Below are 55,729 nucleotides of genomic sequence, written 5' to 3'. Positions count from 1 at the left end.
TGCCTTGCGGCGCTGGAAGGTGAGTGTCAGGCCGAACAGGAAGCTGAAGGGATCATCCGAGGAAATGCTGTAATCAACGACTTTGATCTGCTTGGTCTTGAGGCGCCTCGGAATGCTTTCTTCGGCGTCCGATCCCTTCAGCACATAGACCGTTTCGGGCTTTGCCAGGAGGGGGTCGAGAGTGCGCTTGCGATAGTCGATACGATCCTCGATGAAGGGGCCGAGCACGTCGGAGCCGGCCGGACAGACGCTTAGACAATAGGCGGCCTTGTATCCGGGCTTGAAGGAAAGGCTCTGCCACATCGAGACGCTTTCGCCCGGCGTCACGCGCTTGTCGTAGTCGTCGGCGTCCTCGGCGTCGACGACCTGATGCACCCAGTCGACAAAGCCGCCCATGAATTCGCGGTAGTTGTGCGTGTAGCAGGCCGAGAAATTGAACGTGCCGTCCATCCCGATCGCCTCGACCGGGCAGGCAGCAACGCAGAGCTTGCAGTCGAGGCAGGGTGCATAGTCGAGCGGTTTGGACGGCATGTCGATCGCGCGGTCGATGACGATGGTGCCGAGCAGGACGAAGCTGCCGAAACGCGGATGGATCACGTTTCGGTGCAGGCCCATCTTGCCGAGGCCGGCGGCTTCGGCGATCGGCTTGTGCGAAATGACACGCATGCCGGCGGGATAAGCCTGCGCCTCCATCGGAAAGGCGGCGGCGGGATTGACGGCGCCGATACCCATTTCTTCGAGCCGGCGCACGGCCCGGCGTGCGACCTGGTTCACATCGTCATAGGTCTGATGAAATTCCTCGTTTGCGACCGAGCGGACGGATGTGCGCACCGTGTCGCGGTTCATGCGGCAGACAAACGCGACCAGCGATCTGGCGCCGGGCAACAATGCTTCGATCCATGCCGATTGCGGGCCGATCGACGGATCGTCCGCCGCCACGAAGCCGCAATCGTCGGCGCCGCATTCCATCATCAGATCGCGCAGGAAGTGCGCCGATAGCGTCTCGGACTCCGCTGCCGCGCTGGGGGCTGCACGATAACGTGCTACGTCGGGATGCTCGGCTTGGTCGGTCGTGAGATCATGTGCCATGGGGTTCGTCCATTTAGTGTAGATACATAGTGTAAATACACTAAAGAAATTGGTCAAGAAGGGAGAAGATCGCTGAAAAGACCGTTGCGGTGGCAGCCCTGCTCCGGCCATGCTGGCGGTCCCGGGGATGGGGCGAAGGGAGATCATTCACATGAGACATATGTCGGCTGCGCTGGCGTTGTCCTGCCTGCTTCTGGTCGCGGCTTGCGACCAGAAGGAAGAGGAAACGGCAGCGGGAGAGGACGCGACTGCGGGTATCGTGACTTCGGATGTGATCGATGACGGGAATCCGGCAGGCGACGAGATGCAGACCGAGTTCCAGAGGGCCGAGGCCGGTTGCCGCGCCGCAGCCGAGGCGCTTGCTATCTGGGTTGCGCGGCCCTGGGCCGATGCGAAGGAGACGGTGACCGGCGGCAATGTGGCGACGATCCGCATCATCCGTCCTGGCGACATGGTGACCAAGGACTACCGCACTGACCGTCTGAACGTCGAACTCGACGACAACGATGTCGTGACACGCGTCTATTGCGGCTGAGCGGTCACTTGACGGGGCGGATCGGGTCCGTCCCGTCCCAGTTCTCGGCGGCACGGCGAATATGAGCGAAGAACCTGCCCTTCGCCCCGCTGATATCCGACATCTCGATCACCGTGCCGGGATGCGTCTCGGTGTCGAAATAGACGAAACGCCCCTGCTCGCCGCCGATCTGTCCTTCGTGGCCGACCTTGTGGCCGGCGGCCAACGCCCGGTCGTAATCTGCCTGATAGTTGGTCGTCCAGTAGGACATGTGTTGCAGGCCTTCATGGCCCGCGTTCAGGAAATCGAGATACATCGACGGCGCGTCGTTGCGTTGCTGGATCAGCTCGATCTGCAGATCGCCTGTATTGGCCAGCGCAATGCTCATCTCGACCGGCGAAGGCTTGCCCCGATAGGTGAACCAGTCGCATTGGACACGGTCGATATAGAAAAACGGGCCGATGCCGAGAACTTCGGTCCAGTGTTTCAGCGCGGCCTCGATGTCGCGCACCACATAACCGTTCTGGCAGACTTTTCCGAAAAAGCGGCTCATTGAAAATCCTCTAGATGCCGGTTACGAGAAAATCGACCGCGGCGATGATCTCGTAGCGCTGTGCTTCCGCATTTTCGACGGGCGATCCTGCGAGCAAATGTTTCGGTAGCGCCGCCATTTGCTGGACGAGCAATACATGCGGCTCGCCGGCAATGTCGACGACCGGATTGAGGCGTGGCACGGCGCCCCGATAGTGCTGCGCAGGGACGAAGGGCGCGACCAGCCGGGTATTGAGGTCGCTCAGCAGATCGGTCTGCAACTCGATGACATAGGGCAGGACGCTGCGCGTTCGCGGCTCGGGATTGGCGTGAATGTCGAAAGCCGCCATCAGAAGGACCGGAAGTCTTCGCCGAAGATTCCGTTTTCCTCGGTGAAGCGGTTATAGGCTTCGATGGCGGACTTGTTTTCCTCCCGCCAGCGCCGCTCCTCTCTTTCCCGGACGCTTCGGGAAAGAGCTTCTTCGAGAACTGACGAGAGGTTGACCTTCGCAGCCTTCGCCTTGGCGAGGAGCTCCGCGTCGACCGAGAGATTGACCGCTTTCTTTGGCATGCGCATAGTCTATGCGCATAAGTAATGCGCATCAAGCCTGAGCATGATCGCGGAGGGCCGCATCCGCTTGACCTGCCGCCTTTTTCCCTTATAAATCCGCGCCTTCGGGGCGGTCCGGCCTGTAGGGCATGCCGTGGCCGTCCGAAATGCCATGACCCGAACCCGCCAAAATCCGGAATTCCTCAAAGAATTCAAGGTCTTCAAGGTGGGTTCCTTTGACGATACGGAGAGCGAAATGCCCAAATTGAAGACCAAGAGCGGGACCAAGAAGCGCTTCAAGCTCACCGCTTCAGGCAAGGTCAAGCGCGGTCAGACCGGCAAGCGTCACGGAATGATCAAGCGGACCAACAAGCAGATCCGGAACAAGCGCGGGACGACCATCATGGCGGATGCCGATGCCGCCCGCGTCATCAAGAGTTTCATGCCTTACGCGTGAACCCGGAATTGTCCCTGAAAAGGAGCTGAACACATGTCGCGCGTCAAACGGGGCGTTACCGCACACGCCCGCCACCGCAAGATCATCAAGAAGGCGAAGGGCTATTACGGCCGCCGCAAGAACACCTTCCGTACCGCCAACCAGGCGGTCGAGAAGGCCGGTCAATATGCCTATCGCGACCGCCGCACCAGGAAGCGCAACTTCCGCGCCCTCTGGATCCAGCGCATCAATGCTGGCGTTCGCGAGCACGGCCTGACCTATTCGCGATTTATCGACGGCCTCGCCAAGGCTGGCATCGAGGTGGACCGCAAGGTTCTCTCCGATCTCGCCATCCATGAGCCCGAGGCCTTCAAGGCTCTGGTCACGCAGGCTCAGGCCGCGCTCAACTGACGAGCGCGGGCTGACGCCGGAGACAGGAGCCGGTCACCCGTCCGGGGTATGCGTCTGGCGCATGCCGCTTTCCGGGGGGTGAGGCGGACCGCCGGTCGAACTTTCGCTCGCACGCCGTTTCCCTCATGTCGCCCGGAGCCGCCCGCAAAGTCAGCGCGGCGCCGGGACGATTGAGCGATATGATGTGAGCGGATGAAGCCATGACCGACAAAGCCGAACTCGAAAAGCTCGAAGCGGAATTCGCGACCGCCATCGCCGATGCGATGGATGCCGACACGCTCGACGCGGTGCGCGTCGCGGCGCTTGGCAAGAAGGGGCGGGTCTCGGAGTTGATGAAGGGCCTCGGCGCGATGTCGCCGGATGAGCGCAAGGAAATGGGGCCGGCCCTGAACGGTCTCAAGGACCGGCTGACCGAGGCGCTCGCTGTCCGCAAGCAGGCGCTGCACGAGGCGGGACTCGAAGCGCGGCTTGCCGGCGAACGCATCGACGTGACGCTGCCCGCCCGCGAAAGCCCGCTCGAGGCTGGCCGTATTCATCCCCTGAGCCAGGTCTGGGACGAAGTCATCGCGATCTTCGCCGATATGGGCTTTGCGGTCGAGCAGGGTCCCGATATCGAAACCGATCACTATAATTTCGGCGCACTGAACTTCCCCGACGGTCATCCGGCGCGCGAAATGCACGATACTTTCTATTTCGAGCCCAGGGCTGACGGCTCGCGCATGCTGCTGCGCACGCATACGAGTCCGGTTCAGGTGCGCACCATGGAAGCCGGCAAGCCGCCCTTCCGCTTCATCTGCCCCGGTCGCACCTATCGCTGCGACAGCGACCAGACGCACACGCCTCAATTCCACCAGATCGAAGGCCTCGTCGTCGACGAGGCGACGCATATGGGGCACCTCAAATGGACGCTCGAGGAATTCCTGCGCGCCTTCTTCGAAGTTGAAGGTGTGGAGTTGCGCATGCGTCCCTCCTTCTTCCCCTTCACCGAGCCGTCGATGGAAGTCGATGTGCGCTGCGCACGCCTCGGCAATGAAATCCGCATCGGCGAGGGCGACGACTGGCTCGAAATTCTCGGCTGCGGCATGGTGCATCCGAATGTGCTGCGCTCGTCCGGCATCGATCCGGAGAAATATCAGGGCTTCGCCTTCGGCATGGGGCTCGACCGGATCGCGATGCTGAAATACGGCATCCCGGATCTGCGCGCCTTTTTCGAAGCTGACCTGCGCTGGCTCCGGCATTATGGCTTTGCCGCGCTAGACGTGCCGACGCTGGCGGGAGGGCTCTCGTCGTGAAATTCACCCTCTCCTGGCTGAAACAGCCGCTCGAAACCGATGCAACGCTCGATGAGATCACCGAGCGCCTGACCATGCTCGGCCTTGAGGTCGAGGGTGTGGAAGACCCGGCGAAGAAACTCGCCGTGTTCTCGGTCGCGAAGGTGCTGGAGGCAAAACCGCATCCCGATGCCGACAAACTGCAGGTGCTGAAAGTCGAGGCGCTGGTCGAGGGCGAGGTGAAGCAGTTGCAGGTCGTCTGCGGCGCGCCGAATGCCCGTGCCGGCCTCACCGGCGTCTTCGCGCCGCCCGGTGCGACGATCCCGGCAAGCGGCATGGTGTTGAAGCCGACCAAAATCCGCGGCGTCGAATCGAACGGCATGATGTGTTCGGAGCGCGAGCTTGAACTTTCCGACGATCACGTTGGTATCATCGATCTCGAAGGCGACTGGAAGGTCGGCACGCCGGCGGCCGAAGTGCTCGGCCGCAGCGATCCGGTCATCGAAATCGCCATCACGCCGAACCGCCCCGACTGCCTCGGTGTCTATGGCATCGCGCGCGATCTCGCCGCCGCCGGTCTTGGTCGCTTGCGCGAAGGGTCGTTTCCGCCGGTCGAAGGAAAGTTCGAAAGCCCTGTCGGCATCAAACTCGAATTCCCCGCAGGCGCCGAAAACGCTTGTCCCGTCTTCGCCGGACGCCTGATCCGTGGTGTCAGGAACGGCCCGTCGCCCGACTGGCTGCAGAACTGGCTGAAGGCGGTGGGTCTGCGCCCCATCAACGCGCTGGTCGATATCACCAACTTCATTTCGCTCGATCGCGGCCGCCCGCTGCATGTCTATGACGCGGCGAAGCTGAAGGGCGATATCCGCGCCCGTCTCGGCCGGAATGGTGAGAAACTTCTGGCGCTGGACGGCAAGGAATACGATGTCGGACCGGATATGTGCGTCATCGCCGACGACGAGAGCGTGCTCGGTTTCGGCGGCGTGATGGGCGGCGAAACATCCGGCTCTACGACAGCGACGACGGATGTCTTCGTCGAAAGCGCCTACTTCGACCCTTACCGCACCGCGCGCACCGGCCGCGATACCGGCATCGTCTCGGATGCGCGCTACCGCTTCGAGCGCGGCGTCGATCCCGAATTCGTCCTGCCCGGTCTCGAACTCGCGACGAAGATGATCCTCGAAATCTGTGGCGGCGAACCGTCGAAGCTGGTGGTGGCAGGCAAGGTGCCGGACACGTCGAAGACCATCGCCTTCGATTCCGCGCGCATCGAAAAGCTGACCGGACTTTCGCTACCCGTCTCGGAAGTGACGCGCATCCTGACAGCGCTCGGCTTCGATGTGAAGGAAGAGGCGGGGAACCTGTCAGTCTCCGTGCCTTCGTGGCGTCCCGACATCGACGGGCAAGCAGATCTCGTCGAGGAGATCGTTCGCGTACATGGATTGAACAATGTGAAGTCGGTTGCGTTGCCGCGCCTTCATGCGGTCGCAAAGCCGGTGCTTTCGGTGCGGCAGAAACGTGAGGGTCTGGCGCGGCGCGCGCTGGCGGCACGCGGACTTGTCGAGGCCGTCACCTGGTCCTTCGTTCCCGAGGCGCATGCCGAACTTTTCGGCGGCGGCAATGCCGTGCCGGGCCTGAAGCTTGTCAATCCGATTTCGGCCGACATGAGCCATATGCGCCCGAGCCTGCTTGCCGGACTGATCGCGGCAGCGGGCCGCAACATGGCGCGTGGGCACGCGGACGTGGCGCTGTTCGAAGTCGGCCAGCAATTCGAGAGCGACGAGCCCTCCGGTCAGTTGCTGGCGGCAAGCGGTATCCGCCGCGGCACGGCGCGGCCACTCGGAAGCGGCCGCCACTGGCTGGGCAAGAGCGGTCCGGTCGAGGCGATGGACGCCAAGGCCGATGCGGCGGCATTGTTGTTGCTGCTCGGTGCGCCGCTCGCCAATCTGCAGGTCAGCGCCGACGCGCCATCCTGGTATCATCCCGGCCGCTCCGGCGTTTTCAGGCTCGGGCCGAAGAATGTACTGGGCTATTTTGGCGAACTGCATCCGCGCATTCTCGACGCGATGGATGTGGCGGGGCCGATGGTCGCCTTCGAGGTGTTCCCGCATGCGATACCCGACCCGAAGCGCAAACCGACGCGCGCCAGGCCACCGCTCGAACTTTCCGACCTGCAGCCGCTCCGCCGCGACTTCGCCTTTGTTGTCGATGACGGCGTCCCGGCCGAGCAGTTGATCCGCGCCGCGCGCGGTGTCGACAAGAAGCTGATCGTCGATGTCTCGCTGTTCGACGTCTTCGAGGGTGGCGCGCTCGGCGAGGGCAAAAAGTCGCTCGCAATCGAAGTGACGCTTCAGCCGGTCGAGAAGACGCTGACGGATGAGGAAATCGACGCGGTGTCGAAGCGCATCGTGACGGCGGTCGAAAAGGCGACGGGCGGCACGCTGCGAAGCTGATCCATCTGAGGAAACGGTTCGGGGAGGAGCGGGTGAAGTTCGAGCCATACGAAATCGGCAGACTCGACAAGGACGGCGCGAATATCCGCCTGTGCGGCCGCATCGGCGGTCCGGCATCGGGTCCGCACATCGTCATGCTCGCATCGCTCGGCCGCCCCGGTTCGGATTTTGACGAAATAGCACGCGCGCTGGCGGAGGCGGGCAGTTGCGTCACCCTGCCGGAGCCGCGCGGGATCGGCGGCAGCAGCGGACCGATGGACGGGCTGACGCTGCACGATCTCGCCGAGGATGTCGCCGCCGTCATCGAAACGCAGGCCCATGCGCCTGTCACGCTTGTCGGGCATGCGTTTGGTAATCGGTTGGCGCGAACGACGGCGGCGGATCACGCACCGCTCGTTTCCCGGCTTGTGCTGCTCGCCTGCGGCGGACTGATCGAAATTCCCGAAGCGGCGTTGAAGGCGCTTGTCGGCTGTTTCGATGAAGATCTGTCGCCGGAGGAGCATATCGAATGCGTGCGCTACGGCTTCTTCGCGAAGGGCAACGATCCGGAAGTCTGGCGCGACGGCTGGCATCGCGATGTGATGCTGATGCAATCCTCGGCTGTGCGCCGCACGCCGGTCGAGGACTGGTGGGAAGCCGGCGGCCAGCCGATGCTTGTCGTGCAGGCGCTCGAAGACGCGATTGCACTGCCCGCCAACGCGCATGATCTGAAGGCGCGGCTCGGCGCACGTGTGACGCTGGTCGAGCTGCCCGATGCCGGTCATGCGATGCTACCGGAACAACCGGAGAAAATCGTCTTGGCGGTCCGGATGTTTGTCGAGGGCGGGGAGCAGGACTGATGGAACTGAAGACGATCCGCTACGAAATCGCCGATGGCATCGCAACCGTCACACTGTCGCGCCCGAAACGCCGCAATGCCTGGACGGGCCGCATGCACACCGAATATCGCTGGGTGCTGGCCGAGGCCGACCGCGACCCGAAGGTGCGTGTGATCGTGGTCACCGGCGATCCCGAAGGAAAGGCCTTCTGCGCCGGCGCCGACATGGCCGCCCTCGAAGGTCATTCGGAAAAGGGCCGCTACGACAGCGGCACCACGGACGACATCGCAAGGCCGGGCTTCGGTGTCGCGCCGGAGTTTGACGCAACTTTCGCCTATCATTTCGGCCTGACGAAGCCGGTGATCGCCGCCATCAACGGTGCGGCGGCAGGCGTCGGCCTGGTGCTGGCGGCTTTCGCCGATCTGCGCTTCTGCGTGCCCGGCGCGAAATTCACGGCTGCCCATGGGCGGTTCAACTTCCCGGCGGAATTCGGCCTTTCATGGGTGCTGCCCCGGATCGTGGGGCTGACCCATGCCAACGACATTCTGCTGTCGAGCCGTGTCTTCACCGCGGAAGAGGCGATGGAAATGGGGTTCCTGAACAAGCTGCTGCCGCCCGCCGAGCTGATGCCGCAGGTGATGGCCTATGCCCGCGCCATGGCAGACGGCGTGTCGCCGGGCTCGTTGCGGGAGACCAAGCGCCAGATCTATATGGACCTCCACCGGGACGCGGCCGGCGCTGTCGTGGCCGCCGAGCGGCTGCTGGAAGAGATGATCCGGCACCCCGACTACAAGGAAGGGGTCAAGGCTTGGATGGAGAAGCGCCGGGCTGAGTGGCAGGGCTAATTGGCTTAATCGCTCGCCAATGCTATATGGCGGACGCCCAAGCGCGCCCCTAGCCCCTTTCAGGCCAAATGACCGACCTTTCCCATATCCGCAATTTCTCGATCATCGCCCATATCGACCACGGCAAATCGACCCTTGCCGACCGGTTGATCCAGCTCTGTGGCGGGCTGCAAGCGCGCGAAATGAAGGAGCAGGTGCTCGATTCGATGGATATCGAGCGCGAGCGCGGCATCACCATCAAGGCCCAGACGGTTCGCCTCGAATACAAGGCCGCCAATGGCGAAGTCTACGAGCTGAATCTGATCGACACGCCCGGCCATGTCGACTTTGCCTATGAGGTCAACCGCTCGCTGGCGGCCTGTGAAGGTTCGCTACTTGTGGTCGATGCGAGCCAGGGCGTCGAGGCGCAGACGCTGGCCAACGTCTATCACGCACTCGACGTCAATCACGAGATCGTGCCGGTGCTCAACAAGATCGACCTGCCGGCGGCGGAGCCTGCAAAGACGCGCCAGCAGATAGAGGACGTGATCGGCCTCGATGCATCGGAAGCGGTGGAGATTTCCGCAAAAAGCGGCATCGGCATCCCGGACGTGCTCGAAGCGATCGTCAACCGTTTGCCGCCCCCGAAGGGCGACCTTTCCGCGCCGTTGAAGGCGATGCTGGTCGACAGCTGGTATGATGCCTATCTCGGCGTCGTCGTGCTGGTGCGCATCATCGACGGTGAGATGAAGAAGGGGCAGCGCATCAAGATGATGGGCACGGGCGGGGCCTACACGATCGACAATGTTGGCATCTTCCGCCCGAAGAAGGAAGCCGTCGCGCGGCTGACACCCGGCGAGATCGGCTTTTTCACGGCCTCGATCAAGGAGGTGGCCGACACCCGCGTCGGTGACACGGTGACGGATGAAAAGCGCCCATGTGCCAAGGCGCTGGCCGGCTTCAAGCCGGCGCAGCCGGTCGTTTTCTGCGGTCTCTTTCCGGTCGATGCCGCCGAGTTCGAGGATCTGCGCGAGGCGATGGGCAAGCTCCGCCTCAACGATGCGAGCTTCGAGTTCGAGATGGAAACCTCAGCCGCGCTGGGTTTCGGCTTTCGCTGCGGCTTTCTGGGCCTTCTGCATCTCGAAATCATTCGCGAGCGTCTCGAACGCGAATTCAACATCGACCTCATCACCACCGCGCCGTCGGTCATCTATCAGCTTCATATGACCGATGGGTCGATTGCCGAGATGCACAACCCGGCCGACATGCCGGATGTGATGAAGATCGACCATATCGAGGAGCCCTGGATTCGCGCGACGATTCTGGTGCCCGACGAGTTCCTGGGCGCGGTGCTCAAGCTCTGCGAAGACAGGCGCGGACACCAGATCGATCTGACCTATGCCGGCTCGCGCGCCATGCTGGTCTACCGCCTGCCCCTGAACGAAGTCGTGCTCGATTTCTACGACCGGTTGAAATCGGTCAGCCGCGGCTATGCGAGTTTCGACTACCAGATCGAAGGCTACGAGCCCGGCGAACTGGTCAAGATGTCGATCCTGGTCAATGACGAGCCGGTCGACGCGCTGGCGACTATCGTGCACAGGAGCCGCGCCGAACAGCGCGGCCGCGTGATGTGCGAGAAGCTGAAGGAATTGATCCCGAAACACCTCTTCAAGATCCCGATCCAGGCGGCGATCGGCGGGCGCATCATCGCGCGCGAGACCATCGCAGCCATGCGCAAGGATGTGACCGCGAAATGTTATGGCGGCGACGTCAGCCGCAAGCGCAAGCTGCTCGACAAGCAGAAAGAGGGCAAGAAGAAGATGCGCCAGTTCGGCCGCGTCGAAATCCCTCAGGACGCCTTCATCTCGGCGCTGAAGATGGACGCCAACTGACCCGGCCTTTCAGCCCGGCGCCATGGCCGGGTCCTGGACAGCGAAAAGCCGTCCGGACGAGTGGGTCCGGACGGCTCTTTGTTTTGGACTGTATAGACGAAATCAGTCCGCGCGGCGCAGAAGTGCCAGAAGGCCGGCCAGCACAACGCCGATGACGCCAAGCACCGCCCAGGACGGGTAGCTCATGGCGGTCTTCAGCGGTTCGACAAGGCCCTCCGGCGCGCCGGAGTCGATCCATCCCGCAAACCAGTCATGGCTGCCCTGATTGATCAGGATCCACAGATCGCTGAAGGAACGCATCTTGACCGCGCCCTCTTCGAGCGACAGCAAGGCATCCGAACCCAGCGCCATCAAGGCAGCGATGATGAAAAGAAGTCCGATCAGACGAAACACAACCATGGCGCGAGCCCCCCAGCCCAATCTCGGCGGTTAAAAACAGCGTCGGGAACGGTAACCGGATCGAGTGTGCCAAACAAGCACAGTGATGAAAACTTCCATGGCATATCAAGGCCCTAATGGACGTATGCCAGTTGATTCAGGGCCCCCGTTGCGTATAGTGCCGGCCGCTGCCGCCGGATATTCAGGTGTTGCAGGAGGGGTGGCCGAGTGGCTGAAGGCGCACGCTTGGAAAGCGTGTATGCGGGAAACCGTATCGAGGGTTCGAATCCCTCTCCCTCCGCCAGCCGGATTATGACGTAAAATCAGATGTTTAGCGAGTTCGGACGTGGATCGCTGCCGGCTCGGCCGCACCGACGACGGGTGCTCCGATCTGGCCCGATCATCGGCGGCGTGCAAGCACCCGCAATACCGTCGGACACAGATGCGGCAGATTTGCTACAGCGCTTCGGGAAATATGGTTAACAAGCTGCCGCAGCGGCGAAATCAGTTCGTGCGACTGATCTGGGTCGCCCGGCGCGGCTTCATATAGGCAGTCTCGGTGAATTCGACGGTACCCGCGACCATCTCGCCGATTGGCGAGGCATAGCCATAGGCGGTTTCGACGAAGACCACGCTCGATCCAGGCGTCGTCAGCCCGGCCGGCAGCGTCACCGTCGAACCCACGGCACGCGGCGAAATCTGGAACCCGTCGCTCCAGGCGACCTGGGCGACATTCTGGGCATTGGCCACGACGCTGCTGATGCGCACGGTCAGGGGCGCCGTGCTGAAGGGCTGAAGGATGGTGGCGCTTGCGGCAAAGATATCGGCGATGTCGGAATCGTTGAGCGACGCCGCCTGAGCGGTCAGGTCGGCCGCCGTATAGGCGACGGCGGTCACCCGCCGGTTGGCGACAAGCATGTTTGTCATCTCGATGCCGCCGAAATAAAACGCGATCATCAGCGGCAGGATCAGCGCGAACTCGACGGCAGCGAGACCCTTGTAATCATGGATGAAGCGATGCAGCGGCGATATCGCGCCGCGCTTTTCCGCTTTTTCTCCGACTACGTTTGATCGCTCGTGCATGACGATCCCGTCTTCAACTGCCCGACGACAGCATGTCGCCGAACGGCTCGTTGCGAAACGCCACGCTGGCCGCAATCAGGCGTCCGCCGCCTTCAAGATTGGAAAGTCCGATGCTGCCCGGGCTCATCACGCCCCATGAATAATAGGCACGCACCACCACAATGTCGCCCGACCCACCTGGCTGAAACTGCGTGTCGCCGGACGGATTGCCGTCCTCGTCGATCAGGGGAAGGAAGCTGACGCCGCCGAAGGAACTGAAGTTCCGTACATCGATATAGAGGCCGCCCTCACAATCGCTGATCAGGGTCACCTGGTCGCAGATCATCGCCTTGAAATCGCCGGCGGAAAGGCCTGCCGCCTGAACTTGCCCTGTCCGCACCAGCCGGCCGGCATTGGCCACCACACTGTCAAGGTTCGACGTTGCAAAATAGACGATGCAGGTTTCGATCATCGCGAACAGAAGGGCAAAAAAGGGAATTGCAAGCAGGCTGAATTCGACGGCCACGCTACCGCTTTCGTCCCGGCGCCACCGGCACCGGTTACGGGCGTTTGGTTTGCTTGTCCGGTCCATCTGCGGTCCTCACATCGGCGAACCCCGCCGAGCCAACCCTCTTGATAGCTCTGCGCCGTTACCAAAGTGTAAGCGTTTGCGCATTAACCATGCCGCTTCATGTCTCCTTAACAACGCAGGCACTAGAAATGAGTAACGATCAGGCGCCCGGACAATGGTTCCGCTGCGTTTGACGGGTAATGCCGTTCAGGTGGTTCAGATGGACACAGCCGCACAACGCGACACTGCCGATCTGGGGGCATTCGGGCTTCTGCGCCGTTTCGTAGGTCGATGGGCGGCCGACCGCCGGGGAAATTTCGCAATGATCTTCGCGATTGCCCTGATCCCCATAGCCGCCGCGGCCGGCGCGGCCGTCGATATTTCGCGCGCCTACATCGTCGAGACGCGGCTTGCTTCGGCGCTGGACGCTGCCGCCCTCGCCGTCGGCACGGCCAGCGGTATGACGGCCGAGGAGGTTCAGGCGCTCGCGCAGGCCTATTTCGATGCCAACTACCCCGCCAGCAAGCTTGGCGTACCGGGTACCATCTCGGTCGCCGACAGCCAGACAACCGTCGACATTTCGGTATCGGCCGATCTGCCGACAACGATCATGGGTATTGTCGGCATCGACACGTTGAAGATCGGCGCCACTTCGCAAGTGATGCGACATGGCAAGAAGCTCGAGGTCGTCCTGGTACTCGACAACACCGGATCGATGAACTCCGGTGGCCGACTGACGGTTCTGAAGTCGGCGGCAAAGGATCTGATCACGACCGTTTCTGCGGCGGCCGTCAGTCCGGGTGATGTGCGGATCGGCATCGTTCCGTTCACGGTCGACGTCAATGTGGGTCCGAGTCAGGTAAATGAACCCTGGCTCAAATGGTCGTGGGATCTTCCGACCCAGTCTTGCGGATGGCAGGGAAAGGGAAAGAACAAGAACTGGGTATGCGAGCAGGATACGCGCAGCGTTTCAAAGAGCAGCTGGAAGGGCTGCGTGATCGACCGCGATCAGGACTATGACGTATCGATCGCCGCACCGGTTTCCGGAAGCGACGCGACGCTCTTTCCCGCCAATCAGAACGATCCCTACAATGGATACTGCGGTTTGCGTCCCATTGTACCGCTCTCGACCGACTGGAACATGCTCCGCAACGAGATCGATGCGATGGTCGCAGGCGGCGCGACGAACACGACGATTGGCTTCGTCTGGGGCTGGCAGATGCTGACGCATGGTGCGGTGCTGTCGAATGCCGCTGCCGCCGACCCGGATGAGCTCGACAAGGTCATGGTCTACATGACCGATGGCGTGAATACCTACTACCGGGAAGGAATTGGTTCGTGCAACGGGAGTTCGCATTGCTCGGGCGTCGATGTGCGGACGGAGATGGTTTGCGATGCGATCAAGCAAACCGGGATCACCGTCTATACGGTGCGCTTGATCAACGGCAACGCATCTCTGTTGCAGAACTGTGCGACCCATCCGAGTATGTATTACAATGTTAATACGGCCGATGAGTTGACCGATGTCTTCAAGTCGATCGCACAGGCATTGTCGAATCTGCGTCTGACCAAATAGGCGCTCGGCCCGACCAGTCGCCGGGGTAACGGCCAGGCAAGGAAAAAGCCGCTCTGAAGGAGCGGCTTTCTTTTTGACGTTGACCGACAGGCCCCTAGTACAGGGGCCCGCCGGCAGAAGGCGCACTGGCGCCGGGTGAACCGCTGGCGGCGGCCGCGTCGCTCCGCTGCTTCATGAGCACGTCGAAGGTTTCCGGATCGTCGCCAAGGTCCGGAACGCGCTCGCAACGGGGCGTGCAATTGTAGGAAACCTGGCCGGCCCCGCGCGTCAGCGTTACCGCAGACCTGTTCTGCGACACAACGCTGACATTGAGGTCAAGCATCGGCTTTCCATCGGCATCCATCGCGACGAGATTGGTGCGGCCATAGGCCTTGCCCATTACATAGACGAGGTTCGCACTTTCGATGGTGATATCGGCGACGGCCGGATTGCCAACCATCACCGTTGCAACCGGCCTGGGCAGGTGCAACGCCTTCGACTTGTTCATCTCGACGAGAAAGTCAGACGCGTGCGCGCCGCCAGCGGCCAGCGCCGCCAGTCCGATTCCGAGTGCCGCCGCGCGGGTGGCACGCTTGAGTCGATCTCTTGCAACCATGTTCCGGTCCATCTTCTCGAAGGTGAGGCAACCGTTACGGTCGTCCTTGCCAAAACACTACCGGCAAGGAATGAACGATCTGTTGACCGCAGAAATGCGGAGAGCCCTCTTTAACGGGCAATTAAAGAGGGCTCTCTAGGCTGTCGCCGATTGTGGAAGATCGAGCCAGAGGAGTGGTGCATGGCAGGTGCGGTGCGAAGCGGGCAGGACGCATCGGCAAGCGCGCCCCATTCCCTGTCGAGCATACGGATTTTCGCGGGCCTGGCACCGCGCGAACTGGCGCTTCTGGCCGCGGAATGTGACTGGCGAACTGTCGCAAAGGACGAGATCGTCGTGAACACGGCGCAGAGCGGCGAAGCCGGCGGTGTGATGTTCGTCGTCAGCGGTACTGTCCGCCTGGCACGCATTTCCGGCCTGGCCGGCCGTGTCGCCTACAAGGATGTGGGCGCCGGCGGCCAGTTCGGCGAAATGTCGGTGTTCGGCATCGCTGAATCCGACCTCACGGTCATCGCGCGAGAAGACGGACTTGTCGCAACGATGAAAGAAGATCGTTTCGCCGAATTGCTTTCCCGCGAAGAATCTGTTTCCCGTGCGCTGCTCTGTCAATATGCGCGACTGCTGCGCGGGCAGGAAGCGATGGGCCCGTCCTCGGTCTCGGCAGGCGACGGGGCAGTGGAGGGTACCGGCGCCCAGCGTCTCTATATCGAGCTTCTCGCATTGGCCGAGCCACATGTCGACAAGAACGGCAAGGATGCGCTGCTGATCGCCCGCCTGCCACGGCATCGCATCCTGGCGGACCGCATCTCGACGACGGAAGAGGCTGTTGCCCGCGCCATAGCGGAACTGGTACGCAGCGGTATCGCCGAGCGCGATTACCCCGGTCTCGTCATCAGGGATGAAGCCGCCCTTCGCGGCCTCGCCGGTGCCGACTAGTCGGATCCAGGCAATTCCGGTTGCACGACGGGCTGGCGCGGTTCCACCGGCCGGCGCCGTTCCCTGATGATCTCAAGGCTGCGAGAGCGGGCCGTTAACCGACGAGTAACGATACTCCAATTTGCCGCGACTGATCGGGCGGAGACGGAATAGCGGTCTCTACCGCCTGCTTTATTGTCCACCAAGTAAAATGGAAATCTATAGTTCATATAGTCCGATTTATTATACAACTTGTCTGAAATGGACTGTAATCATTAGCGTTTGGGTAAGATTGGCCCCCTAAGCTGCTCGTCAGTCCGAAAGGGCGCCCTGCCGCCGCTTGCCGGCGGACAAGGGTTGGTGCTGTCGACAGTCAATGGTGTAAGGAGGCTTATTCATGAGCCAGTTTCTGAAGTCGTTCGTCAAAGACGAGTCCGGTGCGACCGCGATCGAATATGGTCTGATCGCTGCCGGCATCTCCGTGGTCATCATCACGGCCGTGGGCCTGATCGGCGATGGCCTCACGGCCCGCTTCGACGAAATCGCGGCTGCGCTCGAGTAAGAGTGCAGTTCGGGAATGGGTTCCGGCAGTCTTGCCGGGGCCGTCTTCCAAGAGCGAGCCGCCAGACGCCTTGCCGGGTCTGGCGGCTTTCTTGTGCCTTCCATCGGCCCAACGCCGGGCCGGTATTTCTTTGGCAAATCATCGTTCTGCGGCCTGTCGCAGGCCGATCTTTACCTCAAATTTACGGTCCCCGATCACTATCCGAAGGTACAGACGGACGCCTTGTCCGTCGGCACCGGCTCCATGTGGAGCGCAAGGCAAACTCGGGGAAACGGGCAAATTCCGTGTTGAACATGTTTCCGCTCGCCGTCTTTTCCATCGCCATGATCTTTGGCGCATTGTGGGATTTGACGACGATGACCATACCGAACCGCCTGACGATTGCGCTTGTCGCAGCCTTCGTGCTGATGGCGCCGTTGGTCGGCCTGTCGCTTCAGCAGATAGGCCTGCACATGGCGGCCGGTGTGGCGATGCTTCTCGTCGGCATGGTTCTCTTTGGACTTGGCTGGATTGGCGGAGGCGACGCGAAGTTTGTTGCCGCGGTGGCACTCTGGATCGGCTGGCAGGATCTTCTGGCTTATCTCCTGATCGCGGCGCTTGCCGGCGGCGCCCTGACATTGGCGCTGCTCTTCCTGCGTCGCCTGCCATTGCCGGAACTGCTCTGGCGGCGAGCCTGGATCGCGCGTCTGCACGACCAGTCCGCCGGCGTTCCCTATGGCATTGCGCTCGCCACGGCTGGATTGATTGTTTTGCCGCGCACGATCTGGATCGAACTGGCGGCCTCGGCCGCATGAGAATGACGCAGACGCGCTTGTCTGCATGATGAAAGGAACGGGCAAGTGAACGCCGCACGCATTGGAGTTCTGGTTCTGGCGCTGGTCGCCGCGGGCCTCGCGGCGTTTCTGGCGCGTGGGCTTGTATCCTCGGGCAAGGACGCGCCGGTCGAAACGAAGGTCGTCGAAGAGCCGACGACCGAAGTTCTGGTGGCCGTTCAGAACATGGAAGTCGGACAGCGCATTCGAAAATCGGATCTGCGCTGGCAGCGCTGGCCCGAAACATCGCTCAACGGCGCCTATATCACACAATCGGCGAGGCCCATGGCGATGGACGACTATGACGGCGCCGTCGTGCGTTCATCCATTCTGGGGGGTGAACCTGTGACCGCCGACAAGCTCGTGTCCCTGACCGGAGCAGGTTTCATGTCGGCGCTGATCGCGCCGGGTATGCGGGCCACCGCCATCCGGATTACGCCGGAGACGAGCGCCGGTGGTTTCGTTCTTCCCAATGACCGGGTCGACATTGTCGACGTTCAGCGCGGCCAGACAATCCTGCGCAACGTGCGGGTGCTGGCGATCGATCAACGCTTCAATGAAAAGGCCGGCGAGCAGGTCGCAGTCGGCAAGACGGCGACGCTCGAGCTCACACCAGCTCAGGTCGAACTGGTGGCAGTTGCCGAAGCCGAGGGCCGTCTGGCTCTCTCGCTGCGCAGCATGGGCGACGAAGGCCGGGCCGACGAGGCGTTGCAGGCGGGCGAAGGTGGGTCGGTTGTCAAGGTTGTGCGTTACGGCACGGCGCAGACGGTCCGTGTGAGGTAGGACGATGATGTCAGGCATGAACACGTTCCTCGAATGGCGACATCTGAAGCGTCTGCTTTGGGCCTCGCTCTGTGCGCTGGTACTGGTCTCGGGACCGACCGAAAGTGCAACCGCCAACGACGCACGCCTGGTCAAGATAGACCAGGGCGGCATTGGCAAAGGCTCACGGAGTATCGTTCTCGGCCTGAACAAGGCGGCGATTGTCGAGTTGCCCGTGGCGGCACGCGATGTCCTGGTTTCCAATCCTGCCATTGTCGACGCGGTTGTGCGTACCAACAAACGCACTTATCTGATCGGCATGGCCGTTGGCCAGACAAATGCCTTCTTCTTCAATGAGGCTGGACAGCAGATCCTGAATCTCGAAATTCAGGTGGCGCGCGATCTGACAGGGTTGCGTGAAACCCTGCGTCAGTACTTTCCGAAATCACGCATCGACGTGCAGGCCGTGAACGACCATGTTGTTCTTTCCGGAATGGTCGCCAATGCGTCGGAAGCAAGCAAAGCGCACGATCTGGCCGCTCGCTATATCGGCAGCGAGATGGAGCAGGTGCTCAACATGCTGGGCATCGAGGGCAAGGAGCAGGTGATGCTCAAGGTGACGGTTGCCGAAATGCAGCGCACTGTCATCAAGCAGCTCGGCGTCGATCTGTCGACCGCAGCGAACTTCGGCGATTTCGCGCTGCGTCTTGCGACTTCCAATGCCTTCAGCCTTCAGGGGCAGTCACTGGGCGGGCTCTCGACCAATGGAACGCAACTTAGCGGCAGTGACGGCTCGATCGGCACGGCGATCCGCGCGCTTGAACGGACGGGCGTGCTGCGCACGCTGGCCGAACCCAATCTGACGGCGATTTCGGGCGAGTCGGCAAAGTTTTTGGCCGGCGGCGAATTCCCCGTTCCGACCTCCCGTGACCAGAATGGCAATATCCAGCTCGAGTTCAAGCCTTTCGGTGTCGGCCTCAGCTTCACGCCGGTCGTGCTGAGCGAAGGCCGCATCAGTCTCAGAATATCGACCGAGGTCAGCGAGCTGTCCGCGGAAGGTGCCTTCCTCCTCCAAGGCTCCAACAGCGACGGCGTTACGGTGCCGGCCTTGAAGGTGCGCCGCGCCGAAACGACCCTTGAACTGCCGAGCGGCGGGTCGATCGTGATGGCGGGTCTGCTCTCGGATTCGACGCGTCAGAACATAGATGGCGTGCCGGGTGCCATGGACGTACCGGTGCTGGGTCAGCTTTTCCGCAGCCGCGACTATCAGAAGAATGAGACTGAACTGGTGGTCATCGTGACGCCCTATCTCGTCGATCCGACGTCCCGCGACAAGCTGGCGCTGCCGACCGACGGCTTTGCACCGGCAAGCGATCTCGACACCATCCTGATGGGGCGTCTCAACGCGACCTACGGGGCGCGAGGCGCGGCGCCGTCGGACAAGGCGTTGCAGGGCCCGGTCGGATTCATCGTGGATTGATGGGTGGACCGAAGAGGAAAATGACAATGAACATCAGCAGGTCCTTTCAAAAAGCTCTTCTCGTGGCCTTCGCCTTGGGCCTTTCGGCCTGTGGCGGATTCAACGGCGCCGATCAGGCGCAATACGATGTCAGCCGCGTCCACCCGATCTCGGTGTTGTCGGATGTTGCGACGCTCAATATTGACATCCCGCCAGGCCAGCCTGGCCTGACAGCCGCGGATCGCGTCGCTGTTGCCGGTTTTGCTGGGGACTACCGCGCACGCGGTCATGGGCCGCTAACGATTTCCACGCCATCCGGCTCGCCGAATGCAGGATCGGCCACGGCTGTGCTCGCCGATGTACGCGACGCGTTGGCCGAGCGCGGCGTCTCCGGCGATGCTCTGGCCTATACGCCTTACAGCGCCTCCGCCGGAGACCGGTCGGCGCCGCTGATCCTTTCCTTCAAGCGATATGTGGCTCAGGCGAGCAATTGTGGCGACTGGTCGAAAAGCCTGACCGCAGACTACGCCAACGTGCCGCCGCCGAATTTTGGCTGCGCCACCCAGAACAATCTGGCAGCAATGATCGCCGATCCGGCCGATCTGCTGAAAGCCCGTGAAATGACGCCGGCGGATGCCGATCGTCGTAATACGGTGCTTGAGAAGTATCGCCAGGGCGAATCGACGGCGACCGCCCGGTCCGATCAGGATTCCGGCGCTGTGAGCAAGGTGGACCAATGACAAACGCCGCGCAGAAAGAAATCATCGACGAAGCGCCGCCGATGGCGGACACACCGGCTCGACCCGGTCCGGCGGCTCCGATTGCAGCGGTTTCCGGCGACAACGATGGGTCGACGGTGATGAAGCCGGTGCCGCGTATCACTATTCATGCGTTTTGCGAGCAGCCGTCGTCGGGCAGCGCGATTCAGCGCGCCGGAGAGGACCGCCGCCTTTCCAAGGCGCATCTGACCGTTCACATGGGCGGTATCCCCGCAGCTATCGAGCAATATCGGCAGTCGCCGACTCCGAATCTCATCATGGTGGAGGCCCGCGCCGGCGGGCCGGAGCTGTTTGCGCAACTGGGCGAGCTTGCGGAAGTCTGTGATGCTGGCACCAAGGTGGTCGTTATCGGCCACATGAATGATGTTTCGCTTTATCGCGAGATGATCCGTCAAGGTGTCAACGAATATCTCGTCGCACCATTGCATCCCATGACTGTCATCGAGGCGGTGTCCCGTCTCTATATCGATCCCGACGCGCCACCCATCGGCCGCACGATTGCCTTTGTCGGCGCAAAGGGAGGGACCGGGTCCAGCACGCTTGCACACAATATCGGCTGGTGCATATCGGCTGGTATGGACGAGGACGTCATCATTGCCGATCTCGATCTTCCTTTCGGTACGGCGGGGCTCGACTTCAATCAGGATCCGGCCCAAGGCATCGCGGACGCGCTGACCGCCCCCGAGCGACTTGACGATGTCCTGCTCGATCGGTTGCTCGTCAAATGCACCGACCGTCTGAGTCTTTTCACGGCGCCGGCCGTCCTCGATCGCGATTTCGAGATGGATGGCGACTCCTGTGAAAGTGTTCTTGACGTCGTCCGCGAAGGCGTGCCTTGCGTCATCGTCGATCTGCCGCATGTCTGGGCGCCATGGACCAAGCGCGTACTGCTCGCAGCCGACGAGATTGTCATCACCGCGACGCCAGACCTCGCCAGCTTGCGCAACGCCAAGAGCATGCTCGATTTGACGCGCAATGCGAGGCCGAACGACAACGCCGCCCACATCGTCCTCAATCAGGTCGGAGTTCCCAAACGTCCGGAGATCCCTGTGAAGGATTTCGCGGAAGCGGTTGGCGCAGAACCCACATTGGTGCTGCCCTTCAATCCCGGACTCTTCGGTACCGCGGCCAATAACGGCCAGATGATCGAAGAACTCGATCCGAAGGGAAAGACGGCCGAAGGCCTGCGTTTCCTTGCCGGCCAGCTTAGCGGCCGTGAGCCGCGAATGACAAAGGGCGCGAGGTCGTCCTCGATTTTCAGTTTTCTGTCCCGCAGGGGATGAGCCGGAGGTAATCGCTCGTGTTTGGAAGGCGGAACGAAGGTCAACCGGTCCCGCGCAAGCCTGTGGTGCCACAGCCGGCTGCGGCGCGCGCTGAGACGTCGGCGGCACCTGCTGCCGCTTCGGCGCCTGCTGCCAAATCGCCGGTTGCAAAGCCCGCGGCGGCGAAGCCAACGGCGCGCGCATCCGATCACCGGTCCGAAAACTACTATCAGATCAAGACGACGATCTTCAATGCGTTGATCGACACCATCGATCTCACGCAGTTGGCCCAACTCGATGCCGAGAGCGCGCGCGAGGAAATTCGCGACATCGTCAACGAAATTCTGTCGATCAAGAACGTCGTCATGTCGATCTCCGAGCAGGAGGCCCTGCTTCAGGATATCTGCAACGACGTCCTCGGCTACGGCCCGCTCGAACCCCTGCTGGCGCGCGACGACATCGCCGACATCATGGTCAATGGCTGCGAGCGCACTTTCATAGAAGTGAATGGCAAGGTTGAGTTGACCAATATTCGCTTCCGCGACAACAGTCAGCTGATGAACATCTGTCAGCGCATCGTCAGTCAGGTCGGACGCCGGGTTGACGAATCGAGTCCGATTTGCGACGCGCGACTGCCGGATGGCAGTCGTGTCAACGTCATCGTTCCACCGCTCGCGATCGACGGACCGGCGCTGACCATTCGAAAGTTCCGTCGCGACAAGCTGATGATGAACGATCTGGTTCAGTACAATTCGATCTCGCAGGAGGGCGCCGAAGTCCTCGGCATCATTGGCAAGGTCCGCTGCAACGTCCTGATTTCAGGAGGCACGGGTTCGGGCAAGACGACACTGCTGAACTGCCTTACCGGTTTCATCGAGACAGACGAACGCGTGATTACCTGTGAAGATGCTGCCGAATTGCAGCTCCAGCAGCCTCATGTTGTGCGACTCGAAACGCGCCCGCCGAACCTTGAGGGACAGGGCCAGGTCACCATGACCGAACTCGTGCGCAACTGCCTGCGCATGCGGCCCGAGCGTATCATCGTCGGCGAGGTGCGTGGCCCGGAGGCCTTCGATCTGCTTCAGGCGATGAATACCGGTCATGATGGATCGATGGGAACGCTTCACGCCAACAGTCCGCGTGAAGCCTTGTCGCGTCTTGAAGGCATGATCACGATGGGGGGCTACCAGCTGCCGTCGAAGACAATTCGTGAGATGATCTGCGGATCCATCGATGTGGTAATCCAGGCCGCGCGTCTGCGCGACGGCTCGCGCCGCATCACGCATATCACCGAGGTGCTGGGAACCGAGGGCGACGTCATTATCACGCAGGACCTGTTCGTCTACGAGATGGATGGCGAGGACGAGAACGGCCGCATTATCGGCAAGCACAAGTCGACGGGCATCGCACGGCCGGCATTCTGGGATCGCGCACGATACTATAACCAGCATCACGCTCTGGCGGCGGCGCTCGACCGCGCCCAGGGCTAGCGCGGGGCAGGCGTCATGGATCAGACGACGCTGATGGTTTTCGGGATCGCGATGCTGGCCGCGCTTTGCATTGCGGCGGTCGGTTTCCTGCTTGTCGGCGGAAAGACGGAATCGCAGAAGCGGGTTGCGCGTGTGGCGCGCGGGAATACGGCACGTCTCCCGGCGGTGGAAGGTGATTCGGACAACAACGAAAAGCGTCGAAAGCAGATGCAGGAGACGTTGAAGGGGCTTGAGGAAAAGCAGCAGGAGAAGAAGAGGCGGATCTCGCTTGCAACCCGAATCGAACGAGCCGGCCTCGACATCACGACGCGCACCTTCCATGTGCTGAGCGCCGTTACCGGGACCCTTGCGGTCGGTCTCATGATGCTCTCGGGACTGTCGCTGCCCGTTGCGGCACTTGGTGGCTTTGCGGCCGCGTTCGGCCTGCCCCGATGGGTGCTGTCCTACCTGATCAAGCGGCGGCAGAAGGCCTTTGTCGAGGAATTTGCCAATGCGATCGACGTGATTGTGCGCGGCGTCAAATCGGGGCTGCCGGTCAATGACTGCCTGCGACTGATCTCGACCGAGGCGGCCGAGCCGGTGCGAAGTGAGTTTCAGGGCATTGTCGAAGGTCAGAAGGTGGGTGTGACGCTCGAGCAAAGTCTGGCGCGCATCTATGAGCGCATGCCGCTGGCCGAGGTCAATTTCTTCCAGATCGTTCTTTCGATCCAGCAGAAGACAGGCGGCAATCTGTCAGAGGCGCTGAGCAACTTGTCGAAAGTGCTGCGCGAGCGCAAGAAGATGCGCGGGAAGATTCAGGCCATGTCTCAGGAAGCGAAGGCATCGGCCGGCATCATCGGATCCCTGCCGCCTGGCGTGATGGCCCTGATCTACATCACGACGCCTGACTATATGAGCGTGCTTTTCTCGACGACCATTGGAAACATGATCATTGTCGGTGGTCTTATGTGGATGGGTATCGGCGTCTTCATGATGAAGAAGATGATCGACTTCAAGTTTTAGGACACGCCATGGGCTCGCTCCTTCAGGAGATGTTCAACCTCGAAAACATCGTGATGCTGCTGACGGCGGTCGCGGCATTCGCGACGATTCTGACATTGACGGCGCCCATGCTGGCGAGCGATCGGCTGGGCACGCGCATGAAATATGTCTCGACGGAGCGCGAGGCGATGCGCGCCAAGGCGCGCGAGAGCCTGGCCCAGGAGAAAACCCGCCTGCGGCAGACATCAAAGGGTTTCATCAAGGATGTTGTCGAGCGATTTGCACGCGGCAACGTTCTGGAGAATACGGCGATAAAGGAAAAACTGCGGCAGGCCGGATTTCGCGGACCGGGGCCGATGTACACATTCGTCTTTTTCCGCTTTGTCATGCCGCCGATCCTCTTCGTGCTGACCTTGCTCTATCTGGCCTTCGTCAACGATTTTGGTCTGCCGCCGATGGCGCGGTTTGCGGGCTCCTGCGCGGCGGCCTTTGTCGGCTTCTACGTGCCGAGCCTCTTCGTCGAGAACATCATCGCGCGCCGGCAGGACTCCATTCGCAAGGCATTTCCGGACGCGCTCGATCTTCTGCTGATCTGTGTCGAATCGGGCATGTCGATCGAGGCGGCCTTCCAGAAGGTGGCGACCGAAATCGGTGATCAGTCGGTCGAGCTGGCCGAGGAACTCGGCCTGACGACCGCGGAGCTCTCCTATCTTCAGGAGCGGCGTCAGGCCTATGAGAATCTGGCCGCACGCACGGGATTGCCCGGGGTCAAGGCGGTTGCCACAAGTCTGATTCAGGCCGAGCGCTACGGCACGCCGCTGGGACAGTCGCTACGCGTAATGGCTCAGGAAAACCGGGACATGCGCATGTCTGAAGCCGAGAAGAAGGCAGCGGGCCTGCCGCCAAAGCTCACCGTGCCGATGATCGTCTTCTTTCTGCCTGTTCTGTTCGGCGTCATTCTGGGTCCGGCCATCATCAAGGCGACCGCTGGCTGACGCTTCGGCATGCGCCCGTCCTTCAGGAAAAAGAGCGCCCGCTCCGATCGGAGCGGGCGCTCTTTTCCTTGTTGCGGTCGCGGTCGAGCAGGGAACCTCAGGGAATCGATGTCGTCGTCTCCGGCGGCATCGACAACACGAGATCGGCCGGCGCAATGTTGCGCCTCGACTGCCTCTCAGCCGGTGCGGGGTTCGACGGCCCGTCGATCTCCTTCATCTGCTGCCACAGCGCGGGCTGGGACAGCATGTCGCGAAGATACGCGATATTGCCGTCGGCGACGCTGGCCGGCAGATCGGCACGGGCAAGCCGTGCCGCTTCGTCGAAATTACCCTTGAGGCCGAGAACGATGGCGAGGTTCTGCCGGGCATGGGCTTCGGCGCGCGAATCCGCGACCGCGCGACGCAGCGTCCGCTCGGCCTGGTCGAGATCGCCGCTCAGCGCATAGGAGAGGCCCATATTCGTCAGAACGGACGGATTGTCGGGCGAAAGCGCCAACGCGTCGTTGTAGTGCTTCAGGGCCTGATCGTAGAGCCCCATCTGATCCAGCGCGACGCCGAGAGCGGAGTGAACGGACCAGTCCTTCGGCTCGAGCCGTGCCGCCTCGTTCAGCATCGCAGCGGCCTGATCGGCCCGCCCGCCCGCCGTCAGGGCCTTGCCGTATTCGGCCAGCACGTCGGCATTCGTGTCGTTGGTGATATGGGTCCGCTGCATCACGCTGATGGCCTGCGCCACCGACCCGATTTGCCGCAAGGCGCGCGAATAGTTGACGGCGGAATCGGCGTGATCCGGATCGCGCTCGTATAGCGTGCCCCAATAGGCGGCGGCTGCGACATAATCTTGTGTCTTGACGGACTCGACCGCCGCATTGCGCAGCGCCGGGTCGTCGATGCGGCCCTGCGTCTGCTCCATGGGGCTCTTGCTGGCGGCATCGCTCCCGGTGCTGGCACACCCGCCAACAAGGGCGATGGCCGAACAGAGTGTGGCCGTCGCGAGCCAGCGACGGCCGCGACGGGACGAATGAGGGATATCGACCAGGCTTTTCATCGCATTCGGGTCCCGGTTCGGTCAGGATGATGTGGCGGACCGGCATATCGTGGGTCATGCTCGAACTGATCTTGAGACAGACCCCTCAAGAAAAGATTAATTATAAGAATTGAACGATTTGGCGGATTTGGCGCGCTCTGCGCGCCGCTGGAACGGACCATGGACCCCCGGAAACCGATTGAGAAGATTCACGGAATTATCGGCACTTTGGCGTCCGTGCAGGTGCCGGCCCGACCGCTCCTGCTGGCCCTGGCCTTCGCGCTGGTCTCGGGTTTTGCAGCGCTGCTCTACTGGAACCCGCCGGTGAGTCTGGAGGACGAGCCCGACAAGGTCACATTCTTCCAGATCGGCACCGGCGCCGTGGGCGATGAATATTTTGCGGTGGGCGAGAGACTGGCGGCGGCGATCAGCCGTCCGCCTGGAAGTCCGCGTTGCGAGCGCGGCCTGCCATGTGGCGTGTCGGGTCTTGTGGCGGTGGCGAAGTCGTCGGCCGGGCCGGTTGCCAATGTACGCGCCGTCAGCGTCGGTCACTTCGATTCGGCCATTGTCGCCGCACCGGTCCTGGATCTGGCGACCCGTGCCGAGGCCCCGTTCCGCGGCGAAAAGCCGTTCCGCAATCTGCGGGCAATCGCGGGTGTCTATCGCGAAGCCGTCTATCTTGCCGCGAGTCGCGGCGCCAACATCGGCAGCGTGGCGGATCTGCGCGAGATGCGCGTTTCCGTTGGCCTGCCGGGGTCCGGCACACAGGAGGCGGCCCTGCAGGTTCTGGCAGCCCACGATCTTGGGCGGCGGAGCGTCAGTATCTCGGAACATGACACGGCAACGGCGATTGACCTGATGTTGCGCGGGCAACTCGATGCGCTTTTTATTGTCGACGCATTGCCCTCGCCGATCATTCGCAGTCTCGCCGATCGTGGATCGATCGATATCGTGCCCATTGACAGTGACGATGCGCTGAAGCTGACCGGCCCCAACGCCAATTTCCAGCCGCTTGTGATATCCGAGGGTGTCTTTCGTTTCGTGCCGGAAACGGCAACCCTCAGCGTGTCGATGATCTGGATCGTCAACGAGGACAGCGACGCCGATCTGATTTATGACATCACGCAGGCGCTTTTCCGCCCCGGCAACAGAATGCTGCTCTCGATCGTCAGTATGCCGGGACTTTTGCCGGGCGAACCGGAAGACGTAGCGGCGCGGGCCATCCTGTCCTTGCCGGTTCCGCTTCATGACGGCGCTGCCCGCTACTACCGGGAACAGGGTCTCCTCGATCCCGATCTCGACGAGGATGTCGCCGGCTAGGCCTTGGCCTTTTCTTCGGTTTCCGCGCCGGCAATCCAGTCACGCATCGCCGGCAGCGTCAGCACCGCATCCATATAGGCACGAGCCTGGCCGTCATCGCCGAGAGCTGCCAGATCGACCTCATAGGTCTGAAGGCGTGTGACAACCGGCGCATACATGGCATCCGCGACCGTGAAGTGCCCGAACAGAAATCCCTGATCGCCTGGAATCTGCCGCCCGAACCGTGATCGCAGGTCGCACCACAGTCTCACGACACGTCCGGCATCGGCCAGCGCCTCGTCGGTGTGACCCTGCCCCGGATGACGATCGAGGATCGCCATTGGCATGTCGCGGCGAAGGGCACCGAACCCCGCATGCATCTCCGCGGCGGCCGCGCGCGCGACGGCGCGCATCAGCGCGTCGGCAGGCCACAGTTTGCGCGCCGGGAAGAGGTCGGCGATGGTCTCGCAGATCGCGAGCGAGTCGACGATGGTCTCGCCGCGCCATTTGAGCGCCGGGACGAGACCGGTGGGGGATACAGCCAGAATCGCGGCCTTGGTGTCGGCCCGGCGCAACCGGATGCGGATTTCATCGAAAGGCACACTCGCCTGCCGCATCAGCAGCCAGGGGCGCAGACTCCAGCTCGACCAGTTCTTGTCGCCGATCACGAGTGCGAATTCAGGCGCCGCCATGTCACTCTCCCGATATCCGTGCCCCGGCCGCGTGCACTGCCGTTGCAGCCTCTCTGGCCTCTCTATAAGGTTTCGGCAACGCGAAATCATCTCCTTCTTGCCATTGAGGCGAACAGGCTGGCAGTGCTCGACATATTCATTTCGAACAAGGATGGGGCGGCAACGCCGGTCTGGCAGGTCCGTAGCGGCGAAGTGCAAGACTGGTGCACCAGCCATGCCGGGGCGGCCGCGGCCTGGGTCGGGACGTCGGGCTTCAAGGGCGAGGCCGGCAAGGTGCTGCTGCTGCCGGATGGCTCGGGGGGCCTTGCCGGCGTCCTTCTCGGCCTTGGCGACGGCTCGGACCCCTTGCTGACGGGGGCCCTGCCGGCGGCGCTGCCGCAGGGCGATTATCGGCTGGCAGGTGCGCTGCACGGCGCGCCGGCCGATGCGGCGTTCGGATTCGCGCTCGGCACATATCGCTTCACGCGCTACAGCGGCAGCAAGCGCGACTGGCCGCGTCTCATTCTGCCCGAGGGCGTTAACGGGGAGGAAATCAGCCGAATCGCTGCCGCGACCTTCATGGCGCGCGACCTGATCAACACGCCTGCCGCCGACATGGGGCCAGCCGATCTTGCGGCCGCCGCCGAAGCCGTTGCCGGCGCGCATGGCGCTACATGCGACGTGATCCTTGGCGACGCGTTGCTCGACGCGGACTACCCGATGATCCATGCCGTCGGCCGCGCGTCGACCGTTGCACCGCGATTGATCGACATGCGCTGGGGAAGGGCCGATGCGCCCCGTGTAACGCTTGTCGGCAAGGGCGTCTGCTTCGACACAGGCGGCCTCGATCTCAAGCCCTCAAGCGCCATGCTGCTGATGAAGAAGGACATGGGCGGTGCTGCATGTGTTCTGGCGTTGGCACAACTCGTCATGGCGGCGGGGCTCGATGTCAGGCTGCGTGTCCTGATACCGGCGGTCGAGAACAGCGTCGCCGGCAATGCCTTCCGGCCTGGCGACGTCCTGCAGAGCCGCAAGGGCATCACCGTCGAGATCGGCAATACGGATGCCGAAGGGCGGCTGGTGCTGGCCGATGCGCTGGCCGAGGCCGACAGTGAGGCGCCTGATCTCATCATCGACATGGCAACGCTGACCGGCGCCGCGCGCACGGCGCTCGGGCCCGATTTGCCGCCCTTCTATACCGATGAAGAGGGTCTTGCCGCGGAGATTGCTTCGTCGGCGGCAGCGACGTCCGATCCCGTGTGGCGTATGCCGCTTTGGCGGCCCTATGACGGCTGGCTCGATAGCAAGATTGCCGACGTGAACCATGTCTCGGATGGTCCGTTTGCCGGCTCCGTCACGGCGGCCCTTTTTTTGCGTCGGTTTGTCGAGCGGGCCGCGGCCTATGTCCATTTCGACATCTATGGGTGGGCTCCGAAGGCCAAACCCGGGCGCCCCGTCGGTGGCGAGGCGCAGGGCGTCCGCGCGCTTTATGACCTTCTGAAGCGGCGCTACGGTGCCTGACCGCTTGCCCCGCTTCGAAGCGGCGCTAGACTGATTCGGCTCCGGAACGGATGGGCCTCGGTCTTGCCGGCCCGGAGCGCGAAGATGGCGGTGCGGGGGGGAACGATGCCGGGACTGTCTTTTGGCGAAGACGGCGCATTGAAGCCGGGCGAGGCCCTGTCGCTCTGGCACGACGTCATCCTCCAGTCGGTGCGCCGGGCAGGACCCGATCTTTCATCGAGGCAGCTTGCGATCATGTTTACCGTCTATCTTGATCCGCCCCCGCATACGGTCCGCGGCCTTGCCGCCACGCTCGGCGTTTCGAAGCCGGCCATCACAAGGGCGCTCGATACGCTGGGCAGCCTCGAACTCCTGAAACGTGCACGCGACGACGCCGACCGGCGCAACGTGCTGGTGCAAAGAACGGTCAAGGGCTCGGCCTTCGTGCATGAGTTCGCCGATCTCATCGTCGCCTCTTCGCGAGGCATGGAGACATGAACCGCGAACGCGGGCCCGACCGCAGGCTCAATCCTTATCGCGACGACCTCGCGGCCGCACATTTGCGTGGCGAGGTCAGTGCGGCGCAATTTGCCGAAGGGTCGAACCGTCAGGTCGTTGCGCCGGTGCTCCCGTTGTTGCGGCGCCCCGAAGCAGACGCGCCGATGGATACGCAATTGCTTTTCGGCGAGGTTTTCCGCGTCTATGAGGAGAAGAACGGATGGGCCTGGGGGCAGGCGACACTCGATGACTATGTCGGATATGTCGAAACGAAGGATCTTGCGCCCCGGCCCTCGATGCCGACGCACACGGTTGCAGCACTGCGGACCTTCGCTTATCCGAAACCGGACCTGAAGACGCGGCCGGCCAGGCCATTGCCGATGAACGCCAAGCTGCGAGTCACCGGCGCACGCGGCAATTTCAGCGAGATCGATCGGGGCGGGTGGGTCTTCACGGCGCATCTGGCGCCCATCGGCACGCATGTGCGCGACTATGTGACGGTGGCGGAGGAATTTCTGGGCGTGCCCTATCTATGGGGCGGTCGCGCCAGCACGGGCCTCGACTGTTCGGGGCTGGTACAGGCGGCACTCGAACGTGCCGGTATCTCATCGCTGCGCGACACCGACATGCAGGAAGCGACGCTGGGCGAGGCGCTGCCGGAGCCGATCGACTTCACCAGATTGAAGCGCGGCGATCTGGTCTTCTGGAAAGGGCACGTCGCAATCATGGTCGATGCCGAGCGCATGATTCACGCCAATGCCTTTCACATGATGGTCGCCATCGAGCGGCTTGATGTTGCGATGTCGCGCATCGCGCGCTCCGAGGCCGGCCACGTCACCAGCATCAAGCGGTTTTCCGGTCGCTGACGGCCTACTCCGAAACGACGCCGCTCGGTGCCGCCGCGAGTTCGAAAGCGGCTGCCATCAGCGCCTTGGTGTAGTCGGTCCTTGGTGCGTCGAAAACTTCATCGGCGCTGCCGGCTTCCACGACCTTTCCGTTCCGCATCACGATGATATCGTCGGCCAGCGCCCGCACGACCCTCAGATCGTGGCTGATGAACAGATAGGCCAGATTGTTGCGCCGTTGCAGTTCGCGCAGAAGCTCGACAATCTGCGCCTGCACCGACATGTCCAGCGCGCTGGTCGGCTCGTCCAGCATCACGAAACGCGGCTTCAAAGCCATGGCGCGTGCGATGGCAATGCGCTGGCGTTGTCCGCCCGAGAATTCATGTGGATAGCGATCCTGCATGGCCGGGTCGAGACCGACCTCGCCAAGCGCTTCCGACACGCGTTGCCGCCGGCCTTCCGGGGTCAGGTCGAGCTTCTGAATGACCAGGCCCTCTTCGACGATCTGCCCAACCGACATGCGGGGAGAAAGCGATCCATAGGGATCCTGGAAGACGATCTGCATGTGGCGTCGCAGCGGCCGCATCTCCTTGATCGTGATACCTTGAATATTCTGTCCGCGAAAGCCGATGCTGCCCTGGCTCGAGATCAGGCGCATCATGGCCAGTCCGAGCGTCGTCTTGCCGGAACCCGATTCGCCGACAACACCGAGCGTGCGCCCCTCCCGCAGTGTCAGCGACACGTCGTCCACGGCCTTCACATGGCTGACGGTACGTCGCAGCAATCCGCGCTTGATCGGGAACCAGACACGAAGATTCGCAACGTCCATGACCATGGGGCCGTCCTTCGGCGCGCCCAGGGCGCGGCCCTTCGGTTCGGACGCCAGGAGCTTTTGCGTATAGGCATGTTGTGGCGCGGTGAATACACGTTCGGTCGGCCCGCATTCGACAATCTTGCCGCCGGTCATCACGTTGACGCGGTCTGCCATCTTCCGGACCACGCCGAGATCATGCGTGATCAGCAAGAGGGCCATTCCCATTTCGCGCTTGAGATCCTTGAGAAGCTCGAGAATCTGCGCTTGCACCGTCACGTCGAGAGCGGTCGTCGGCTCGTCTGCAATCAGCAGGTCCGGCTCGTTCGCAAGCGCCATGGCGATGATGACGCGCTGGCGCTGCCCGCCCGAAAGCTGATGCGGGTAAGCATCGAGCCGTTCCTCGACATTGGGAATGCCGACTTTCCGCAAGAGGTCCAGCACCCGAGCGCGGACGGCATCGCCGCGCAGTCCCTTGTGCTCGATCAGGACTTCGCCGACCTGTCGTTCGATCGTATGCAGGGGATTGAGCGAGGTCATCGGTTCCTGGAAGATCATCGTGATCTTGTTGCCGCGGATGCACCGCATCGTCCGTTCGTTTGCGCCGATGAGGTTCTGCCCATCGAACATGATCTCGCCGGAAGGATGAAAGGCCTGCGGATAGTTGAGCAGCTGCATGATCGACAGGGCGGAGACCGACTTTCCCGATCCTGATTCGCCGACCAGCGCGACCGTTTCGCCGGGCTTGATGTCGAAGGAAATCCGGTCGACCGCAATTGTCTCCTGACCATCCATACGGAAACCGACCGAGAGATCCTTCACATCGACCAGTGTCCCGCTCATCGCAGCACCTTGCGCGGATCGAAGGCGTCGCGCACCGCCTCGCCGATGAAGATCAGCAGGCTCAGCATTGTCGCAATCGCGAAAAATCCGGTCAGGCCGAGCCATGGCGCATTCAGATTGGCCTTGCCCTGCGCCAGAAGTTCGCCCAGCGAAGGCGACCCTGGCGGCATGCCGAGCCCAAGAAAGTCGAGCGCCGTCAGCGTGGTGATCGATGAGTTGAGGATGAAGGGCATGAAAGTAAGCGTCGCGACCATCGCGTTGGGCAGGAGATGCCGGAACATGATTTTGCCGCTGCCGAGCCCGAGTGCCCGGGCGGCATTGACATACTCGAAGTTGCGCGCGCGCAGGAATTCGGCACGGACGACGCCGACCAGGGCGACCCAGGAGAACAGCAGCAGAATGCCGAGCAGAACCCAGAAATTGGGTTCGATGATCGCGGCGATGATGATGAGCAGGTAGAGCGCCGGAATACTGTTCCAGATTTCGATGAAACGCTGGAACAGGAGGTCGGTCCAGCCGCCGAAATAGCCTTGCACGGCGCCTGCCGCAACGCCGATGATCGAGGACAGGACGGTGAGCGTCAGGCCGAACAGAACCGAAATGCGGAATCCATAGATCAGTCGGGCCACAACGTCGCGGCCCTGATCGTCGGTGCCAAGCCAGTTTTCGGTCGAAGGCGGGGCAGGGAAACCGCTTGCGGGCGTGAGGTTTATCGTTCGATAGGAATAGCGGATCAGCGGCCAGACCATGCGTCCGCCGGCCTCGGCGATCAGCTCCTGAACATAGGCGTCGCGGTAGTCTGTCTTGGTTTCGAAGAAACCGCCGAATGTGGTCTCGGGATAGTCGACGAAAACAGGTGTGTAGATCTCGCCCTTGTAGATCACCAGCAGCGGGCGATCATTGGCGATGAACTCGGCGAAAAGCGACAGAAAGAAAAGCACGCCGAATACCCACAGGCTCCAGTAGCCGCGCCTGTTGGCCTTGAAGTTGCGCCAGCGCCGCTGGCTGATCGGGCTGATGCGGATACGAGGACGGATCGGAAGCGCCATCCGTCAGACCTCCCGCGTCTCGAAATCGATGCGTGGATCGATCCATGTATAGGTCAGGTCGCTGATCAGCGAGACGATGAGCCCGATCAACCCGAAAACATAAAGTGTTGCGAAGACGACCGGGTAGTCGCGGTTGATGATCGATTCATAGGAGAGGAGCCCCAACCCGTCGAGCGAGAAGATCGTCTCGATCAGCAGCGACCCGGTAAAGAAGGCGCCGACAAAGGCGCCCGGGAAGCCGGCCACGACGATCAGCATCGCATTGCGGAAGACATGTCCATAGAGGACCTGACGTTCGGACAGGCCCTTGGCGCGCGCTGTCATCACATACTGCTTGCGGATCTCGTCGAGGAACGAGTTCTTGGTCAGGAGCGTCGTTGTTGCGAAGGCACCGATGGTCATGGCGGTGACCGGCAGCACGATGTGCCAGAGATAGTCCAGCACCTTGCCGGCGGTACTGAGGCTCTCCCAATTGTCGGAGGTAAGCCCGCGCAACGGGAAGATCGAGAAATACGAACCGCCGGCAAAGAGCACGATCAGGAACACGGCGAACAGGAAGCCCGGCACGGCATAACCGACAATGATGACGCCACTGGTCCATGTGTCGAAGCGGCTGCCGTCGCGGATCGCCTTGCGGATGCCGAGCGGGATGGAGATGAGATAGGTGAGGAGCGTGGTCCACAATCCGAGCGAGATCGACACGGGCAGTTTCTCGGCGATCAGCGACAACACGCTGGTGTCCCGGAAATAGCTCGATCCGAAGTCGAAACGCACATAGTTCCAGACCATCAGGAAGAAGCGCTCATGTGCCGGCTTGTCGAAGCCGAACTGCACCTCGAGGGAGCGCAGGAAGGCGGGATCGAGCCCCTGCGCGCCGCGATATTTGCTCGCAAGCGCCGCATCGCCGCCGCCCATCATGCCCTGCTGCGCGAAATCGCCGCCGCCGGTGCCGCCGATGCGCGCCGTGGCGGCGACCTCGGTACCCTGCAATTGGGCGATGATCCGCTCGATCGGCCCGCCCGGCGCGAACTGCACCACGGCGAAACTGACCAGCAAGATCCCGAAAATGGTCGGGATCATCAGCAGCAGGCGTCGGACGATATAAGCGGCCATGGGATGCGCGTCAGTCCTTGATGCCGAGCTTCTCGGCCTTCTCCCGATCGAACCACCAAGTCGCCGGCACGCCGCGATCATAGGTCGGTTGCGATTCGGGTCGTCCGAATATGTCCCAGAAAGCAAGATGGTGCGAGGCCTTGTGCCACTGCGGTATCCAGTAGTGCCCGGCACGCAGCACCCGGTCGAGCGCACGGGCGGTCACGATCTGCTCCTCGCGCGTTGCCGCAGTGATCGTCTTCTCGATCAGGGCGTCGATGACGGGATCGGAAATGCCGGAAAGATTGTTGCCCCCCGGCACCTCCGCGAAGCTCGACGACCAGTAGCTGCGCATTTCGATCCCCGGGGTGAGGCTCAGCGAAAAGCGCCGGATCGAGGCGTCGAAATCGTAGAACTTCATCCGTTCCTGAAACTGCGCAGAGTCGATCTGGCGAATACGGGCATCGATACCCAAGAGCTTCAGATTCTTGACATAGGGCGCAACGATCCGCTCGAAGGTCGGTTCGTCGTCGAGGAACTCGACGGTCAGTGCTTCGCCCTGCGCATTGCGGCGCTGCCCGCCTTCGACGCGCCAGCCGGCCGCATCGAGCAGCGCCGCTGCGCGCCGGAGCAGGGCACGGTCCTGGCCCGAGCCGTCGCTGACGGGAGGTGTCGCGACGGGGCCGAACACCGCCTCGGGCAGCGTCTCGCGAAACGGCTCGAGAAGTGCCAGTTCGGCCGCCGTCGGTTCGCCCTCGGCCTTCATCGGGGAATTCTCGAAGTAGCTCGCGGTGCGCGTATAGAGATCGTAGAACAGGTTGCGATTGGTCCATTCGAAGTCGAAGGCCAGCCCCAGCGCCTCGCGCACGCGAATATCCTTGAACTTGTCCCGTCGCGTATTGATGAACCATCCTTGCGCGCCCGATGGCCGGTTGTCCGGCAGCGTCAGCAATTGCACGCGGCCGTCCTTGACGGCCGGGAAGTCGTACTGCGTGGCCCAGGTGCGCGACGTGAATTCTTCGCGGAAGTGATAGGCACCCGCGGCGAAGGCTTCGAACTGCGCAGTGCGATCGCGGAAATATTCATAGCGGATGCGATCGAAGTTCCATTGTCCGGCATTGACGTTGAGGTCGCGCGCCCAGTAATCGGCGACGCGCTCATAGGTGATGCTGCGGCCGGCGCGAAACGGCCCGACCCGGTAAGGTCCGCTGCCGAGCGGTGGCGTCAGCGACGATTCGGCGAAGTCGTGTTCGCTGTACCAGGCCTTTGAAAAGATCGGCAGCCCGCCGGCGATGAAAAGCGGCAGGTCGCGCGTCTGCTCGCCCGTGAAGGTGACGTCAAGCGTCCGCGCGTCGCGCGCCCTGGCCTCGCTCATCTCACGGAGATTCTGGGAGATGAGCGGATGGCCCTTTTCCTTCAGCAACATCAGGGAAAAGGCAGCGTCTTCCGCCGTCAGTGCCGATCCGTCGTGGAAATGCGCGCCCGCACGCAGATGGAAGGTCAGCCGGTTGCCATCGCTCTCCACGCTTTCGGCGACAAGGCCATAAAGCGCATCGGGTTCGTCGAGCGCCCGCGTCATCAGCGTGTCGAAAATCAGGTTCAGGCCCTGCGCCGCATTGCCCTTGAGGATATAGGCATTGAGGGAATCGAAGGTGAGAACCGAACTCTCGCCGATATGGGCAAAGGTTCCGCCCTTGGGGGCGGCAGGGTCGACATAGTCGAAATGGGAAAAGCCGGCCGGATATTTCAGCTCGCCGAAGAACGACATGCCGTGACGGCCGGCAGCCGCCTGGCCGGCGCGTGGCAACCACGGCAGGGCGAGTGTGGCACCGGCCAGCGACAGCACGTGCCGCCGGGAAAACGTCAGGGGACCGCTCATGGGGCTTCATCCATGGCATCCGGGTCTGTTGCGCCCTCATGCCACCATATTGTCGGAAAGCCGATCGAATAAGCCGGCATGCGCTCGGGATGGCGCAGCCGGGACCAGTAGGCCACGCGCGTCGTCGCGAGATACCACTGCGGCACGACATAATGTCCATGCAGCAACACCCGGTCGAGCGCCTTGACGGCGGCGACCAGTTCGGCGCGGCTCTCGGCGAAGATCACCCGGTCGATCAGCTTCTCGATCGCCGGATCGCAGATGCCGATGACATTGCGGCTGCCTTCCTGTTCGGCGGCGGCGCAACCCCAGTAGTCGCGTTGTTCGTTGCCCGGTGAAATGGATTGTCCGAAATTCTCGACAACGATGTCGAAATCGCGTTCGTCGGTACGGCGCTGATACTGTGCCGAATCGACGGTTCGAATCCGCACTTCGATGCCGAGTCGTTCCAGCGACTGCCGGTAGGGTGCAACGACGCGCTCGAACGTCGGGTCGGCGATCAGGAATTCGACGCTCATCCGTTCGCCGCTGTCTTCATGGGTCAGCTTGCCGTCGCTGATGGTCCAGCCGGCCTCGGCAAGAAGCTCGGTTGCGCGCTGCAGATTGCGTCGATTGTTGCCGCTGCCATCGGTGACGGGATTGGCATAGGGCTCGGCAAGGACTTCCGGCCGCACCAGGTCGCGCATCGATTCGAGAATTTCGCGCTCGGCGCCTTCCGGCAGACCGGTTGCGGCCATCTCGGAATTGGCGAAATAGCTTCCCGCGCGCGTGTACTGATCGTGGAACAGCGTCCGGTTCATCCACTCGTAGTCGAAGGCGTGGTTGAAGGCACGCCGGACGCGAATGTCCTTGAACTTCTCGCGCCGGAGATTGAAGGCGAATCCCTGCATGCCCTGCGGATTGAGCGAGGGGATGCTGTCGCGCTTGATATCGCCCCGTCGCACGGCCGGAATGTCGTATTCGGTGGCCCAGTTGCGGGCGCTGTTTTCGATGCGCAGGTCCACCTGCCCGCCCTTGAATGCCTGAAAGGCGATGGTCGCATCGCGGAAATAGATCAGCCGGATACGGTCGAAATTGTTGGCGCCGACATTCACCGGCAGATCGCGGCCCCAATAATCCTCGACACGCTCATAGGTGATGTCCTGGCCGGGCGAGACCTTGCCGATCCGGTAGGGGCCGCTGCCCAGCGGCGGCTCAAGCGTGGCCGCGGAAATGTCGCGCGGACGGCCATTGGCGTCCTTGCCGGTCCAGTAGTGCTTCGGCAGCACCGGAAACTGGCCGACGATCTGCGGCAGTTCCCGGTTGCCGGTCTCGTCGAAACGGAACGTGACCTCGCGCGGACCGGTCTGCTCGACCGCGATCACATTGGCGTAATAGCCGGCATAGGCCGGATGTTGCGCCTTGAGCGTCTCGAGCGTCCAGATGACATCGGCGGGTGTCACCGGCTCGCCATCATGCCACCGTGCATTCTGGCGAAGAACATAGGTGGCCGAGGAATAGTCGGCCGGGTGGCGAACGCTTTCGGCAAGCAACCCGTATTCCGAGACGGATTCATCCAGGCTGCGGGCCATCAGCGTGTCATAGATCAGCGCGAGCCATCCGGCCGGCTCGGTCCGGACGATGAAGTTGTTGAGGCTGTCGAAGCTGCCGACCACCGCATAGCGCAACAGCCCGCCCTTCGGGGCGGCCGGATTGACGTAGTCGAAATGGGCGAAGTCGGGTGCATATTTGAGTTCGCCGAACAGGGACGAACCATGCCGCGGCACATCCGGCTGGAAGTCGGTGAAGCCGGGCATTTCCGCGACGACTTCGCTCGGCAGCGCTTCGGCCGGGTCCGCCGCGGTCTCGGTGCTTTGCGGCGGAGTGTCCTGTGTGGGCCAGAAGACAAGAAGGGCAAGGATCGCCGCCACGGCGATGGCCAGTCCGGTCAGAACCGGTTTGGTCATGAAGCGCTGCAAAACGTCCTCCCTCTCGCCCCGATCCCCGTCGTTGCGCCATTGTGACCGTTTTTAGCCGGAAATGCCTGTTAAAACAAAGTCATGGACGTCGACGCGTCTGCCCCGAACAAAAACGCGCCCGGCAATCTGCCGGGCGCGTTGTCGGTCTGACTTGTCGTGCCGTGTTATTCGGCAGCGGGCTCTTCGGCGGCCTGTGCCGGCGCTTCCGGCAGCGGCACGTTGGAACCCAGCGTATTGAGATAGACGATCAGGTCGGCGCGCTGCTCCGGCTTGCGCATGCCGGCAAAGCTCATGATCGTGCCCGGCACGGCCGCGCGCGGATTTTCGATGAAGGCATCGAGCGCCTCGAAATCCCAATTGCCCGAAACGCTCTTCATGGCTGTCGAATAGTTGAAATTCGGATCATGCGCATGCGGGCCGCCCACGACCTTGTAGAGATTGGGGCCGATGCCTGCACGGCCGCCTTCCTCGAAGGTGTGGCAGGCGGCGCATTGACGTGCCAGGCGTTCGCCGCGGCCGGCATCGGCCGAGGCCAGCAGCACCGCAAGCGGCACCTCTTCGGCAGCCGCTGCCGGTCCGGCGTCGGCGCCGCCGTCATCGATTTCCGCAACCGCATAGGCCTGCGGATTGGCCTCTTCCGGCGCATAGAGAAGATCGGTGAAAAGGGCCACGCCTATGATGATGAGGACGGAGGCGAGCACGGCGCCTGCGATCTTGTTGAGTTCGAATGAATCCATCGGCTCCTGCTCCGCCCGGGTCGGTTTCGTGGTCCGGGGCCGCACGGCACAGCACGACACCCTGACCGGCCCCCTTGAATTGGCGCGGAGATTAGCCGCTTCCGCCGCCGCGCCGCAAGCCGTATAAGTGCGCCAATCCGGCCCTTTGCGGTCTCCGGCGCCCTTCAGGGTGGCCGAAAATGCGCGGGGCGGACGAAACCATGCGCCACGTGCATTCTGGTCCGGAGTCAGGTGGCGCGGAAACGCGGTTGCGGCGATCCGCCGCACCGCCGATTCTGGTCCCGAAGCAGGCGGTGGAGGAGAGATGGCGGAGGTTTCGGCACATCGGGCCGGCGACAGGGCGGGGCATCCGCTGATCGTGATTCCCGCGCGCATGGCCTCGACGCGCCTGCCGGGCAAGCCGCTGGCCGATATCGGCGGTGTTCCGATGATCGTCCAGGTCTGGCGCCGCGCCACGGAGGCGGCGATCGGCCGCGTGGTGGTGGCGGCGGCGGAGGCCGAAATTGCCGACGCGGTTCGGGCGGCCGGCGGCGAGGCGGTTCTGACCGACCCCGACCTGCCGTCGGGCTCGGACCGGGTCTGGCAGGCGGTCTGCGAACTCGATCCGGAAGGCCGCCATGGCATCGTGCTCAATGTGCAGGGCGATCTGCCGACGCTGGATCCGACCTTGATCCGCACCGCCTATGAGGCGCTTGTCCGTCCCGGTGCCGACATTTCGACGCTGGCGGCCGAGATCGTTGTCGAGGACGAACGCACCAATCCGAATGTCGTGAAGGCCGTCGTCGCCTTTGATGGCGCCAGCATGGCGCGCGCACTCTATTTCACGCGCGCCACGGCGCCCTGGGGCGACGGGCCCCTCTATCATCACATCGGCCTCTACGGTTATCGCCGCGAAGCCCTGGCGCGCTTCGTCCGTCTCGCACCATCGCCGCTGGAAAGGCGTGAAAAGCTCGAACAGTTGCGGGCGCTTGAAGCCGGCATGACCATCGAGGTGGCGCTCGTTGACACCGTTCCGCTCGGTGTCGATACTCCCGCCGACCTTGAAAAAGCCCGTGTGGCGCTGGCTTCCCGCGCGCCCTTCCGAGATTGACGCGCCATGACGAGCCCCGCTTCACCGGAACACATCATCGCCTTCCAGGGCGAGCCCGGCGCCAATTCGCATATCGCCTGCCGTGAGGCCTTTCCCGATATGGCGGCGCTGCCCTGCGCCACCTTCGAGGACACGGTCGCGGCCGTCTCCGAGGAACGCGCCAGATATGCCTTGCTTCCGATCGAGAATTCGCTGGCCGGTCGCATCGGCGACATCCACCACCTGCTGCCCGAATCCGGCCTCTATATCATTGGCGAGCATTTCCTGCGCATCCGCTTCCATCTGCTGGGCGTCAAGGGCGCGCAGATCGGCGGGCTGAAATCGGTGCAGAGTCAGCCCCCGGCGCTCGGCCAGTGCCGCAAGATCATTCGCGAACTGGGGCTTTCGATGGTTGTCGGCGCCGATACGGCCGGCTCCGCGCGTCAGGTCGCCGAGGCCGGCGATCCGTCCCGTGCCGCCATCGCCACCGCTCTTGCGGCCGAAATCTACGGCCTCGAAATCCTGCGCGCCGATATCGAGGACGAAACCCACAACACGACGCGCTTCCTGATCATGGCGAAGGAACCGAACGACGCCGAGCCGGAAGACGAGCCCGTCGTGACGAGTTTCATCTTCCGCGTGCGCAACGTGCCGGCCGCGCTCTACAAGGCGCTGGGCGGCTTCGCCACCAACGGCGTCAACATGACCAAGCTCGAAAGCTACCAGCTCGAAGGCACGTTCAACGCCAGCCAGTTCTATGCCGACATCGAGGGCCATCCGGCCTCGCGCCATGTCCGCCTGGCGCTGGAAGAACTGGAATTCTTCACCAGCGAACTGCGTATTCTCGGCGTCTACAAGGCCCATCCCTATCGCGCGACGATTGTCGCCGGAGACTGACGGCCGGCTCAGGCCTTGCCTTCCGCGAATGCCTTGATCAGCTGATGCGCAATGGCGAAGGGCGGCGGAAACCAGACGGTCCCGTCGCCCTTGCCCGCCAGCACGGCCTGGGCTTCCTCGCGCGTGAACCAGCGTCCCTCCGACAGTTCGATCCCGTCGATGGTGAAATCCGCGCTCTCGGCCACTGCGTGGCAGCCGATCATCAGCGAGGAAGGATAGGGCCAGGGCTGCGTCGAATGATAGGTGGCCGACGCGATCGTCAGTCCCGCTTCCTCGTTGAGTTCGCGCGCCACCGCCTCCTCGATCGATTCGCCGGGCTCGACAAAGCCTGCCAGCGCCGAGTGCATGCCTTTCGGCCAGATCTTCTGCCGGCCGAGAAAGCATTTGCCGTCATGCACAGCGAGCATGATGACGACCGGGTCGGTGCGCGGGAAATGCTCGGCCTTGCAGGACAGGCAGATGCGCTTGTAGCCGGCCTCGGCCATGCTGCTTTTTGCGCCGCAGACCGAACAGAAGCCGTGCCGGTTGTGCCAGTCGATCATCGACTTGGCCTGCGCCATGATCGCCAGCTCGGTGGGTGTGATCTCGCCGGCCATGGCGAGCGCCCGCAGATCCTCGAATGAGCCGAGGCCCTTCAGCGCCGGATGGTTGTCCGGATCTTCCAGCCCGCTGACATCGGCCGCGAAGAGCGCCTTGCCGCGCTTGTTGATGCCGAGAAAGACGGTCGCGCTCTCGCCGGCCAGTTCCTTCAGCAGACCCGTGCGCATCCAGCCGATATCCTTGCCCTCGCCGGGACCGGCCTCGGGCAGCACGAAGGGCTGCAGCCGCCACATCGGCACGAAGAGGCTTGTCGGCGCCGCCAGCTGCTCGGCGATCCACGCATCGTCGGTGCGGCGATAGCTGGCGCGGTCGAGCGGGTTATTGGCGAAGATATTCGGATTTTCAGGCAGACCCATCGCTGTTTCCGGCTTGTATGTCGTTGAAATTCGGGTGGCGCAGACTGGCACAGCAAGAGGATGCGCTCAATCGCGCGATTGGGGCCTCGAAGCCTTGCATCCGCAGGCCGTTACCCTGATATAGTCCCTTCGGGAGGTTGGCGGCGGACGGGCCCCTCGCCAACCCGGTCAGATCCGGAAGGAAGCAGCCGTAACGAGTTTCGCTCGGGTCGCTTGTCCAGCCTCCCACCCGGTTTTCACCTCAAGCCTTTCGATGGGAGCGCGCGGGTTCCATGAATGACGACGTGGAAAATCTCGCGGCCGCCTCCGACGATGCGGACGAGGTGCATCGCCCGGACCCGGCCACCGAGCCCGGTTTCGATCTCGGCGATGCACCGGCCGCCACGCCCCGCGCCCAGGCCTCCGGCTATCAGGTGCTGGCCCGCAAATATCGCCCGGCCGTGTTCGAGGATCTGGTCGGTCAGGAAGCGATGGTCCGCACGCTGGCCAATGCTTTCGACGCCGGCCGCATCGCCCATGCCTTCATGCTGACCGGCGTGCGCGGTGTCGGCAAGACCACGACCGCCCGCATCCTGGCCCGCGCCCTCAACTACGAAAAGCCCGGCGTCACCGCACCGACCATCCACATGGACGGACCCGGCATCCATTGCGATGCGATCATGGAATCGCGCCATGTCGACGTGATGGAAATGGATGCCGCATCGCGCACCGGTATCGACGACATCCGCGAGATCATCGACAGCGTGCGCTACCTGCCGGTCTCGGCGCGTTACAAGGTCTATATCATCGACGAGGTTCACATGCTCTCGCGGCAGGCCTTCAACGGCCTGCTGAAGACGCTCGAGGAACCGCCGGCGCATGTGAAGTTCATTTTCGCCACCACCGAGATCCGCAAGGTACCGGTCACGGTCCTGTCGCGCTGCCAGCGCTTCGACCTGCGCCGCCTTTCGGTTGCCGAACTGACCGGTCTGCTCTCGGGCGTCGCGCAAAAGGAAGACGTCGCGGCCGAGGAAGCGGCGCTGAAGCTCGTCGCCCGTGCGGCCGACGGTTCGGCCCGCGACGCGCTGTCGCTGCTCGACCGCGCCATCGCGCATGGCGAAGGTCATGTGCGCGAGGCCGATGTGCGCGACATGCTGGGCCTGGCCGACCGCGCCCGCATTTTCGATCTTTTCGATCTCGTGATGAAGGGCGACATCGGCGGCGCGCTGACCGAATTGCGGGCGCAATACGACGTCGGCGCCGATCCGGCCGTGGTCCTGTCCGACCTTGCCGAACTGACCCACTGGCTGACGCGCCTGAAGCTGGTCGAAGGCGCGGGCGACGATGTCGCAATGTCAGAAACCGAACGGGCCCGCGGCCGCGACATGGCCGAACGTCTGCCGATCCGGGTTCTCTCGCGCGTCTGGCAGATGTTGCTGAAGGGGCTGTCGGAAGTGCAGGGTGCGGCGCGTCCCATCGCTGCCGCCGAAATGGTGCTGGTGCGGCTTGCCTATGTCGCCGACGGGCCGGGGCCGGAGGAACTGATCGAGCAACTGAAATCGGGCGGTGCCGCCGCGAAATCGCCGGCACGCCCGGCGCCGTCGGGCGACGGCGGCGGCGCGCGGGCCCAGCTCCGTTCGGTCGGCGGCTCGCGGCCCGATATTCAGGAGCCGCTGTCGGCGGTCGCGCCGGCCGTACCGGCCATTCGTACCTTTCAGGACGTGGTGGCGCTGATGGGGGCCGACCGCGACATCCGTCTGAAGCATGCGCTGGAGGCCGGTGTGCGTCTGGTCCATTTCGAGCCCGGCCGCATCGAGCTCGGTCTTCTCGAAGGAACGCCCAACACGATTCTGACGGAGCTGTCCGAGAAGCTCTCCCGCGCCACGGGCGCGCGCTGGCTGGTGTCGCTGGCCCGCGCCACCGCCGATGCGGCGCCGACATTGCGCGAACAGGCGCAGACACATGAGGAAATGCTGAAGGACCGCGCCCGCGGCGATGCGCTGGTCAAGGCCGCGCTTGCGGTTTTCCCCGGCGCCGAAATCGTCGAGGTGCGCGAGCCCGGCTTTCCGGCCGGCGATGCGCTGCTGCCCGAAATGCCCCCCGAAGACATATTGGAAGATATGGAGCCCGACGAGTGAAGAATCTTGCCGACATCATGAAGCAGGCGCAGCAGCTGCAGGGCCGCATGGAATCGATGCATGCCGAACTGGAAGCGGCTGAAGTCGAAGGCCGCGCTGGCGGCGGCCTGGTCGTGGTCGTCATGTCCGGCAAGGGTGCCGTGAAGAAAGTGTCGATCGATCCCGGCCTGATGAAGGAAGACGAACGCGAAATCCTCGAGGACCTGATCGTTGCGGCCGCTGCCGACGCCAAGCACAAGGCCGAAGCGCTGGCCGCCGAGAAAATGAAATCCGTTGCCGGTGGACTGCCGATCCCGCCGGGTTTCGGGCTCTGATCTCGATGGCGGTGACCGGCCCCGAGATCGAACGTCTGATTGCGCTGATGTCGAAACTGCCGGGGCTCGGCCCCCGCTCGGCCCGCCGCGCGGTTCTTCAGCTGATCAAGAAGAAGGAAACCCTGCTTGCGCCGCTGGCCGATGCCATGGCCGAAGCCGCTGCAAAGGCCCGCATCTGCTCGGTCTGCGGCAATGTCGACACGCAGGACCCCTGCGCTATTTGCGCCGACACCACGCGCGACCCGCAGGCGCTTTGTGTGGTTGAGGAGGTTGGCGATCTCTGGGCGCTGGAGCGCGCAGGAGCCCACAAGGGCCGCTATCACGTGCTCGGCGGCGTCCTCTCGGCGCTCGACGGCGTGGGTCCCGACGATCTCAACATCGGCAAGCTGGTCGAGCGGCTTGGTGCCGGCGAGATCAACGAAGTGATCCTTGCCATGAACGCGACCGTCGATGGCCAGACCACGGCGCACTACATCACCGACCGCGTTTCGGGCCTCGGCATCTCGGTCACGCGGCTTGCGCATGGCGTGCCGGTTGGCGGCGAGCTCGATTATCTCGACGACGGCACGCTGGCTGCTGCCATGAAGTCGCGCCGCCCCTTTTGAGGCCGGCTACTTGTCTTTCGCCCAGTAGTTGCGCGTCATCGTGAAGACGGCAGGCGCCAGGATGAACAGCGCGATCAGGTTCGGCAGCGCCATCATCGCATTCAGCGCATCGGCCATGTTCCAGACGAGATCGAGGCTGGTCATCGCGCCAACCGGGATCGCCAACACCCAGACGATGCGATAGGGCCAGATGGCCTTGATGCCGAACAGGAATTCGACCGCCCGTTCGCCGTAATAGCTCCAGCCGAGCAGCGTGGTGAAAGCGAAAAGCGCCAGCGACACGGCGACCAGCGCGCCGCCCCAGGGCAGCGTGGCACCGAAGGCCGCGCTGGTCAGCGCCGCCCCGTTGACGTCGCCGGTCCAGAGCCCGGACGTGATGATGACGAGACCGGTCAGCGTGCAGACGATCAGCGTGTCGATGAAGACGCCGACCATGCCGACCAGCCCCTGCTGGATCGGATCGTCGGTCTTGGCGGCCGCATGTGCGATTGCCGCGCTGCCGAGTCCGGCCTCGTTGGAGAAGATGCCGCGCGCAAAACCCCAACGGATGGCGAGCATGATCGACGCGCCGATCGCGCCGCCTTCGGCTGCCGTGGGCGTGAAGGCGTATTGGAAGATCAGTCCGAAAGCGGCCGGAATGGCCGCGTAGTTATAGGCAAGCACCAGCACCGCGCCGCCGATATAGACGACGATCATGGTCGGCACCAGCGCACTCGCAACCTCGGCGATCCGGCGGATGCCGCCGATCAGTACCAGGCCGACCGCGACCATCATCACCAGGCCGGAGACGAGCACGGGCACACCGAAATTGGAGTCCAGCGCGCTGGCGACCGAATGGGCCTGCACGCCATTGCCGATGCCGAACCCGGCCAGCGCGGTGAAAATGGCGAAGGCCGGCGCCAGCACCAGCGCCAGTGTCGGAAACTTCGCACCGACGCCATTCTTGATGTAGTACATCGGCCCGCCGACATGATTGCCGAGTTCGTCGACCTCGCGATAGGCGACGGCGAGAACGGCCTCGGTGTATTTCGTTGCCATGCCGATCAGCGCGATGACCCACATGTAGAAAAGCGCCCCCGGCCCGCCGAAATAGATGGCGGTCGCCACGCCGGCGATATTGCCGGTACCGACGGTGGCAGCGAGCGCCGTCATCAACGCCTGGAACGGCGAAATGTCGCCGGCCCCCCTGGAGGGACGCACCGACAGCGCGAGACCCTCGGGCAGTTTCCGCCATGGGATGAAACGCAATCCGACGGTCAGGAACACGCCGGTCGCCGCCAGCGCGACCAGCATCGGCCAGCCCCACAGAATGTCGTTCAACGCGTTGACGAAATCGCTGATGGCCTGCATGCCCGCTCCCCTTGCCGTTCGGCGCCCCCCAAGGGCGTGATGTCTGGCGCGAGCCTAGCAAAGAAACGCCGTACCGCACCCCAAAAAAACTGGCATGGAAATTGACAATATGCCGGAGCCGGCGCGCCGTTCAGCCCGAGACGAGTTTGCCGGGCGGCGTGGCGGTCGGCAGGGCCTCGGCCGCGCCGTCCTCGCCCATTTCGACTTCCTGGATTCGTTCGCTGCGCTTGCTGATGCGCTCGGTCGACGTCTTGATGTCGTTGATGTCGCCCTCGGCCTGTCGGAAATGTGTGTCGAGCTTCTCGACGCGTTTGCCCAGCAGCGTCACATCCTGCATCAGCAGGCCGACATATTTCTGGATGGTGCCGGCCTGCTTGCGCATCTCGACATCCTTCAGCACCGCCCGCACCGTGTTGAGCGTGGCCATCAGCGTCGTTGGCGACACGATCCAGACCCGCGCCTGATAGCTCTTGGTCAGCACATCCGGAAAATTGGCATGAAGCTCCGCATAGACCGCTTCCGACGGCAGGAACATCAGCGCCGATTCCGCCGTCTCGCCGGGAACGATGTATTTCTCCGCGATCGCCGTCACATGCTTGTTGAGGTCGCCGCGGAACTGCCGTGCGGCAATCGCGCGTTCGGGCTCGTCCTTGGCATTTCGAAGCATGTGATAGGCATCGAGCGGAAACTTGGCATCGATGGCGATGGGCCCCGGCGGATTGGGCAGGATGATCAGGCAGTCGGCGCGCGTCCCGTTGCCGAGCGTTGTCTGGAAACTGTAGGCCGAGGGCGGCAGGGCATTGCTGACGATGTCGTTGAGCTGAACCTCGCCGAACGCCCCGCGCGCCTGCCGGTTGGCGAGAATGTCCTGCAGACCCACGACCTGGCTCGAGAGTTCGGTGATGTTCTTCTGCGCCTCGTCGATCACCGAGAGCCGGGTCGTCAGTGTGCCGAGCGTCTCGGCTGTCTTTTGTGCGGTCGCTTCGAGGCTCTGCCCCATGCGCTGGCTGACCTGGTCGAGCCGCTCGTTGAGCGTTGTCGTCAGTTCGCTCCGTGTCTGGGCCTGTGCCTCGGCCATGGCAGCAAGCCGGCCCATCAACTCGGCCTGTTGCTGCGCCAGCTGGGCCATGGTCTCGGCGCCGCGGTCGCTCCCGCGGCCGCGCCACAACAGCGCCAGCACCACGCCGCTCGCAAGAGCGGCCGCGGCAATCAGCAGAAGGACGGAAAGATCGTTCATGGTGCCTCCGGATTCGGACCGACTATAGCCGATTTCCCGGCGCGGCCGCGGCCTGCATTTGTGGATTGATCTGATGGCGCCCCTCCCTATCATGCACGATGCGAGGTCGTCGAATGACAGGGGTGGGGCTCACATGATCTATCGTCTTGCAATCTTGTTGGGGTTTCTGGGGCTCGCGGCCTGCGGCCCGGTAATGGAGCAGCGCCGTGATTTCACGCCGCCGGCGAGCGAAGCAGGCATGCAATGCGTGCTCAACTGCCAGACCCAGCAAACCGCTTGCCAGCGCGAGGAGCAGCAGCGCCGCGATCAGTGCCGCAAACGCGAAGACCGCCGTGCCGACCGGGCCTATGAGAAGGCCAGGGACGACTACATCACGGCGCTGAAGCTTCATGCGGCCGACGCCGCCAGATATCCGATGCCGACCGAGCCCCGCCGGCAGGCGAACTACGGCGCCTGCGACGTCTCCAGCCAGTGCGAGCCACAATATCACAGCTGCTACCGCTCCTGCGGCGGCCAGATCAACGAATATCAGGTCTGCGTCGCGGCCTGCGAATAGGGCGAAAGCCCCGGATTCCGGGGCTTTCGCCGCCCGCCCGGCCCCGCCTTGACCCCAAAGCCCGCCGGGCTTATCTCAGGGCCCATGGCCATACGCGAAATCATCACCGCGCCCGACCCGCGCCTGAAGCAAGTGTCGAAACCCGTCGAGCGGGTGGACGATGCCCTGCGCGCGCTGATGGACGACATGCTGGAGACGATGTATGCGGCGCCCGGCATCGGCCTGGCCGCCATCCAGGTCGGCGTGCCGAAACAGGTGATCGTGATGGATCTCGCCCGCGAAGGCGAAAAGCCGCAGCCGCGTTACTTTGTCAATCCGGACATTCTCTGGACCTCCGACGACACGGCCGTCTACGAGGAGGGCTGTCTCTCGGTGCCCGACATGTATGAGGATGTCGAACGTCCCGCACGCTGCCGTGTGCGCTATCTCGACTATCAGGGCGAGATTCGCGAGGAGGATTGCGACGAACTTCTCGCCACCTGCCTGCAGCACGAGATGGATCATCTGAAGGGCATTCTCTTCATCGACCATCTCTCGCGCATCAAGCGTTCGATGATGCTGAAGAAGCTGATCAAGCAGAAGAAGCTTCAGGAAAAGGAACCGGCTTGAGCGCCGTCCGCCGCCCGGAGGCAGGCAATGGATAGATTGCGCCTTGCTTTCATGGGCACGCCCGATTTCTCGGTGCCCGTTCTCGCTGAAATTATTGCGGCCGGTCACGAGGTGGTGGCGGTCTATTCGCAACCCCCGCGCAAGGCCGGCCGCGGCATGACCGAACAGCCCTCACCGGTGCATCGCTTCGCCGAGGAACACGGCATCCCCGTCTTCACGCCGGCCTCGCTGAAGGGCGCGGAGGAACAACGAGCCTTCGCCGCGCTCGATCTCGATGTCGCGGTCGTTGTTGCCTATGGCCTGATCCTGCCGCAGCCGCTGCTCGAGGCGCCGCGTCTCGGCTGCCTCAATCTCCACGCCTCGCTGCTGCCGCGCTGGCGCGGTGCCGCGCCGATCCAGCGCGCCATCATGGCGGGCGATGCCGAAACGGGCGTCATGGTGATGCAGATGGAGCAGGGCCTCGACACCGGACCGGTGCTGCTGGCCGAACGCGTGGCGATCGCGCCCGGCGAAACCGCCGGCAGTCTGCATGATCGGCTTTCTCTGGTTGGCGCGAGCGCGATGGTGCGCGCGCTGGCGGCGCTTTCGCGCGGCGCTCTCGAGGCGAGGCCGCAGCCGGCCGACGGCGTCACCTATGCGGCCAAGATCGGCAAGGCGGAGGCGCGCATCGACTGGTCGCGTCCGGCGCGCGAACTCGATTGCCACATTCGCGGCCTGACGCCGTCGCCTGGCGCTTTCTTCGAGGTTATGCGCGGCAGCGAGCGCATCCGCATCAAGATCCTTCGCGCCCGTCCGGTCGACAGGACGGGCAAGCCGGGCGAGATTCTGGCCGCCGGCGACACCATCACCATTGCCTGCGGGCAGGGCGCCCTCGAAATTGCGGAACTGCAGCGCGCCGGCAAGGCGCCGGTCGGCGCACGCGACTTTCTGCGCGGCTTCCCGCTCGGCCCCGGCGAGCGTGTCGCCTGATGCCCCGCTACAAGCTCACCATCGAATATGATGGCGCGCCCTTTGTCGGCTGGCAGGCGCAGGCCAACGGTCTCTCGGTCCAGCATGTGCTGGAGGCGGGGATCAAGGGCTTCTGCGGTGCCGATGTGAAGGTTCACGGCGCTGGCCGAACCGATGCCGGCGTTCATGCACTGGGTCAGGTCGCCCATCTCGATCTCGAAACGGCGGTCGCGCCCGACACGCTGCGCGATGCGGCCAATGCCCATATGCGTCCGCACCCCGTCGCCATCGTCGCGGCGGAAGAGGTGCCGGACACATTCGAGGCGCGCTTCTCGGCCGTCAAACGCCACTACATGTACCGTATCGTCAACCGCCGCGCGCCCCTGACGCTCGATCGCGGTCAGGCCTGGCTGGTCAACCGGCCGCTCGACGTTGAGGCGATGCACGCCGCCGCGCAATCCCTTGTCGGCCATCACGACTTCACGACCTTCCGCTCGGTGCAATGCCAGGCGAAATCGCCGCTGAAGACAGTCGACGAAATTTCGGTATCGCGCTACGCGGATGAAATCGAGATCGCCTGCCGCGCGCGCAGCTTCCTGCACAATCAGGTGCGCTCTTTCGTCGGTACGCTGAAAATGGTCGGCGAGGGCAAATGGACGTCGCGCGATGTCGCAAAGGCACTGGCCGCCAGGGACCGCGCCGCCTGCGGTCCGGTCGCGCCGCCCGACGGTCTCTATCTTTTGCAGGTCGATTACGACTAGAGCGCTTCCGGCGTCAACCCGGCCGGATATCAACCAGCTCGACATCCTTCTTGGCGATCGTCTCGCCGAAGAAGATGCCGCCCACCCGCGCGAAACGCTCGGGACTGTCGGTGGCCATGAAGCGCGTCTTGCCCTTGCCGCGCCGTTTGGCGGCGAGGCCCTTTGCGGCCAGCTCCTTCTCGACGAAGCGGGCCGTCGTCGCGGCGCTGTCGACAAGCTTGACGCCGCCGCTGGTCATCGTACCGGCCACCCGGCCGATGACGCGGGCCAGCACCGGAAAATGCGTGCAGCCCAGCACCAGCGTGTCGGGTACGTTGCGGCCCTTGAAAAGCGGCGCCAGATAGCGCCGCGCGGCCGCCTCGGCGACATCGCCCGTCACCCATCCCTCTTCGGCCAGCGTCACGAACAGCCCGCAAGGCGCCTGCGTCACCCGGGCGTCGCGGTCGAGCGCATGAATGGCGCGCACATAGGCGCCGCCGCGCACCGTTGCCTCGGTGGCCAGCACGCCGATCCGGCCCGACTTCGAGGCCTTGACGCCGGCCTCCGCGCCCGGTCCCACCACGCCCACGACCGGCAGCGGCGCCAACGCGGCGGCCAGCGGATCGAGCGCGACCGAAGCGGCCGTATTGCATGCGATCACGGCCATCTTGATGTCGTGCCGCATCAGGTAGCGCGTCGCCTGCGTCGCATAGGCGGTCACGGTCTCGGCGCTCTTGGTGCCATAGGGCAGCCGCGCCGTGTCGCCGAGATAGACGAGGTCTTCATGCGGCAGGCGCTGGCGCAGCGCCTTCAGCACGGTGATGCCGCCAATGCCGCTGTCGAACACCCCGATGGGCCGGTTGTCGCTCAAGCTGGGCTCCCGCCGGTCAGGAACAGCGCGCCCAGCAACTGGCCGATGCTGAAATTGAGCACGAAATCGAACACAAGGATTGCGGCCGCCGGCCCCGGCTCGGCGCCGAGCACGGTCCGCGCGATCTGCCAGCGATACCAGCCGAGCAGAAACAGCGCCGGCATCGACAGCAGCATAGCCCCGCCGGCCGGCAGCGCCCCCAGCGAATAGAGGATCAGCGGCACGGCAAACACCGCCGATGTCAGCAGCACGCCCCAGTTATAGGTGATCAGATAGGCCGTGTAGTTGGCACCGAGATCGAGCACCCGCGCGATGCGCAGCATCGCCAGCAGAAACAGCGCCCAGTAGATCAGCGTGCTGGCCATCTCGGCGATCATGAAGGATCCGAAGGAAACGTCGAAGCTGACATCGAGTTCCGATTGCGCGATCCGCCACAGCGCCGTCGCGGACAGGAACGCGAGCGGCAGGCTCAGCACCAGCGCCGTGAACGAGCGCACCGCCCCGTCGGCCGACAGGTCGAAACATTCCCGCGCGCTCTCCTCGCGCTTGACGATCCGCCAGGCGCCGGTCAGCCCGCGTGTGATTTCGCCGATACTGGTCACGCTGCCGCCTCCGCTTGTCCGGCAAAATAGCCGCGCAGCACCGCCTCGTAGATATCGGCCAGCCGCGTGATGTCGTCGATGCCGGCATTCTCGTCGGCCTTGTGCATGGTCTGGTTGGGCAGTCCGAACTCGACGACCGGCGCATGGGCGCGGATGAAACGCGCATCCGAGGTGCCGCCGCTGGTCGAAAGTTCCGGCGTCACGCCCGTCACCTTTTGCGCCGCCGCCGCGATCAGCGCCGAGAAGGCCCCCGGCGGCGTCAGAAAGGCCTCGCCCGAAGTCACGGCCTTGAGAGTGTACCGGGCGCCGGTTTCGGCGGCGACGGCGTCGCAGACGTCGCGCATCCATTTTTCCAGCGACGCGCCGGTATGGAGGTCGTTGAACCGGATGTTGAGAACGGCGCGCGCACTTCCCGGAATGACATTGGTCGCCGAATTGCCGACATCGACCGAGGTGATCTCGAGATTGGAGGGCTGGAAATGCGCGGTCCCTTCGTCGAGCAGATGCGCCTCGAGCCGCCGGAGCATTTCAAGCAGCTTGGGCACCGGATTGTCGGCGAGATGCGGATAGGCGACATGGCCTTGACAACCGGTCACCGTCAGCCAGCCATTGATGCTGCCGCGCCGCCCGACCTTGATCATGTCGCCCAGCCGCTCGACGCAGGTCGGCTCGCCGACGATGCAATGGTCGATCGTCTCGCCTCGCGCCTTGAGCGTTTCGAGCACCTTCTTCGTACCGTTGATGCTCGGCCCTTCCTCGTCGCCGGTGATCAGCAGGCTGATCGACCCTTGAAACCCCTCTGCCGCGATGCGCTGCGCCGCCGCGACGAAACTGGCGATCGAGCCCTTCATGTCGGCCGCGCCCCGTCCGTAAAGCCGCCCGTCCCTGACCTCACCCGCAAACGGGTCGACGGTCCAGGCCGCGGCCTCGCCCACCGGCACCACATCGGTATGGCCGGCAAAGCAGAAATGGGGCCGACCGCTGCCGAGCCGCGCATAGAGATTGTCGATGTCGGGCGTGTCCTTGTCGGAAAAGCGCATCCGCTCGCAGGCGAAACCCAGCGGCGCCAGATAGCGTTCCAGCACGGCGAGCGCGCCGGCATCTTCCGGCGTCACGCTCGGGCAGCGGATCAGTTCGGCGGCGATATCGAGCGGCCTGTAGGGTGTGGCGGGTGCGGTCATGGCACCTTGGTAGCCCGCCGCCCGCCACGCCGTCAAATGAACCCGCTCACGCGCGCCTCAGTCGCGCAGGAGTTCGTTGATCGCGGTCTTGGCCCGCGTCTGCGCATCGACGGTCTTGACGATGACGCAGCAATAGAGCGACGGCGAAGGCGAGCCGTCCGGGTTGGGCTTGCCCGGCAGCGAGCCCGGCACGACGACCGAGTAGGGCGGCACGCGGCCGATATGCACCTCGCCGGTCGCCCGGTCGATGATCTTGGTCGAGGCCGAGATGAAGACGCCCATCGAGAGCACCGCCCCCTCGCCGACGATCACCCCTTCGACCACTTCCGAGCGCGCGCCGATGAAGCAATTATCCTCGATGATGACCGGATTGGCCTGCAGCGGCTCCAGCACGCCGCCGATCCCGACGCCGCCCGACAGGTGGCAGTTCTTCCCGATCTGCGCGCAGGAGCCGACGGTGACCCAGGTATCGACCATCGTTCCCTCGTCGACATAGGCGCCGAGATTGACGAAGGACGGCATCACCACCACGCCGGGTGCGATATAGGCCGAGCGGCGCACCACCGCGCCGGGCACGGCGCGGAACCCCGCCTTGCGGAATTCGGCCTCGCCCCAGCCGGCGAATTTCGACGGCACCTTGTCCCACCAATGGGTGTCGGTGCCGGGTCCGCCGGCGATCAGCGCCATGTCGTTGAGGCGGAAGGACAGCAGCACGGCCTTCTTGAGCCACTGGTTGACCAGCCATTCGCCTTTGAACTTCTCGGCGACCCGCGCCGTGCCGGCATCGAGCGCGTTGAGCGCCGCCTCCACGGCCTCGCGCACCTCGCCCTTGGTCTGGAAATTGACGGCGTCGCGATTGTCGAAGGCGGCCTCGATGACGGGCTTGAGATCGGCAAGGCTCATGGGGTTCCTCTCGGGGCTTCGGGGGCAGGGCCGGGGCAAGATACCGCCGGGCCACCCCCTGTCAACCGAGGGACCGTTTGCCGGAAAAACTGTGCCTGAACCTCAATCCGCCGCGATCGACATCGCCGCCGGCTCCTCGCGCAGCACGCTTTCGCGCACCGGCCGGGGTTCGCCGAAGAGATAGCCCTGTCCGAAGGCGACATTGAGGTCGAGAATGTCGACCACCTCGCGCTCGCTCTCGACCTTGTCGACGATCAGCTGGATGCCGTTGCGGCGCAACAGCTCCTTCAGGTCGCCGGCATCGATATCGCCGGCCGCCATCTGCCGCCCGTCGAGCAGCGTCTGGGCCGAGACCTTGATGAAGCGGAAATTGCGGTCGTGCAGTTCCTTCGGGTCGAGCTTGAGGCTGGTCACCTGGTCCATCGAGAAGCGGAAGCCGAGCGCGGCCAGTGCCTCGAGGCTGGCTTCCTCCACCGGCCCCGCGCCGTTGACGGTCATCTGGCTGAACTCGAAGATCAGCTGCTGCGCCAGATCCTTGTTGTGCTGCATGTATTCGATGAACTGCGGGAAGAAGTCCGAATCGAGCAGCGAGAAGGCCGAGATGTTGCAGAACACGCCGGCCTTGCTGTTGCGCTGGGCGAGCTTCCTGACCACCTGGATGCAGCGGAAGAGCAGGATGTTGTCGACCGCCGGCATCATGCCGGCGGGTTCGGCGACGCGCATGTAGTCGCGCGGCATGATCAGTTCGCCCCGGTCGGTGCGGATGCGCGACAGACCCTCATAGTAAAGCACCTTGCGCTGCGGCAGGCTGACCACGGGCTGCAGATAGAGGTCGACGCGGTTGGTTTCGAGCGAGCGGCGGATCGTGTCGAGAAGCTCGCCATCGTCCATCTGCGCAATGCCGCGCGTCGGTTCCGGCGGCGGCACGTCGCTGTCGGGCGCGCGCGGCGCCGGCGCCGAGGCTTCGATGGCCGGCGCGGCGGCGCTGGCGGCGCGCGTCTCGGCCAGCCGCTTGACCAGACTCTCGATGACGCGGATTTCCGAGAAGATGCGTTCCATCCGCTCGGCGGTTTCGCGTTCGAAGCGTTCTTCCATTTCGACGATCTTGTCGGCCGCCTCGTCGAGATCGCGCGACAGTCCGGCCGCGAGGCTGGTCAGTTCCTGCAATTCGCGGCGCACCTGTTTGCGCTCGATCGAACGCGAAATCGCGGCATGGGCTTCGGCGCCCAGCAGGCAGGCGATCAGCCCGCCCAGTGCGGCCAGCTTCGGATCGGCGCCGAAAATCGCGATCGCGCCCAGCGCCAGTCCGATCGACGGCAGCACATAAAGCAGCGTGGCGGCGGAATGTTTGATCGGCAGCGGCATGGGAAGGCCCCCGTTTTCCCGGAATTCACTCGTTCTTCACCCTATGCCCGAGCCCTTGAGAAACGGTTAACTATGCGGTGCTGGAAGCGCCTCCGGCCCCCAATACAACCGTGTCACCCCGGCGAAAGCCGGAGTCCATGGGCGGCCCGGCAGGGTCCTTTCTTCCCACCCTCCCCTTGGGGATTCCTCTGCAAAAGAGAGTGGCATTTGGATTGTAG

The 55,729-nt window shown here is 63.4% G+C and carries 56 protein-coding genes, 1 tRNA gene and 1 other RNA gene (1 of these 58 cut by a window edge); 34 read left to right on the top strand and 24 right to left on the bottom strand.

The window, feature by feature from the left end; translation table 11 throughout:
- Positions 1-1,089, bottom strand: the 5' portion of a protein-coding gene (locus AAC071_RS08145) for a 4Fe-4S ferredoxin (protein WP_339831544.1). It extends 315 nt beyond the left edge of the window; the window shows 1,089 of its 1,404 coding nt (coding positions 1-1,089); it begins with the start codon at positions 1,087-1,089; its stop codon lies beyond the left edge, outside the window.
- Between the two features lie 151 nt (positions 1,090-1,240).
- Here AAC071_RS08145 and AAC071_RS08140 point away from each other — a divergent pair, with 151 nt between their 5' ends.
- Positions 1,241-1,624 (top strand): I78 family peptidase inhibitor, encoded by a 384-nt coding sequence (locus AAC071_RS08140; RefSeq protein ID WP_339831542.1) that lies wholly within the window; start codon positions 1,241-1,243, stop codon positions 1,622-1,624.
- Between the two features lie 4 nt (positions 1,625-1,628).
- Here the strand turns inward: AAC071_RS08140 and AAC071_RS08135 are convergent, their stop codons facing one another.
- From AAC071_RS08135 to AAC071_RS08125, 3 genes are read right to left on the bottom strand one after another with little or no spacing between them, the layout of a single operon-like run.
- Positions 1,629-2,156: a VOC family protein gene (locus tag AAC071_RS08135; protein WP_339831541.1), complete on the bottom strand. Its 528-nt coding sequence runs from the start codon at positions 2,154-2,156 to the stop codon at positions 1,629-1,631.
- Positions 2,157-2,166: 10 nt separating this feature from the next.
- Entirely contained in the window at positions 2,167-2,484 is a 318-nt protein-coding gene (locus AAC071_RS08130; protein WP_339831539.1) for a CcdB family protein, read from the bottom strand.
- A complete protein-coding gene (locus tag AAC071_RS08125; protein WP_339831538.1) occupies positions 2,484-2,711 on the bottom strand; it encodes a type II toxin-antitoxin system CcdA family antitoxin in 228 nt (75 codons plus the stop codon). Before AAC071_RS08125 ends, AAC071_RS08130 begins: the two co-directional genes overlap by 1 nt.
- Before the next feature lie 229 nt (positions 2,712-2,940).
- Here AAC071_RS08125 and rpmI point away from each other — a divergent pair, with 229 nt between their 5' ends.
- The 7 genes from rpmI to lepA all read left to right on the top strand — a co-directional run bounded on the left by rpmI (position 2,941) and on the right by lepA (position 10,789).
- On the top strand, positions 2,941-3,141 hold the full coding sequence (gene rpmI / locus AAC071_RS08120) for a 50S ribosomal protein L35 (protein WP_339831537.1): 201 nt from the start codon (positions 2,941-2,943) through the stop codon (positions 3,139-3,141).
- Positions 3,142-3,174: 33 nt separating this feature from the next.
- Positions 3,175-3,531: a 50S ribosomal protein L20 gene (gene rplT, locus AAC071_RS08115; RefSeq protein WP_304733843.1), complete on the top strand. Its 357-nt coding sequence runs from the start codon at positions 3,175-3,177 to the stop codon at positions 3,529-3,531.
- Positions 3,532-3,731: 200 nt separating this feature from the next.
- Positions 3,732-4,823 carry a phenylalanine--tRNA ligase subunit alpha gene (pheS, locus tag AAC071_RS08110; protein WP_339831536.1) on the top strand — a complete coding sequence of 364 codons (1,092 nt, stop codon included), beginning with the start codon at positions 3,732-3,734 and terminating at the stop codon, positions 4,821-4,823.
- Positions 4,820-7,255 carry a phenylalanine--tRNA ligase subunit beta gene (gene pheT / locus AAC071_RS08105; protein WP_339831534.1) on the top strand — a complete coding sequence of 812 codons (2,436 nt, stop codon included), beginning with the start codon at positions 4,820-4,822 and terminating at the stop codon, positions 7,253-7,255. The genes pheS and pheT overlap by 4 nt, the downstream gene beginning before the upstream one ends.
- 32 nt (positions 7,256-7,287) lie before the next feature.
- A complete protein-coding gene (locus AAC071_RS08100; protein ID WP_339831532.1) occupies positions 7,288-8,094 on the top strand; it encodes an alpha/beta hydrolase in 807 nt (268 codons plus the stop codon).
- Positions 8,094-8,918: an enoyl-CoA hydratase-related protein gene (locus AAC071_RS08095; protein WP_339831530.1), complete on the top strand. Its 825-nt coding sequence runs from the start codon at positions 8,094-8,096 to the stop codon at positions 8,916-8,918. Before AAC071_RS08100 ends, AAC071_RS08095 begins: the two co-directional genes overlap by 1 nt.
- Before the next feature lie 68 nt (positions 8,919-8,986).
- The gene (gene lepA / locus AAC071_RS08090) at positions 8,987-10,789 is read left to right on the top strand and encodes a translation elongation factor 4 (RefSeq protein ID WP_339831529.1); all 1,803 of its coding nucleotides are present in this window, start codon (positions 8,987-8,989) and stop codon (positions 10,787-10,789) included.
- Between the two features lie 102 nt (positions 10,790-10,891).
- Here the strand turns inward: lepA and AAC071_RS08085 are convergent, their stop codons facing one another.
- Positions 10,892-11,188 carry a hypothetical protein gene (locus AAC071_RS08085; RefSeq protein ID WP_339831528.1) on the bottom strand — a complete coding sequence of 99 codons (297 nt, stop codon included), beginning with the start codon at positions 11,186-11,188 and terminating at the stop codon, positions 10,892-10,894.
- Positions 11,189-11,381: 193 nt separating this feature from the next.
- Here AAC071_RS08085 and AAC071_RS08080 point away from each other — a divergent pair.
- A tRNA-Ser gene (locus AAC071_RS08080) sits at positions 11,382-11,471 on the top strand.
- Between the two features lie 200 nt (positions 11,472-11,671).
- Here AAC071_RS08080 and AAC071_RS08075 read toward each other — a convergent pair.
- Complete coding sequence (locus AAC071_RS08075; RefSeq protein WP_339831526.1) at positions 11,672-12,250, bottom strand: TadE/TadG family type IV pilus assembly protein; 579 nt, start codon at positions 12,248-12,250, stop codon at positions 11,672-11,674.
- A 13-nt stretch (positions 12,251-12,263) separates the two neighbouring features.
- On the bottom strand, positions 12,264-12,755 hold the full coding sequence (locus AAC071_RS08070; protein WP_339831525.1) for a TadE/TadG family type IV pilus assembly protein: 492 nt from the start codon (positions 12,753-12,755) through the stop codon (positions 12,264-12,266).
- Positions 12,756-13,122: 367 nt separating this feature from the next.
- Between AAC071_RS08070 and AAC071_RS08065 the strand changes: the two genes are divergently transcribed.
- Entirely contained in the window at positions 13,123-14,376 is a 1,254-nt protein-coding gene (locus AAC071_RS08065; RefSeq protein WP_339831524.1) for a VWA domain-containing protein, read from the top strand.
- Positions 14,377-14,470: 94 nt separating this feature from the next.
- Here the strand turns inward: AAC071_RS08065 and AAC071_RS08060 are convergent, their stop codons facing one another.
- On the bottom strand, positions 14,471-14,971 hold the full coding sequence (locus AAC071_RS08060; RefSeq protein WP_339831523.1) for a pilus assembly protein N-terminal domain-containing protein: 501 nt from the start codon (positions 14,969-14,971) through the stop codon (positions 14,471-14,473).
- A gap of 180 nt (positions 14,972-15,151) precedes the next feature.
- Between AAC071_RS08060 and AAC071_RS08055 the strand changes: the two genes are divergently transcribed.
- The 10 genes from AAC071_RS08055 to AAC071_RS08010 all read left to right on the top strand — a co-directional run bounded on the left by AAC071_RS08055 (position 15,152) and on the right by AAC071_RS08010 (position 24,985).
- Positions 15,152-15,904, top strand: coding sequence for a Crp/Fnr family transcriptional regulator (locus AAC071_RS08055; protein WP_339831521.1), 753 nt, complete (start codon positions 15,152-15,154; stop codon positions 15,902-15,904).
- A 376-nt stretch (positions 15,905-16,280) separates the two neighbouring features.
- The gene (locus AAC071_RS08050) at positions 16,281-16,445 is read left to right on the top strand and encodes a Flp family type IVb pilin (RefSeq protein ID WP_339831520.1); all 165 of its coding nucleotides are present in this window, start codon (positions 16,281-16,283) and stop codon (positions 16,443-16,445) included.
- 293 nt (positions 16,446-16,738) lie between these two features.
- Positions 16,739-17,239: a prepilin peptidase gene (locus AAC071_RS08045; protein WP_339831695.1), complete on the top strand. Its 501-nt coding sequence runs from the start codon at positions 16,739-16,741 to the stop codon at positions 17,237-17,239.
- Between the two features lie 45 nt (positions 17,240-17,284).
- Positions 17,285-18,040 (top strand): Flp pilus assembly protein CpaB, encoded by a 756-nt coding sequence (gene cpaB / locus AAC071_RS08040; RefSeq protein ID WP_339831519.1) that lies wholly within the window; start codon positions 17,285-17,287, stop codon positions 18,038-18,040.
- Positions 18,041-18,056: 16 nt separating this feature from the next.
- Positions 18,057-19,499, top strand: coding sequence for a type II and III secretion system protein family protein (locus AAC071_RS08035; RefSeq protein WP_339831518.1), 1,443 nt, complete (start codon positions 18,057-18,059; stop codon positions 19,497-19,499).
- A gap of 26 nt (positions 19,500-19,525) precedes the next feature.
- Positions 19,526-20,218: a CpaD family pilus assembly protein gene (locus tag AAC071_RS08030; RefSeq protein WP_339831516.1), complete on the top strand. Its 693-nt coding sequence runs from the start codon at positions 19,526-19,528 to the stop codon at positions 20,216-20,218.
- The gene (locus AAC071_RS08025) at positions 20,215-21,540 is read left to right on the top strand and encodes an AAA family ATPase (RefSeq protein ID WP_339831515.1); all 1,326 of its coding nucleotides are present in this window, start codon (positions 20,215-20,217) and stop codon (positions 21,538-21,540) included. Before AAC071_RS08030 ends, AAC071_RS08025 begins: the two co-directional genes overlap by 4 nt.
- A 62-nt stretch (positions 21,541-21,602) precedes the next feature.
- A complete protein-coding gene (locus AAC071_RS08020; protein ID WP_339831692.1) occupies positions 21,603-23,009 on the top strand; it encodes a CpaF family protein in 1,407 nt (468 codons plus the stop codon).
- A 15-nt stretch (positions 23,010-23,024) separates the two neighbouring features.
- A complete protein-coding gene (locus AAC071_RS08015) occupies positions 23,025-24,011 on the top strand; it encodes a type II secretion system F family protein (protein ID WP_339831514.1) in 987 nt (328 codons plus the stop codon).
- Between the two features lie 8 nt (positions 24,012-24,019).
- Positions 24,020-24,985, top strand: coding sequence for a type II secretion system F family protein (locus AAC071_RS08010; protein WP_339831513.1), 966 nt, complete (start codon positions 24,020-24,022; stop codon positions 24,983-24,985).
- Between the two features lie 97 nt (positions 24,986-25,082).
- On the opposite strand, the gene AAC071_RS08005 is transcribed toward AAC071_RS08010, so the two are convergent.
- Positions 25,083-26,030 carry a tetratricopeptide repeat protein gene (locus AAC071_RS08005; RefSeq protein WP_339831512.1) on the bottom strand — a complete coding sequence of 316 codons (948 nt, stop codon included), beginning with the start codon at positions 26,028-26,030 and terminating at the stop codon, positions 25,083-25,085.
- A gap of 159 nt (positions 26,031-26,189) precedes the next feature.
- Between AAC071_RS08005 and AAC071_RS08000 the strand changes: the two genes are divergently transcribed.
- On the top strand, positions 26,190-27,329 hold the full coding sequence (locus tag AAC071_RS08000; RefSeq protein ID WP_339831511.1) for a TAXI family TRAP transporter solute-binding subunit: 1,140 nt from the start codon (positions 26,190-26,192) through the stop codon (positions 27,327-27,329).
- Here the strand turns inward: AAC071_RS08000 and AAC071_RS07995 are convergent.
- The gene (locus tag AAC071_RS07995; protein WP_339831509.1) at positions 27,326-28,000 is read right to left on the bottom strand and encodes a glutathione S-transferase family protein; all 675 of its coding nucleotides are present in this window, start codon (positions 27,998-28,000) and stop codon (positions 27,326-27,328) included. The genes AAC071_RS08000 and AAC071_RS07995 overlap by 4 nt on opposite strands.
- A 123-nt stretch (positions 28,001-28,123) precedes the next feature.
- Here AAC071_RS07995 and AAC071_RS07990 point away from each other — a divergent pair, with 123 nt between their 5' ends.
- The 3 genes from AAC071_RS07990 (at position 28,124) to AAC071_RS07980 (ending at position 30,843) form a co-directional block, all read left to right on the top strand.
- A complete protein-coding gene (locus AAC071_RS07990; RefSeq protein ID WP_339831507.1) occupies positions 28,124-29,500 on the top strand; it encodes a leucyl aminopeptidase family protein in 1,377 nt (458 codons plus the stop codon).
- Between the two features lie 105 nt (positions 29,501-29,605).
- Complete coding sequence (locus AAC071_RS07985) at positions 29,606-29,977, top strand: MarR family winged helix-turn-helix transcriptional regulator (protein ID WP_339831505.1); 372 nt, start codon at positions 29,606-29,608, stop codon at positions 29,975-29,977.
- The gene (locus AAC071_RS07980) at positions 29,974-30,843 is read left to right on the top strand and encodes a C40 family peptidase (protein ID WP_339831503.1); all 870 of its coding nucleotides are present in this window, start codon (positions 29,974-29,976) and stop codon (positions 30,841-30,843) included. Before AAC071_RS07985 ends, AAC071_RS07980 begins: the two co-directional genes overlap by 4 nt.
- A 4-nt stretch (positions 30,844-30,847) precedes the next feature.
- Here AAC071_RS07980 and AAC071_RS07975 read toward each other — a convergent pair whose 3' ends face one another.
- From AAC071_RS07975 to AAC071_RS07950, 6 genes are all read right to left on the bottom strand, one after another.
- On the bottom strand, positions 30,848-32,476 hold the full coding sequence (locus AAC071_RS07975; protein WP_339831502.1) for an ABC transporter ATP-binding protein: 1,629 nt from the start codon (positions 32,474-32,476) through the stop codon (positions 30,848-30,850).
- The gene (locus tag AAC071_RS07970) at positions 32,473-33,525 is read right to left on the bottom strand and encodes an ABC transporter permease (RefSeq protein WP_339831501.1); all 1,053 of its coding nucleotides are present in this window, start codon (positions 33,523-33,525) and stop codon (positions 32,473-32,475) included. Before AAC071_RS07970 ends, AAC071_RS07975 begins: the two co-directional genes overlap by 4 nt.
- A 3-nt stretch (positions 33,526-33,528) precedes the next feature.
- A complete protein-coding gene (locus AAC071_RS07965) occupies positions 33,529-34,638 on the bottom strand; it encodes a microcin C ABC transporter permease YejB (protein ID WP_339831500.1) in 1,110 nt (369 codons plus the stop codon).
- Positions 34,639-34,648: 10 nt separating this feature from the next.
- Entirely contained in the window at positions 34,649-36,496 is a 1,848-nt protein-coding gene (locus tag AAC071_RS07960; RefSeq protein WP_339831498.1) for an extracellular solute-binding protein, read from the bottom strand.
- Positions 36,493-38,442: an extracellular solute-binding protein gene (locus AAC071_RS07955; protein ID WP_339831496.1), complete on the bottom strand. Its 1,950-nt coding sequence runs from the start codon at positions 38,440-38,442 to the stop codon at positions 36,493-36,495. The genes AAC071_RS07960 and AAC071_RS07955 overlap by 4 nt, the downstream gene beginning before the upstream one ends.
- Positions 38,443-38,618: 176 nt before the next feature.
- Positions 38,619-39,191 carry a cytochrome c family protein gene (locus tag AAC071_RS07950; protein ID WP_339831495.1) on the bottom strand — a complete coding sequence of 191 codons (573 nt, stop codon included), beginning with the start codon at positions 39,189-39,191 and terminating at the stop codon, positions 38,619-38,621.
- A gap of 304 nt (positions 39,192-39,495) precedes the next feature.
- On the opposite strand from AAC071_RS07950, the gene AAC071_RS07945 reads away from it, so the two are divergent.
- Together AAC071_RS07945 and AAC071_RS07940 are read left to right on the top strand one after the other, a co-directional pair.
- A complete protein-coding gene (locus tag AAC071_RS07945; protein ID WP_339831494.1) occupies positions 39,496-40,281 on the top strand; it encodes a 3-deoxy-manno-octulosonate cytidylyltransferase in 786 nt (261 codons plus the stop codon).
- A gap of 6 nt (positions 40,282-40,287) precedes the next feature.
- Positions 40,288-41,157, top strand: coding sequence for a prephenate dehydratase (locus AAC071_RS07940; RefSeq protein WP_339831493.1), 870 nt, complete (start codon positions 40,288-40,290; stop codon positions 41,155-41,157).
- 8 nt (positions 41,158-41,165) lie between these two features.
- Here the strand turns inward: AAC071_RS07940 and nudC are convergent, their stop codons facing one another.
- Complete coding sequence (gene nudC / locus AAC071_RS07935) at positions 41,166-42,113, bottom strand: NAD(+) diphosphatase (RefSeq protein WP_339831492.1); 948 nt, start codon at positions 42,111-42,113, stop codon at positions 41,166-41,168.
- 132 nt (positions 42,114-42,245) lie between these two features.
- On the opposite strand from nudC, the gene ffs reads away from it, so the two are divergent.
- The 4 genes from ffs (at position 42,246) to recR (ending at position 45,149) form a co-directional block, all read left to right on the top strand.
- Positions 42,246-42,342: signal recognition particle sRNA small type (gene ffs / locus AAC071_RS07930), an RNA gene on the top strand.
- Between the two features lie 43 nt (positions 42,343-42,385).
- Positions 42,386-44,230, top strand: a complete 1,845-nt coding sequence (locus AAC071_RS07925; RefSeq protein WP_339831491.1) for a DNA polymerase III subunit gamma/tau — start codon at positions 42,386-42,388, stop codon at positions 44,228-44,230.
- Entirely contained in the window at positions 44,227-44,544 is a 318-nt protein-coding gene (locus AAC071_RS07920) for a YbaB/EbfC family nucleoid-associated protein (RefSeq protein ID WP_339831490.1), read from the top strand. The genes AAC071_RS07925 and AAC071_RS07920 overlap by 4 nt, the downstream gene beginning before the upstream one ends.
- Positions 44,544-45,149, top strand: coding sequence for a recombination mediator RecR (gene recR / locus AAC071_RS07915; RefSeq protein ID WP_339831690.1), 606 nt, complete (start codon positions 44,544-44,546; stop codon positions 45,147-45,149). Before AAC071_RS07920 ends, recR begins: the two co-directional genes overlap by 1 nt.
- A 6-nt stretch (positions 45,150-45,155) precedes the next feature.
- Here recR and AAC071_RS07910 read toward each other — a convergent pair whose 3' ends face one another.
- Together AAC071_RS07910 and rmuC are read right to left on the bottom strand one after the other, a co-directional pair.
- Entirely contained in the window at positions 45,156-46,499 is a 1,344-nt protein-coding gene (locus AAC071_RS07910) for a sodium:alanine symporter family protein (RefSeq protein WP_339831487.1), read from the bottom strand.
- 130 nt (positions 46,500-46,629) lie between these two features.
- Positions 46,630-47,736, bottom strand: a complete 1,107-nt coding sequence (rmuC, locus tag AAC071_RS07905; RefSeq protein ID WP_339831485.1) for a DNA recombination protein RmuC — start codon at positions 47,734-47,736, stop codon at positions 46,630-46,632.
- A gap of 133 nt (positions 47,737-47,869) precedes the next feature.
- Here rmuC and AAC071_RS07900 point away from each other — a divergent pair, with 133 nt between their 5' ends.
- The 4 genes from AAC071_RS07900 (at position 47,870) to truA (ending at position 50,610) form a co-directional block, all read left to right on the top strand.
- A complete protein-coding gene (locus AAC071_RS07900; RefSeq protein WP_339831483.1) occupies positions 47,870-48,292 on the top strand; it encodes a hypothetical protein in 423 nt (140 codons plus the stop codon).
- 84 nt (positions 48,293-48,376) lie between these two features.
- Entirely contained in the window at positions 48,377-48,901 is a 525-nt protein-coding gene (gene def / locus AAC071_RS07895; protein WP_339831482.1) for a peptide deformylase, read from the top strand.
- A 36-nt stretch (positions 48,902-48,937) separates the two neighbouring features.
- The gene (gene fmt, locus AAC071_RS07890; RefSeq protein WP_339831687.1) at positions 48,938-49,870 is read left to right on the top strand and encodes a methionyl-tRNA formyltransferase; all 933 of its coding nucleotides are present in this window, start codon (positions 48,938-48,940) and stop codon (positions 49,868-49,870) included.
- Positions 49,870-50,610, top strand: a complete 741-nt coding sequence (gene truA, locus AAC071_RS07885) for a tRNA pseudouridine(38-40) synthase TruA (protein ID WP_339831481.1) — start codon at positions 49,870-49,872, stop codon at positions 50,608-50,610. The genes fmt and truA overlap by 1 nt, the downstream gene beginning before the upstream one ends.
- A gap of 13 nt (positions 50,611-50,623) precedes the next feature.
- Here the strand turns inward: truA and murI are convergent, their stop codons facing one another.
- The 5 genes from murI to AAC071_RS07860 form a co-directional block, all read right to left on the bottom strand.
- A complete protein-coding gene (murI, locus tag AAC071_RS07880) occupies positions 50,624-51,460 on the bottom strand; it encodes a glutamate racemase (protein WP_339831480.1) in 837 nt (278 codons plus the stop codon).
- Positions 51,457-52,062, bottom strand: a complete 606-nt coding sequence (locus AAC071_RS07875; protein WP_339831479.1) for a hypothetical protein — start codon at positions 52,060-52,062, stop codon at positions 51,457-51,459. Before AAC071_RS07875 ends, murI begins: the two co-directional genes overlap by 4 nt.
- The gene (dapE, locus tag AAC071_RS07870; protein ID WP_339831478.1) at positions 52,059-53,243 is read right to left on the bottom strand and encodes a succinyl-diaminopimelate desuccinylase; all 1,185 of its coding nucleotides are present in this window, start codon (positions 53,241-53,243) and stop codon (positions 52,059-52,061) included. The genes AAC071_RS07875 and dapE overlap by 4 nt, the downstream gene beginning before the upstream one ends.
- Before the next feature lie 57 nt (positions 53,244-53,300).
- The gene (gene dapD / locus AAC071_RS07865; RefSeq protein ID WP_339831477.1) at positions 53,301-54,146 is read right to left on the bottom strand and encodes a 2,3,4,5-tetrahydropyridine-2,6-dicarboxylate N-succinyltransferase; all 846 of its coding nucleotides are present in this window, start codon (positions 54,144-54,146) and stop codon (positions 53,301-53,303) included.
- 102 nt (positions 54,147-54,248) lie between these two features.
- A complete protein-coding gene (locus AAC071_RS07860; protein WP_339831476.1) occupies positions 54,249-55,511 on the bottom strand; it encodes an EAL domain-containing protein in 1,263 nt (420 codons plus the stop codon).
- Positions 55,512-55,729 lie beyond the last annotated feature (218 nt).

It is taken from the genome of uncultured Parvibaculum sp. (assembly GCF_963975745.1).
Classification (GTDB): domain Bacteria; phylum Pseudomonadota; class Alphaproteobacteria; order Parvibaculales; family Parvibaculaceae; genus Parvibaculum.
The sequence above is the reverse complement of the archived record's forward strand: the minus strand, read 5'-3'. Positions and strand labels throughout refer to the sequence as shown.

What these genes read in the sequence shown, in the direction of transcription:
- AAC071_RS08140 (WP_339831542.1), top strand. Translation starts at nt 1,241, where the DNA reads ATGAGACATATGTCGGCTGCGCTGGCGTTGTCCTGCCTGCTTCTGGTC.
- AAC071_RS08135 (WP_339831541.1), bottom strand. Translation starts at nt 2,156, where the DNA reads ATGAGCCGCTTTTTCGGAAAAGTCTGCCAGAACGGTTATGTGGTGCGC.
- AAC071_RS08130 (WP_339831539.1), bottom strand. Translation starts at nt 2,484, where the DNA reads ATGGCGGCTTTCGACATTCACGCCAATCCCGAGCCGCGAACGCGCAGC.
- AAC071_RS08125 (WP_339831538.1), bottom strand. Translation starts at nt 2,711, where the DNA reads ATGCGCATGCCAAAGAAAGCGGTCAATCTCTCGGTCGACGCGGAGCTC.
- rpmI (WP_339831537.1), top strand. Translation starts at nt 2,941, where the DNA reads ATGCCCAAATTGAAGACCAAGAGCGGGACCAAGAAGCGCTTCAAGCTC.
- rplT (WP_304733843.1), top strand. Translation starts at nt 3,175, where the DNA reads ATGTCGCGCGTCAAACGGGGCGTTACCGCACACGCCCGCCACCGCAAG.
- pheS (WP_339831536.1), top strand. Translation starts at nt 3,732, where the DNA reads ATGACCGACAAAGCCGAACTCGAAAAGCTCGAAGCGGAATTCGCGACC.
- AAC071_RS08095 (WP_339831530.1), top strand. Translation starts at nt 8,094, where the DNA reads ATGGAACTGAAGACGATCCGCTACGAAATCGCCGATGGCATCGCAACC.
- lepA (WP_339831529.1), top strand. Translation starts at nt 8,987, where the DNA reads ATGACCGACCTTTCCCATATCCGCAATTTCTCGATCATCGCCCATATC.
- AAC071_RS08085 (WP_339831528.1), bottom strand. Translation starts at nt 11,188, where the DNA reads ATGGTTGTGTTTCGTCTGATCGGACTTCTTTTCATCATCGCTGCCTTG.
- AAC071_RS08075 (WP_339831526.1), bottom strand. Translation starts at nt 12,250, where the DNA reads ATGCACGAGCGATCAAACGTAGTCGGAGAAAAAGCGGAAAAGCGCGGC.
- AAC071_RS08065 (WP_339831524.1), top strand. Translation starts at nt 13,123, where the DNA reads ATGATCTTCGCGATTGCCCTGATCCCCATAGCCGCCGCGGCCGGCGCG.
- AAC071_RS08060 (WP_339831523.1), bottom strand. Translation starts at nt 14,971, where the DNA reads ATGGTTGCAAGAGATCGACTCAAGCGTGCCACCCGCGCGGCGGCACTC.
- AAC071_RS08055 (WP_339831521.1), top strand. Translation starts at nt 15,152, where the DNA reads ATGGCAGGTGCGGTGCGAAGCGGGCAGGACGCATCGGCAAGCGCGCCC.
- AAC071_RS08050 (WP_339831520.1), top strand. Translation starts at nt 16,281, where the DNA reads ATGAGCCAGTTTCTGAAGTCGTTCGTCAAAGACGAGTCCGGTGCGACC.
- AAC071_RS08045 (WP_339831695.1), top strand. Translation starts at nt 16,739, where the DNA reads ATGTTTCCGCTCGCCGTCTTTTCCATCGCCATGATCTTTGGCGCATTG.
- AAC071_RS08035 (WP_339831518.1), top strand. Translation starts at nt 18,057, where the DNA reads ATGAACACGTTCCTCGAATGGCGACATCTGAAGCGTCTGCTTTGGGCC.
- AAC071_RS08030 (WP_339831516.1), top strand. Translation starts at nt 19,526, where the DNA reads ATGAACATCAGCAGGTCCTTTCAAAAAGCTCTTCTCGTGGCCTTCGCC.
- AAC071_RS08025 (WP_339831515.1), top strand. Translation starts at nt 20,215, where the DNA reads ATGACAAACGCCGCGCAGAAAGAAATCATCGACGAAGCGCCGCCGATG.
- AAC071_RS08015 (WP_339831514.1), top strand. Translation starts at nt 23,025, where the DNA reads ATGGATCAGACGACGCTGATGGTTTTCGGGATCGCGATGCTGGCCGCG.
- AAC071_RS08010 (WP_339831513.1), top strand. Translation starts at nt 24,020, where the DNA reads ATGGGCTCGCTCCTTCAGGAGATGTTCAACCTCGAAAACATCGTGATG.
- AAC071_RS08005 (WP_339831512.1), bottom strand. Translation starts at nt 26,030, where the DNA reads ATGAAAAGCCTGGTCGATATCCCTCATTCGTCCCGTCGCGGCCGTCGC.
- AAC071_RS08000 (WP_339831511.1), top strand. Translation starts at nt 26,190, where the DNA reads ATGGACCCCCGGAAACCGATTGAGAAGATTCACGGAATTATCGGCACT.
- AAC071_RS07995 (WP_339831509.1), bottom strand. Translation starts at nt 28,000, where the DNA reads ATGGCGGCGCCTGAATTCGCACTCGTGATCGGCGACAAGAACTGGTCG.
- AAC071_RS07985 (WP_339831505.1), top strand. Translation starts at nt 29,606, where the DNA reads ATGCCGGGACTGTCTTTTGGCGAAGACGGCGCATTGAAGCCGGGCGAG.
- AAC071_RS07980 (WP_339831503.1), top strand. Translation starts at nt 29,974, where the DNA reads ATGAACCGCGAACGCGGGCCCGACCGCAGGCTCAATCCTTATCGCGAC.
- AAC071_RS07975 (WP_339831502.1), bottom strand. Translation starts at nt 32,476, where the DNA reads ATGAGCGGGACACTGGTCGATGTGAAGGATCTCTCGGTCGGTTTCCGT.
- AAC071_RS07970 (WP_339831501.1), bottom strand. Translation starts at nt 33,525, where the DNA reads ATGGCGCTTCCGATCCGTCCTCGTATCCGCATCAGCCCGATCAGCCAG.
- AAC071_RS07965 (WP_339831500.1), bottom strand. Translation starts at nt 34,638, where the DNA reads ATGGCCGCTTATATCGTCCGACGCCTGCTGCTGATGATCCCGACCATT.
- AAC071_RS07960 (WP_339831498.1), bottom strand. Translation starts at nt 36,496, where the DNA reads ATGAGCGGTCCCCTGACGTTTTCCCGGCGGCACGTGCTGTCGCTGGCC.
- AAC071_RS07955 (WP_339831496.1), bottom strand. Translation starts at nt 38,442, where the DNA reads ATGACCAAACCGGTTCTGACCGGACTGGCCATCGCCGTGGCGGCGATC.
- AAC071_RS07950 (WP_339831495.1), bottom strand. Translation starts at nt 39,191, where the DNA reads ATGGATTCATTCGAACTCAACAAGATCGCAGGCGCCGTGCTCGCCTCC.
- AAC071_RS07945 (WP_339831494.1), top strand. Translation starts at nt 39,496, where the DNA reads ATGGCGGAGGTTTCGGCACATCGGGCCGGCGACAGGGCGGGGCATCCG.
- AAC071_RS07940 (WP_339831493.1), top strand. Translation starts at nt 40,288, where the DNA reads ATGACGAGCCCCGCTTCACCGGAACACATCATCGCCTTCCAGGGCGAG.
- nudC (WP_339831492.1), bottom strand. Translation starts at nt 42,113, where the DNA reads ATGGGTCTGCCTGAAAATCCGAATATCTTCGCCAATAACCCGCTCGAC.
- AAC071_RS07925 (WP_339831491.1), top strand. Translation starts at nt 42,386, where the DNA reads ATGAATGACGACGTGGAAAATCTCGCGGCCGCCTCCGACGATGCGGAC.
- AAC071_RS07910 (WP_339831487.1), bottom strand. Translation starts at nt 46,499, where the DNA reads ATGCAGGCCATCAGCGATTTCGTCAACGCGTTGAACGACATTCTGTGG.
- rmuC (WP_339831485.1), bottom strand. Translation starts at nt 47,736, where the DNA reads ATGAACGATCTTTCCGTCCTTCTGCTGATTGCCGCGGCCGCTCTTGCG.
- AAC071_RS07900 (WP_339831483.1), top strand. Translation starts at nt 47,870, where the DNA reads ATGATCTATCGTCTTGCAATCTTGTTGGGGTTTCTGGGGCTCGCGGCC.
- def (WP_339831482.1), top strand. Translation starts at nt 48,377, where the DNA reads ATGGCCATACGCGAAATCATCACCGCGCCCGACCCGCGCCTGAAGCAA.
- truA (WP_339831481.1), top strand. Translation starts at nt 49,870, where the DNA reads ATGCCCCGCTACAAGCTCACCATCGAATATGATGGCGCGCCCTTTGTC.
- dapE (WP_339831478.1), bottom strand. Translation starts at nt 53,243, where the DNA reads ATGACCGCACCCGCCACACCCTACAGGCCGCTCGATATCGCCGCCGAA.
- dapD (WP_339831477.1), bottom strand. Translation starts at nt 54,146, where the DNA reads ATGAGCCTTGCCGATCTCAAGCCCGTCATCGAGGCCGCCTTCGACAAT.
- AAC071_RS07860 (WP_339831476.1), bottom strand. Translation starts at nt 55,511, where the DNA reads ATGCCGCTGCCGATCAAACATTCCGCCGCCACGCTGCTTTATGTGCTG.